The following is a 57,671-nucleotide window of genomic DNA, read 5'->3' as shown; positions in this document are numbered from 1 at the left end:
TGTCGTCCGCTGATCGGTCCCGGGTCGGGTGTCCGTCGGCACCCCGCCGCCGATCAGCCACTGTGGACTGGCGCACATGGCCACTGTGGACAGCACGCCCGTGTCGTGGGACCGTGGTCTTGTGTCTGAACTGAATGCGACCGCCGCCGCCCTGCTCGGCCTGCTGCACGAAGGCCCGCAGACCGGTGGCCAGCTGGTGTCCGCGGCAAGGGAGCGCTTCGGCTCCTTCTTCAGCGTGACCCGCAGCCAGGTCTACCGCGAACTGCCCGCCCTCGCCGACGCCGGCCTTGTCCGGCTGGGCAAGCAGGGTCCCCGTTCCAGCCAGCAGTACGTGATCACCGCGGCTGGCAAGAAGGCTTTCAAGACCTGGCTCGGTGGCGAGCCGGGACCCGACCACCTGCGCAGCCCGTTGATCTTGCGCCTGGTGCACGCGAGCACGCTGACCGCCAAGCAGCGGGTCGGCCTGATCGACTCGGCCAAGCAGGTCTACAACGGCGAGCACGAGGCGGCCAAGACCGCCGTCAAGACCGCCGAGGACCCCTACGCCAAGGCGATCGCCGAGTTCGGCGTCGCCAGGGCCAAGGCCGTGCTGAAGCTGCTGGAGTCCATCCCCAAGTCCTGACCTGGCTACCGCCGCAGCGGCGGCGCCCGTGTCCGCGTAGTCTTTTTCGACGTGAACCCGGACGTCGCCGCTGACCTCAAGGAACTGTCCACCTCGCTGGCCAACGTCGAGGCGGTGATGGACCTCGAGGGGTTGCGCGCGCAGATCGCGGAGCTGGAGGAACAGGCTGCCCGCCCGGACCTGTGGGACGACCCCGACTCGGCGCAGAAGGTCACCAGCAAGCTCTCGCACCGCCAGGGTGAGCTGCGCAAGGTCGAGGACCTGCGCTCGCGGCTCGACGACCTCGCGGTGCTCTACGAGCTGGCCGAGGAGGGTGGCGACGAGGACGCCGCCGCCGAGGCGCGCACCGACCAGGACAAGCTCAAGTCCGACATCTCCTCCCTCGAGGTGCGCACCCTGCTCTCCGGCGAGTACGACGGCCGCGACGCGCTGGTGACCATCCGCTCCGAGGCCGGTGGCGTCGACGCCGCCGACTTCGCCGAGATGCTCATGCGCATGTACCTGCGGTGGTCGGAGCGGCACGGCTACCCCATCGAGGTGTACGACACCTCGTACGCCGAAGAGGCGGGCATCAAGTCGGCGACGTTCAAGATCGCCGCCCCCTACGCCTACGGCACCCTCTCGGTCGAGCAGGGCACCCACCGGCTGGTGCGGATCTCGCCGTTCGACAACCAGGGCCGCAGGCAGACCTCCTTCGCCGCGGTCGAGGTCGTCCCGGTCGTCGAGCAGACCGACCACGTCGACATCGACGAGAAGGACCTGCGGGTCGACGTGTACCGCTCGTCCGGTCCCGGTGGACAGGGCGTCAACACCACCGACTCCGCGGTCCGGTTGACCCACATCCCGACCGGCATCGTGGTGTCCTGCCAGAACGAGCGCTCGCAGCTGCAGAACAAGGCATCCGCCATGGCCGTGCTGCAGGCGAAGCTGCTGGAGCGGCGCAGGCAGGAGCAGCAGGCCAAGATGGACGCGCTGAAGGACTCCTCCAGCGGGTCGTGGGGCAACCAGATGCGCACCTACGTGCTGCACCCGTACCAGATGGTCAAGGACCTGCGCACCGAGCACGAGGTGGGCAACCCGGCCGCGGTGCTCGACGGCGACATCGACGGCTTCCTCGAGTCCGGCATCCGGTGGCGCAAGACCCACGTGTGACCGCCCGGACACCATCGGTGACCAGGCGCGGCCGTAACGGACACCGAGGCTACGGCTCGATAACAACTGAAGGTAGACTCGCCGACCGTGATCCGGCTCGAACAGGTTTCCAAGGTCTACAAGACCTCCACCCGGCCTGCCCTGGAGAACGTTTCCGTGCAGGTCGACAAGGGTGAGTTCGTCTTCCTGATCGGCCCATCGGGCTCGGGTAAGTCGACCTTCCTCCGGCTGCTGCTGCGCGAAGAGGTCCCCAGCAAGGGGCGCGTGTACGTGGCGAACTTCGACCTGACCAGGATGGCGCGGCGCCGGGTGCCCCGGCTGCGGCAGTCCATCGGCTGCGTCTTCCAGGACTTCCGGCTGCTGGCGAACAAGACCGTCGCGGAGAACGTGGCCTTCGCCCTCGAGGTGATCGGCAAGCCCCGGCACACCATCAAGAAGGTGGTGCCCGAGGTGCTGGAGCTGGTCGGGCTGGAGGGCAAGGCCGAGCGGATGCCGCACGAGCTCTCCGGCGGCGAGCAGCAGCGGGTGGCCATCGCCCGTGCGTTCGTCAACCGGCCGCTGATGCTGCTGGCCGACGAGCCGACCGGAAACCTCGACCCGGACACCAGCCAGGACATCATGCTGCTGCTGGAGCGGATCAACCGCACCGGCACCACGGTGCTGATGGCCACCCACGACCACTCCATCGTGGACTCGATGCGCCGCCGGGTGGTGGAGCTCGACCTGGGCCGGGTCGTCCGCGACGACGCCAGGGGCGTCTACGGCGTCGGTCGCTGAATCACTCCCGCCCGCCGCCCGCCCCCTCGTCCCCGCCCGGCACCGTCCCCGACCTGGCGGGTCGACGACCACCACCGGGCGGCGGGAACCCAGCCCACCAGTAACCATCCGCAACAGCGAGGAAGCCCAGCCCGATGCGTGCCAGCTTCGTGTTCAGCGAGGTCGTGACCGGTCTGCGCCGGAACATCACGATGACCATCGCGATGATCATCACGACCGCCATCTCGCTGCTGCTGCTCGGCGGTGGTCTGCTGGTGGTGCGGATGATCGACAACACCAAGGAGCTCTACCAGGACAAGGTCGAGGTCAACATCTACCTGACCAACGACGTGTCCGCCTCGGACAAGGACTGCAAGGCCGACCCCTGCCGGGGGCTGCGCTCGCAGCTGGAGTCCGACCCGGCGGTGGAGCGGGTGGAGTTCGAGAACCGCGACCAGGCGTACGAGCGGTTCAAGCGGATCTTCGAGGCGCAGCCGGAGCTGGTGAAGCTGGCCCGGCCGGAGGCGCTGCCGTCCTCGTTCAACGTCCGGCTCAAGGACCCGGACCGGCCCGAGGTGATCATCCAGACCTACAAGGGCAAGGCCGGGGTCGACTCGATCGGCGACCAGAGCCAGTTCCTCGACCGGTTCTTCAGCGCGCTCAACGGTGTGCGCAACGCGACGTTCTTCATCGCGGGCGTGATGGCGGTCGCGGCGCTGCTGCTGATCTCCAACACGGTGCAGCTCTCGGCGTTCACCAGGCGCACCGAGGTCGGCATCATGCGGCTGGTCGGCGCGACCCGCTGGTACACCCAGCTGCCCTTCCTGCTCGAGGCGGTGGTGACCGGCATCATCGGCGCCCTCGTCGCGATCGCGATGCTGGTCGGGGCGAAGCTGGCGTTCCTCGACGATGTGCTCGCCCAGCCCATCAAGTCCGGGGTGGTGAAGTCGGTCGAGGCCGGTGACCTGGCCTTCGTCTCGCCGATCCTGCTGCTGATCGCGATCGGCGTCTCGGCGTTCACCGGCTACGTCACGCTGCGCCTGTACGTCCGCACCTGACCCGGCCCGTGCTGCGTAGAGTTGCCGGTCATGGCTAAGGAACGCGGCCGTAAGGCGATCGTCACCAACCGCAAGGCCCGGCACGACTACGCGGTCATCGACACCTACGAGGCCGGTGTGGTCCTGGTGGGCACCGAGGTGAAGAGCCTGCGCGAGGGCAGGGCGTCCATCGTCGACGCCTTCGCCACCGTCGACGACGGCGAGGTGTTCCTGCGCAACCTGTTCATCCCGGAGTACACGCAGGGCACCTGGACCAACCACGAGCCGCGGCGCACCCGCAAGCTGCTGCTGCACCGGGCCGAGATCGGCAAGCTGATCGGCAAGATCAAGGAGTCCGGGGTCTCGCTGGTCCCGCTGTCGATGTACTTCTCCGACGGCAAGGTCAAGGTCGAGTTGGCGCTGGCCAAGGGCAAGAAGGCGTACGACAAGCGGCAGGACCTGGCCAAGCGCGACGCCAACCGGGAGATCGCCAAGGCGGTCGGGCGCCGTGCCAAGGGCATGGGGTAGGTGGGGACGGCCCCAATGGGCCACGTCGAGGGGCACGCCGCCAAGTCGGGGACGATGCCGGGCGGGGACGAGGGGGCGGGCAGTGCCAACAGCGACCCTCTATCCGGAACCACCGGTCTCGCGGTACCTGGAAGCGGCGCTGCGCTCGGGCGCGCGGTGAGTGAAGCCCGCAGGTGCAGGTTGGCCCTACGACCCGCGAGACGCCCTCCTAGGGCCTGCGTGAGGCATGCTGGCTGACGCGGGGGTACCCGTTGTTGTGCACTGTGGACACGGACCGTTGCCGGGCACGTTCACGGGGCTACCGGTCTTTGAAGAGGTGCTGCGTCGCCACCCAGCGCTAGCGGTCGTTTGGCGCACGCGGGCATGCCGGAGATCTCTCGCGCTGCCCGCGGACTGGACGACTCGGCTGGCAGACCTCTCGGTGACCGGTGGTTGCTCGCTCTGGGCGAACACACCGGGGGAACATAGCCCGGCTCAGGGAAGTTGACGTGATCAGACTCAACTCCCTGGAGGCTGATCCCATGTCCGAGGCTCTGAACCTGCCGGTGCTGCCGCTCGACGACACGGTCCTGCTGCCCGGCATGGTCGTGCCGATCCAGCTCACCGGCTCCGACAACGCCACCGAGGCCCGTGCCGCCGTCGAAGCCGCCCAAGCCGCGGGTGACCAGGCGCGGGTGGTGCTCGTGCCCAGGTTGGACGGCAAATACGCCCGGGTCGGCACGCTGGCGGTGGTCGAACAGGTGGGCAGGCTGCCCGGCGGCGAACGGGCCGCCGTGGTGCGCGGCACCGGCCGGGTCCGCATCGGCGCGGGCACGACCGGCCCCGGCGCCGCGCTGTGGGTCCAGGTCGAGACCGCTGACGAGACGACCGACGCGCGCACCCGTGAACTGGCCCGCGAGTACAAGGGGCTGGTCACCACGATCTTGCAGCAGCGCGGCGCGTGGCAGGTCGTCGACAGCGTGACCCAGGTGGACGACCCGGCCGCGCTGGCCGACCTCGCCGGGTACGCCGCGTACCTCTCCGACGAGCAGAAGGTCTGGCTGCTGGAGACCACCGACGTCACCGCGCGGCTGGAGAAGCTGCTGGAGTGGGGCCGCGAGCACCTGGCCGAACTGGACGTCGCCGAGACGATCCGCAAGGACGTCAAGGAGGGGATGGAGCGCCAGCAGCGGGAGTTCCTGCTGCGCCAGCAGTTGTCGGCCATCCGCAAGGAACTGGCCGAATTGGACGGTAAGCCTGCCTCCGAGGAACAGGACTACCGGGCGCGTGTGTCCGAAGCAGACCTACCGGAGAAGGTTCGCGAGGCAGCGCTGTCTGAAGTGGACAAGCTGGAGCGCACCTCTGAGCAGTCACCGGAGGTCGGCTGGATCCGCACGTGGCTCGACACGGTGCTGGAGATGCCGTGGAACGAACGCACCGACGACGCCTACGACATCACCGGTGCACGGGCGGTGCTTGACGCTGACCACGCCGGGCTTGAAGACGTGAAGGATCGCGTTATCGAGTACCTGGCCGTGCGCAAGCGCCGGGACGAGCGCGGACTCGGCGTGGTCGGTGGTCGTCGTAGTGGCGCCGTGCTGGCTCTGACTGGTCCGCCCGGGGTCGGTAAGACCTCGCTGGGTGAGTCGGTAGCGCGAGCGATGGGTCGCAAGTTCGTCCGGGTCGCGCTGGGTGGTGTCAGAGACGAGGCGGAGATCCGGGGCCATCGGCGCACCTACGTCGGCGCGCTGCCCGGCCGGATCGTGCGTGCCATCAAGGAGGCGGGCTCGATGAACCCGGTCGTGCTGCTCGACGAGATCGACAAGGTCGGCTCCGACTACCGGGGCGACCCGACGGCGGCCCTGCTCGAGGTGCTCGACCCGGCGCAGAACCACACCTTCCGCGACCACTACCTGGAGGTGGAGCTCGACCTGTCCGACGTGGTCTTCCTGGCCACCGCGAACGTGGTCGAGGCCATCCCGGCGCCGCTGCTCGACCGGATGGAGCTGGTGCAGCTCGACGGGTACACCGAGGAGGAGAAGGTCACCATCGCCCGCGACCACCTGCTGCCCCGGCAGCTGGACCGGGCCGGGCTGACCGCCGACGAGGTGGTCGTCACCGAGCAGGCGCTGCGGCTGCTCGCGGGGGAGTACACCCGCGAGGCCGGGGTGCGGCAGCTGGAGCGGGCGATCGCCCGAGTGCTGCGCAAGGTCGCGGCGAAGTTGGCGGTAGGTGATGCGGTGGGCGACTTGGTGCCCTCGCGTGTGGACGCGCAAGACCTGCGCGGTTACCTCGGGCAGCCGAGGCACACGCCAGAGTCGGCGGAGCGGACCGCGGTGCCAGGTGTGTCTACCGGGCTCGCTGTCACCGGCGCGGGTGGCGATGTCCTGTTCGTCGAGGCGTCCCTGGCGGAGAAGGCGACGGGCGCGGCCGGGGTGACGTTGACCGGGCAGTTGGGTGACGTCATGAAGGAGTCGGCCCAGATCGCGCTGTCGTTCCTGCGGTCGCACGGCCCCGCGTTGGGCCTGCCGGTCGCGGAACTGGCCGAGCGGGGGGTGCACGTCCACGTCCCGGCGGGCGCGGTGCCCAAGGACGGGCCGAGCGCGGGCATCACCATGACGACCGCGTTGGCGTCGCTGCTGTCCGGTCGTCCCGTGCGCTCGGATGTCGCGATGACCGGCGAGGTGTCGCTCACCGGGCGGGTGCTGCCGATCGGCGGGGTGAAGCAGAAGCTGCTCGCCGCCCACCGCGCGGGCATCACCACGGTCCTGTTGCCGCAGCGCAACGAACCCGACCTGGACGACGTGCCGGAGTCGGTGCGGCAGGAGCTCACCATCCACCTCGTCAGCGATGTCCGTGACGCGCTGCGGTTGGCTCTAGAGCCACAGGAAGCGCAACTGGCCGCGTGACATAAGCGGCGGGTGGGTTGGCAACAGCCCACCCGCTGCTAGGTGTGCGGCTCGACTGGCGCTCGGTCCTAGTGCAGAGAGCCACGCCGGTAAGGACTAGAACCGCCCACGGGACCGGGCCTTCGAACAGGTTGGGGCCGTCGGGTGAGAATCCGCGGACGGTCAGGCCCAACAGTCCGGTAGCCGCAAAGAGGAAGCCTGCGGTGACACCCGTGGCTGAGGGGATAGCCCTACCTGCGCCGGTTTCGAAGCGGCCGAAGACACGGACTAGAGCGGCGAGCACCAGACCGACACAGGTCACCCACATCGGCGCTACCGCGAACCACTCGACCGAACCCGGCTCCGGCGTGCGATAGCCCATGCCGAGGACCATGACGCCAGCGACGACCACGAGCGCGGGCATGTGCCAGAGGTAGATCGTGGTGCTGCGCGCCCCCACCGCCCGGATCGCCGGACCGTCGAGGCGGTTCAGCACCGGCCTGGCGAGCAGCAGCAGACCCAGCTGGCCGACCGCGAGCGGCAGCAGGACCGCGGCGGGCGGGCTCATGTTCGACATCGGCGCCCCGGGCATCCCGATCATGCTCGGCGCGTACGGCCCGAAGGCCACCATCGCCGCGACCACGGCGAACCCGCCGACCGCCATCGCCGCGTGTGCCCGCCTGCCCAGTTCCAGCCTGCCGTCGGCGTAGCAGATGCCGAGCTGGTGCACCGCGACCCAGATGACCACGGCGTTGACGAACCCCGCCTCCGGCAGGCCCGCGAAGCGCACCACGTCGACCAGGACCGCCAGCGCGGCCAACGGGACCAGCACGCCGAGCCCGAACCGCTCGTGCGCCCGCGCCATCACCGGCGTCACCGCGACCACGACCAGGTACACCACGAGGAACCACAACAACTGCGCGCTGATGCCGCCCGCGACGTCGACCGGCTGCGGCGCGACCCCCGCGCGCAGCAGCAGTTCCGGCAGCACCACCCACACCGCCGCCAGCGGCAGCACCGGCACCACCAGCCTGCGCAGCCGCCCGGCCAGCCACGCCCTGGGGTGCCCGGACGCGCGGTAGGAGTGCAGGTTCGCCGCACCGCCCGCGAAGAACACCACCGGCATCACCTGCGACAGCCAGGTCAACAACCACCACCCGGGTGTTGCCAACGCGTTCCCGGTTTCCACGGTGTGCCCATTGCTGGCCAGCACCGGCATCAGCCAGTGCTGGCCGACCACCAGCACCACCGCCGCCACCCGGATCACGTCCAAGAACGGGTCCCGCGTCGACCTGCCCACTGCCGCCCCCCTGCCTTCCACCGGCGTCTTCCTGCCGGGTTCGAGCATGTCGGGGCCGGTGCGCGGGGGCAGCGAGGCCAGCAGGTGTCCTGGTCCGGGTGGCGGCACCAGCGCCAGGGGTGGGGCCAGCCCTACCTCCTGTGAATTCACAGGTGTTTTCGCTATTCAACCGACGGATATGCGGGCCTCGTGCCGCGATAGGGCACGAGCTATGGACTGAACAGCGGAATTCATTCCCGTGTCCTGGCGGCACTGGGTGTGATTGTGGTTGTTTCTCACGACCGGCATGCCGAGCCGGTCAGGAAAGTCGTCCCCTGATCCCTGCATCGCTTTATTGGAGTAATCCCATGAGACAAGTTCGCGCGAGCCTGCGCAGACGCGTTCTCGGCGCGGGGGTGGTCGCCGCCACCGCAGCCGCGTTGGCGGTGGGCATCGGAACCGCCGAGGCCGCCGAAGGTGTTGTCATCGGTGCCGACCGCGCCGACGCCATCCCCGGCAGCTATCTGGTGACATTCAAGGACACCGCCGCCATCACATCCGATGTGGACCGTGCGGTGGCCGATGTCGCGAGCCGCTACGGCGCCACCGCGCGCACCACGTGGCGCCACGCGCTGCGCGGGTTCGCGGCGTCGATGTCGGCCACCCAGGCCCGCAAGCTCGCCGCCGACCCGGCCGTCGCCCTGGTCGAACAGGACGCGGTCGTGCGGGTCGCCGGGAACCAGCCCAATCCCCCGTCGTGGGGCCTGGATCGCATAGACCAGCGCAACCTGCCGCTGGACCAGAACTACAACTACGACACCACCGGTGCGGGCGTCACCGCTTACATCATCGACACCGGTATCCGTACCTCGCACCGCACCTTCGGCACCAGGGCCACGTGGGGTACGAACACCGTCGACACCAACAACACCGACTGCCACGGTCACGGTACGCACGTGGCGGGCACGGTCGGCGGCACCGAGTACGGGGTCGCCAAGGACGTCAAGCTGGTCGCGGTCAAGGTGCTCAACTGCGCCGGTTCCGGCTCCAACACCGGCGTGGTGAGCGGCGTCGACTGGGTGACCCGCACCGCGACCAAGCCCGCCGTGGCCAACATGAGCCTCGGTGGCGGCGCCTCCGCCACGACCGACACCGCCGTGCGCAACTCGATCACCGCGGGCATCACCTACGCGGTGGCCTCCGGCAACGACAACACCAACGCGTGCAACTCCTCCCCGGCGCGCGTGACCGAGGCGCTGACCGTCAACGCCACCGCCGAGTCCGACGCGCGCGCGTCGTTCTCCAACTACGGCACCTGCACCGACCTGTTCGCGCCGGGGCAGAACATCACCTCGTCGTGGAAGGACAGCGACACCGCCACCAACCGGATCAGCGGCACCTCGATGGCGACGCCGCACGTGGCCGGTGCCGTTGCCAGGTACCTGCAGGGCCACCCGAGCGACACGCCGCCGCAGGTCGCCACCGCGATCCTGGCCCAGGCGACGTCGGGCAAGGTCACCAACCCGGGTACCGGGTCCCAGAACAAGCTCCTGTTCACCGGTGAGGGCACAGGCACCCCCACCACCGTCACCCCGCCCGGCAACCAATCGGGCACGGTAGGCACACCTGCCAGTCTGACGTTGTCGGCCAGCGGTGGCACCGCGCCGTACACGTGGACCGCGTCTGGGCTGCCCGCCGGGCTGTCTATCTCTAACGGCGGCGTCATCTCCGGTACTCCCACCACCGCGGGTACCTACAACGTGACCGTTACCGCTACCCCATCGGCAGGCACGCCGGGGAGCGCCTCGTTCACCTGGACGATTGTTGCCCCGCCTGCGGGCGACGCCGAGGTCACCGACCCCGGTGACCAGACCGGCCGCGTCGGCTCACCGGTGAACCTGACCCTGCGGGCTACCGGCGCCACACCGCCGTACCGCTGGTCCGCCGTGGGTCTGCCCGCCGGGCTGTCTATCTCTACCGACGGTGTCGTCACCGGTACGCCTACCACTGCTGACATCTACGGCGTCACCGTCACCGCTACCCCGTCGTCGGGCAACCCGGGCAGCGTGAAGTTCAACTGGACCATCACCGACGCGCCCGGTGGCGACATCACTATCGCCAACCCGGGTCCGCAGTCAGGCAAGGTCGGTGTGAAGGCGGGCCTGAAGCTGGTCGCGACCGGCGGCACGGCCCCGTACTCGTGGTCGGTCACCGGACTGCCGGACGGTCTTACCTCCGACCACGGCGGTAGTGACACCCTGGTTGTTCGCGGTACGCCGAGCAAGGCTGGCACGTTCCGTGTGACTGTTACCGCCACCGGCACCACTGGCGGCAGCGGCTCGGCCAGCTTCGACTGGACCATCAGCGACGGTGGCGCCGTTATCACCATCACCGACCCTGGCGCGCAATCGGCGAAGGTCGGCCAGCGGGTCAGCGTCGCGCTATCGGCTTCCGGTGGCACTGCGCCGTACCGCTGGTCTGCGCGTGGTCTGCCCGGTGGGCTTTCCATCGACGGTAGTGGACTCATCACCGGTACTCCTACCGCTGAGGGTACGTACTCGTCGGTGGTCTTCGCTGCCGCCACTGACGGCCAGGGCACTGTCGTCATTGACTGGACCGTTGGCCCTGCCAGCACCTGTAGCGCCAACCCGCAGTTGGTGACCAACCCCGACCTCGAGAACGGCAGCACCGGCTGGACCCAGACCGCGGGCGTCATCGGCTCCCACGGCGGCCAGGGCATCCCGGCGCACAGCGGCACGTACTCCGCGTGGCTCGGCGGCCGAGGCACCACCGCCACCGAGAACTTCGGCCAGTCCCTCACCATCCCGACCGGCTGCACGTCGTACACCCTGTCGTTCTGGCTCTACATCAACACCTCCGAGACCACCCAGACCCTCGAATACGACAAGATGTCCGTCCGCTTCGGCACCACCACCCTCAAGACCTACTCCAACCTCGACGCAGGCGCCTACCAACAGATCACCGTTGACGTCAGCGCATACGCGGGCCAAACCCCCACCCTCCAGTTCCTCTCAACCGAAGACGCCTCACTGCAAACGTCGTTCGTCCTCGACGACATCACTCTCGCAGTGAGCTAGTGGAAACCGCTCGTGGGGCGACTGACACCCAGCCGCCCCACGAGCGAATAGCCCACCACGGCCCCCGGTGTGCCCCACCGGGGGCCGTAGGCCGTTCACAACCTCTAAGCTCCCAGAACGCCTTCACGCAGAATGCAGCAAGACGACACCAACAACCCAACCGGGCTACGGCGTCTCGATCTCCGCAGGCGTGGGCGCGGCAACATCAACAGCTTGCCCCCAGTCGCTGTAACTGGCGCGGGACGACTTCCCGCTCCGGTCGTCGATGTGCGCGTCGAACCGCACCAACCGCCCGCCCGCCCCCACCCACACGTCAACCGGGAACGCCCTGTCCGGCAGCATCGACAGCACCGTCTCGCTGACGCCGAACCCGGATCCGGTCGGATTCACCTGCACCCGGTACCGCGTCGCGTCGCCGTCCTGCGCCGACTCGATCAACTTGCCCGCGCCGAGGTCGGCGGCCAGGACGCGCGGGTCGAGCGACCCGAATCCGCCCGTCACCGCCGCGATCGCCTGGTCCGACTTGTTCGTCGACCTCGGACTGATCTCCCGCCACTGCTTGCTCGGCGGTCGAGACAAGTAGGTGTGGTCCCCGAGCGCGAGCACCTTCCACGTCTCTTGCCCGTTCCCGACCTCGACCTGCACCGCGGCCTCGGGCTGTTCCAACCGCGCCGCGCCCGAGGACACCATCGACTCAAAGCCGGGCCTGGACGGGATGGTGATGCGCACCGTCTTCTCCCGGCTCGCCGCAACCTCTAGCGCCGACCCGAGCGCCTTAGCGTCACCGAATTCGGCGACAAAGTCCTTCGAACATCCAGATAACGCCAACAACAGGCAAACCACGGCGACGGCACCGCGCATATCGACCACCCCCTAGAGCCGCACAATAGCCCTAGCCGCGGTCGAGAAAGGTAAGGACCGCGCGGACCCTGCGGTGCTCTTCCGAGCTGGGCTCCAGCCCGAGCTTGGAGAAGATGTTGCCCACGTGCTTCTCGACCGCGCCGTCGGAGACCGTCAGGGAGCGGGCGATGGCGATGTTGGACAGGCCCTGCGCCATCAGGCCGAGGACCTCCCGTTCGCGCGGGGTGAGCAGGTCTATCGGGTTGCGTCGTCCTCTGGCCATGAGCTGTGCGATCACCTCCTGGTCGATGCAGGTGCCGCCACCGGCGACGCGGTGCACGGCGTCGACGAAGTCCGCCACGTCGGCGACGCGTTCCTTGAGCAGGTAGCCCACGCCCCCGGCGCCCCCGGCCAGCAGTTCCACCGCGTAGCGCTCCTCGACGTACTGCGAGAGCACCAGCACCGGCAGCCCGGGGATCTCCTCCCGGGCCCGCAGCGCCGCCCGCAGGCCCTCGTCGGTGAACGTCGGCGGCATCCGCACGTCGACGATCGCCAGGTCGGGGCGGTGTTCGCTGACCGCGCGCAGCAGCCCGTCCCCGTCGTCGACCGCCGCGACGGTCTCGATGTCCTCGTCGGCGAGCAGCCTGGTCACCCCGACGCGCAGCAGCACCGAGTCCTCGGCGATCACCACGCGCACGGGAGGTCTGCCCTGATCACTGTCGGCCCACCGATGGGGCTCACCACGGTCATCACGCCGTCAATCGTCGCAGCGCGGTCCGCGAGCCCGGCGAGGCCACCCCCCGGGCGCAGGACGGCGCCTCCGTCGCCGTCGTCGGTGATCTCGACGACGACCTGGTCGCCGGTGGCCCGGTCCGCGCGCCACACCCGCACCGTGACCGCGTTGGCGTTGGAGTGCTTGGCGATGTTGGTCAGCGACTCGCCGACGATGAAGTACGCGGTGCTCTCCACCGCCGCAGGAGGCCGGGGCTCCACGTTGACAGTTACCTCTACCTGCACCGGGCACTTAGCCGCCAGCGATGACAGTGCCGCGTCCAGTCCCCGGTCGCCGAGCACGGCCGGGTAGATCCCCCTCGCGAGGTCGCGCAACTCGGCCACGGCGAGCTTGGCGTCCGCGTGCGCCTCATCGATCAGGGCCTTGGCCATCTCCGGGTCCGCGTCCAGCTTGCCCTTGGCCCTACCCAGCCCCATCGCGACAGCCACCAGACGCTGCTGCGCGCCGTCGTGCAGGTCGCGCTCGATCCGCCTGCGTTCGGCCTCCGCCGCGTCGACCCCTCGGGCCCGCGACGCCTGGAGGCGGTTCGCCCGCGCGGTCAGGTCCTGCGTGCGGTCGGGGCCGAGCATCGCGATGGTCAACTGCGAGTGCAGCCAGGCGTAGCGGGGCGCGAGGAACAGCGCCAACGGGAACAGCGGGATGCTCACGATCCCCAGCGCGAACCCGATGACCGACAGCGGGAACTCCATCATCAGGTAGGTGATGTCCCGCCAGGTCCGCCGATCGGTCATCAGGGTCTGCCACTGCCGCAGCACCCCCTCCTCGCCGGGGACCATCACCGGCCGCGTAGGCAGATCGGCGCCGAGCAGCAACCGCGCCCACGCTCTATGGACGTTGCCGAAGGCCCTCGCCAAGAGCGCTGCTCCGACAAGGATCGCCACACCGACCCAGATCACCACGGTGCTGATACCGACGCTGATGAGCGTGACCGTGACGACGAAGGTGAACAGGCTAAGAGGGAACGCGCCGATCAGGTACGCGATCGCTCGCGCGGGGTGAGGGTAGGTGCGTGACTCCATCTTTAGACCCCACTCGGCAGCGGCTCGGCATGGTAAGAGCCGAAGAACGACGGCGCGGGGCCTAGCAGCGCCCTGGCGTAGTAGGCGTGTGCCCGACCGAGGCCCTTGGTCACCGGTAGCGCCACCGCCAACAGCAGCAGCCCCAGCGCCGCGAACGGCAGCGACTCCACAAACGAGTCGACCACGATCAGCGGGTGGTCCCAGTCACCGACCCGCCAACTCTCCTCAGGCAGGTACCGGTAGTAGATGGGCAGGAACAACAACCCGAGCGTGAGCGACCACATCGTGACCATCACCGTGAACTCGAACACCCCGATGGGCAGCAACAGCACGAAGTAGCTCACATCCCGCCACGTCGCGACGTCCCGCACCCGGGTCTTCCACCGGCCACGCTCCGGCAGCGGCACGTACGGGCTGGCGATGTAGGTGTCGAGCATCGCGTAGATCCGCGCCCGCTCCACCCGAGCACCCAGCCTGGCCCCCACGACCGCCAATGCCAACACCGGCAGCCCCACCCAGACCACCGCCGTGCTCAACCCCACGCTGAACAGCGTCACCACCGCCACGAACCCCGCGATCCCCAGCGGCAGGTTCATCGCCAGGTACCCGAGCGACCCCAACACCGACGGGTTCGGCCGCGTCCCGTCCCGCTCGATGACCCCACCACTGTCGACCGCGCCCATCGCGTCCCGCCTCCTCATGCCGTTGACCACCAGCATCGCGGCCAGAACGGCTCCCCTCCATGGGGGACGCTACCGAGCCACGGGTAGGGCTGTCCCTACCTCCGGTATCCGGGGTGAAACGCGAACCAGGGAGCGTTAGACTGAACGGAAGTTGTCCCAACCCACACGGGGGTGAACGGTTTCGACTCTGGACGTCGAGTCAGGGGAAGCGTGCAGGTGCAGGCGAGATGACCACCTCAAGCGTCGCTCGCAAAACAATAAGCGCCAAGACTAACAGTCGCGCTGACTTCGCCCTCGCTGCCTAAGCGAGCGCAAGTCTGTCGGCCCGGGGACGCCTCCGCCCCGGTAGCCGGCATCAGCTAGGAGGCTCACCGCCCGCCCCGGTCACGGGGGCGAAGCGGGAAACCCACAGTGGCTGGGCCCGTCACACCGGCTTGTTCGCGTGACCGGTGGGGCCGAGTAGAGACATCGCGAACTGCGCACGGAGAAGTCCTGATGAAGCGACAGAGGACCCGGGTTCGATTCCCGGCACCTCCACGAGCGACGGGCGACCCATACCTGCGGAGAGCGCAGGTGGGGTCGCCCGTCAACGTTTCTGGGGGGCGACCCCCCAGACCCCCACGGTGCGGTGGTTGCGTGGTGTGGTCGCTCCCGAACCAGCGTTCCGGCTTGCCACGGAGATCGGCGGCAGGAAGGCGAACCCATCGCCGCAGGCGGCCGGCGGTACCTCATCGTGATGAGGGTGGACTACCACCACTGGGGGGACGCGGTGAACGTGCAGGCGCCCCCGCCAGGGGAGGTCGAGACGGTCAGCCCCTGATCGTCTCGGTGCGGAGGAGGTTCGAGGAGTGCGCGGCGGTGGTGAGGCGTTTGCCCGGCCAGCTCAGGACCGCGAGGGCGGCGGTCTTGAACTCCGGGCGCGTGCCGGTAAGAGTCTCCACGACGTCCTCTAGATCCGGGTTGTGCCCGATCAGCAGGACTGTCCTCGCACCCTCTGGCACTGACCGCAGCACGGTCAGTATTGACTCGGCGCCCTCCCCGTAGAGCTGCTCGTCGAAGGTCGTGGGCGGGACGGCGGTTAACTCGGCCGCGGCCAGCTCCCAGGTCTGCCTGGTGCGGGTCGCGGGCGAGACCAGGGCTAGGTCGATCGCCTCGACGTTGTCGGCCAACCACCTGCCGACCGCGGGGGCGTCACGCCGACCGCGGTCGTTGAGCGGGCGACGGTAGTCCGGCACGCCCTCCGGCCAAGCCGACTTAGCGTGTCGCAGCACCACCAACCGGCGCATGGGCTCCTCCTCATCAGTGGAACCCCCATCGAACCAGCTTTACTTTCGTCAGTGTCGACAACGCACCCCTGGCTTGTAGCGTCGGTCGGGTGGAACGGACGCGAACAGTCGCCGTTGATGTTGCGATCGGGGTAAGCCTCTGCACGTTGTTCGGCCTAGAGGTCCTGTTGAACATGCCGGTCGCGAAGCTCACATGGGACGTGTTCGCGCTGTTCGGCCTGCTCGTGGTCGCGGTCGTGGTGTCCCGGCGGCTCCCTCTAGTGTCGTTCATCCTGGCTTCTGCCGGTTTGGCCTACCTGGTGCTGGCGGGTATCGGAAGCGCCAGTTTCACCATTGCCGCCGTGTTGACGAGTTACCTACTCGGGCGCCGCTTGGCGGGACCTCGACCGGCCGTTTACGCGTTCAGCGCTCTAGCCGCTGCCGGGCTCGGTTACGCCATGTTGCTGGGTGTCATCCGGGGCAGGTTGGACACCCAGGTGATGCAGTGGCTGTGGATGGTGTTCGGTCTGGTCCTGCTCGCCGTGTGTCCGTGGTTTGCGGGTCGGTTCATGCGGCAGCGGGCCGACCTGCTGCGGGCCGGGTGGCAGCGCGCCGAGCAACTGGAGCGGGAGCAACGGATCATCGCCGAACGGGAGCGGCTGCGTGAACGAGCCCGTATCGCTCAGGACATGCACGACTCGCTTGGTCACGAACTGGCTCTTATCGCGCTCCGCGCCGGTGGCTTGGAGGTCGATAGAGGGCTCGACCAGCGTCACCGCCAAGCGGCCGGTGAGCTGCGCGTGACTGCCGGACAGGCTTCGGAGACGCTGCGCACGATCATCGGCCTACTGGGGGAGCCGGGGAGGCTGGCACCGCTGCGGCCTACCAACGACTCGGTCGCGGACCTGGTCGAGAGGGCTAGAGCCTCCGGCATGACTGTCAACCTTGATGGCGAGGTTGACGTGAACGGCGTCGTTGGGCTTGCCGTGCGTCGGGTTGTCCAAGAAGGGTTGACCAACGCGGCCAAGTACGCACCGGGGGCCTCGGTGGACGTGCGAGTCGAGCGGAACGACAGCGTCACATCGGTATCCGTGGTCAACGGGCCTCCGGTCCGGTCGGTTGCGGCTGATGAAGGCACCAAGCGCGGGCTCATCGGGCTGCGGGAGCGGGCGTTGCTCATGGGCGGCACGTTCGCGGCCGGGCCGGAGAGCGGCGGGTTCGCGGTCCGAGTACGGCTGCCGCACGACGCGGGCACGGTCGTCGAACCTATCGAGACGACCGAGAGTGTCCGCGAGCAAGTCAGGCGTACCGCGCGCCGTGGGCTGATCGTTGCGGTGGGTGTGCCCGCGGCTATCGCGACCGGTCTAGTGGCGGTGATGTTCGGCTACTACGCCTATTCGGTTACGCACTCTGTCCTGCCGCTCGAAGACTATGACCGGCTGTGGATAGGTCAGCCCAAGAAAGGAGCGGAGGAGGTGCTGCCGGAGATGGAGATGCTGGACGCTCCGAGCATGCCCAACCCGCCCGGGGCAGGCTGCCGGTACTACCTCGCGGAGCCCGCCATCCTCAACTTCAACACCGCCGTGCTCAGGGTGTGCTTCGACGACGACCGGTTGGTGGCCAAGGACGTCGTCAGGGAGCCCCATCAGTGATCCGCATCCTGCTCGCCGACGACGAGGCCATGGTCCGCGCCGGAGTTCGCGCGATCCTGGCCGCCGACGACAGCATCGAGGTAGTCGCAGAGGCAGGAGACGGTCGGACTGCGGTAGAGCTAACGCTTGCGCATAGGCCGGACGTCGCTCTTCTCGACATCCGGATGCCCAGCATGGACGGCCTCGCCGCTGCTGCTGAGATCCGCCGTTCTGCGCCGGACACCGCGGTCATCATCCTCACCACCTTCTCCGAGGACTCTTACATCGCGCAGGCGCTCGGAGGTGGTGCGAGCGGGTTCCTACTCAAGTCCGGTGACCCACGAGAGTTGATCGCGGGCGTACACGCTGTCGCCGAGGGGGCGGCCTACCTGTCGCCCAGGGTCGCCTCGCGGGTCATTGCGGAGCTGTCATCCGGACCCGCCGCGCGTATGGGCGCACGGGTCGAGGCACGGGAACGGGTGGAAGTGCTCACCGCGCGGGAACGGGAAGTGCTCGCGTTGGTCGGGGCCGGGCTGGCCAACGCGGAGATAGCGCGACGCCTGCACCTGGTCGAGGGCACCGTGAAGGCGTACGTCAGCGCGATCCTGACCCGCCTCGACGTCCGCAACCGGGTGCAGGCGGCGATCATCGCGTACGAGGCCGGTCTCGTCGGGCCGACACCCGCTTGATCACGAACCAGCCGACGGCCAGCACGACCAGGCCGAGCACGACCTTCTCGAACACGGAGGCGTAGCCCTCGATGAGGTGCCAGTTCTGGCCGAGTAGATAGCCCGCTAACACGAACGCGGAGTTCCAGATAAGACTGCCTGCAGTGGTAAGAAGCGTGAACTTCACCAACGGCATGCGGTTAAGTCCAGCGGGGATGGAGATCAGGCTTCGGAAGACGGGCAACATCCTGCCCAGGAACACCGCCTTGCCGCCGTGCTTGTCGAACCAGCGTTCCGTTCTCTCCACATCGGACACATCGAGCAACGGGATCCTGTCCACCAGCGCACGCAGGCGCTCCCGGCCCAACTTCGCACCGAGCCAGTACAGGGCTAACGCGCCCAGGACCGAACCGAGCGTCGTGAAGAAGATCGCACTGAACAGCGTGATGCCACCACGACTGGCGGCGAAACCGGCCAGCGGTAGGAACACCTCGCTCGGTAGCGGTGGAAAGAGGTTCTCGGCAGCCACAAGCAGCCCGGCACCTGGGCCGCCGAGGGTGTCCATGACGTCCAACGCCCACCCGGTCAACCCGCCTTCGGGTCCACTGCTCACGTGTCCTGCCTCCTCTCGCGCCTGCTCGATGGCGTACCCGTTTTGTCGGGTTCCGGAACCCGTGACTCGATCACACCCCGGATGTCGATCACATCGCCCCCTTCGTCGGCTGCCCGCGACGCTAGGGCGCGCCCCGGCCGGGGCGCAGTGGCTGATCGACAACCCCGACCCCCGACTTTCGTCAGCCCGAATCACCTGTCCGAGTGAGGCGAACCGCGGTGACCGCTGTCAATATGGCTGTGTGGAGCCATTTCCGACTACCCGGTCGGCAGGTTCCGCTGGGGAGATCGCTTCCGGAGGTCCCGGTACTCGCGCAGCACGAGCGCGATGGTGATGAGGTCCAGGGCGGCGAAGAACGGCAGCGCTATCGACCCGGTGTGCGCGGCTCGGATCAGTTCGTAGACGACGAAGGCGGTGAGGATGAGCACGGCGACGGGGTACGCGGGACGGACCTGGCGGTACAGGGCGGCGACGAGGCCCAGTTTCACCATGCCGTGCAGGAGCAGGAAGACGACGGCGAAGACCCGGGTGCCCGGGTTGCCGAAATCGCGGATCGCGGTGGCCAGGTGGTGGGCGAGGGTTCCGTCGTGGTTGCCGACCAGGTCCCGGGTCAGCAGGTCGTTCGCGAGGCCGGTGAGGACCGTGGTCGGGATGATGGCGAGCACCAGGCCGCCCAGCAGTTGCGCGCCGCCGTCGACGGCCTTGACGGCCAGGGCTACTCGGAACAATCCATGCACCGCACCAGCATGGGCCCGCTGGCGTCCGCTGTCCTGGCGAGGGTCACCGGCCGCGGTTGATCGTGTGCCGGGTCGGTGGGGCCGTCATCGGGTCCTCCGGCCAGCGGTGCTTCGGGTACCGGCCGCGGAGTTCGGCGCGGACCTGCTGGTAGCCGCCCGACCAGAACGAGGTCAGGTCGGCGGTCACCGCGACCGGTCGACCGGCGGGCGAGAGCAGGTGCAGCACCACCGGCACCCGGCCGTCGACCAGCGTCGGGCCGCTGGTCCAGCCGAACACCTCCTGGACCTTCACCGGCAGCGCGGGCGCGTCGCCGGAGTAGTCCAACCTGATCATCGAGCCGGACGGCACCTCGACCCGCTCGGGGGCCAACTCCGCCAGCCGACCGGCCTGCGGCCAGGGCAGCAGCGCGCGCAGTGCCGTGGACATGTCGAGTTTGCGCAGGTCGGCACGGTTGCGGGCGGACCCGATCCACTGCTCGCCCGCTGCTACGAGAGCCTCGTCCGTCACCTCCGGCCACGGCGCGCCCAGCACACGGCGCACCAGCGCCAACCGGTCCCGCAGGGACACCGCCGACGGGGAGAGGCGCACGAGGCCGAGACCTTCCCGGCGCAGCCCGGTCAGCACCGCCTCCCGCACCGCGGTGGCGGGCGGGTTCGACAAGGGCCTCTCCCGCAGCACGATCGCACCGAGCCTGCGCACCCGGCGGGCGACCACATCGCCGTCCGCCCAGATCACCTCGTCGCCCTCGACCAGCAGCGGTGCCGCCGCGCTGACCGCCAGGGCCTCGTCCGCGCGGGCCGCGAGCCGGACCCGGCCGTGCGCGGCACCGGGCCTGCGCTCGGCGATGGCCACCGCCAGCCACTCCGGGTCGCCGAGGCCGCCAGGCGCCTCGACCGCGGTGCCGTTGACCATCAGGTACGCCGTGGACCCGGGGGAGCGGCGCCTGGCCAGGCGTTCCGGGTGCGCGAGGGCGACCACCAGCGCCGGGTCCACCCGCGATCGCGTCGAACCGGGGACGAGCGCGGTCAGGCGGTCCACCTCGCGCCGCCACCGGCCCGGGTTGGCGCGCAGAGCGCGCAGCGCCGCCTCCAGGTCGACATCGGTGGCCAGCGTGTCGTCATCCAGGACGGCCACCACCTCGGCGGTGGCCCTGGCGCCCAACTCGGCCGCGCCGTCGAGCAGGGCGCGGGCCAGTCGCGGGTGCAGGCCGAGCCGGGCCATCGCGCGGCCGCGGTCGGTCACCGCCCCGTCGGCGAGGGCGCCCAACGCGGCCAGGGTCTCCCGCCCGGCGGCGAGCGGACCCGCGGGCGGCGCGTCCCACCAGCGCAAACCCGATCCGTCCGGGGTGCCCCAGCACGCCAGCTCCAGCGCCAACCTGGTCAGGTCGGCGGTGCGGATCTCCGGCTCCGGGTATCGGGGCAGCGTCGCGTGCTCGTTCTCCGGCCAACACCGGTAGACCCAGCCGGGCGCTTCACGGCCCGCACGGCCCGCGCGCTGCTCCGCCACCGCTGCGGACACCCGTACCGTCGTCAGCCCGGCCATCCCGCGCCGGTGGTCCACTCGTGGCACGCGGGACTGTCCGGCGTCCACCACGATCCGTACCCCAGGCACCGTCAGGCTCGATTCGGCGACCGCGGTCGAGAGCACTACCCGTCGGCGTTGGCCTTGTCGGAGCGCGGCGTCTTGGTCGGCGCTGGCGAGCCTGCCGTGCAAGGGAAGTACATCAGCGTCGACTCCGCGCAGGGCGTCCGCGACCCGGCGGATCTCGGCAGCACCGGGCAGGAACACCAGCACATCGCCGTCCTGCTCGGAGAGGGCACTGTGGACAGTCCTCGCGACGCACTGCTCTATGCGTTCACCGCGCGCTGGTGGGCGGTAGAGGACATCGACCGGGTAGGTCCGGGCCTCCACGCGTACCACCGGTGCGTTCCCGAGCAAGGCGGCGAGGGTGTCGGAGGCGACGGTGGCGCTCGTGGCCAGCAGCCGCAGGTCGGGGCGGAGCCCGTCGCGGGCGTCGAGCAGCAGCGCCAGCAACAGGTCGGCGTCGAGGTGCCGCTCGTGGCACTCGTCGAGCAACACGGTGTCCACACCGGACAACTCGGGGTCGCTCTGCAAGCGCCGCACCAACAACCCGGAGGTGACCACCTCGATCCTGGTGTCCCGCGAGGTCTTGCGGTCACCCCGCACCGAATAGCCGACCGTGCGGCCGACAGGCTCGCCGAGAAGGGAGGCCATTCGTGCCGCGGCAGCCCGGGCGGCGAGTCTGCGCGGCTCGGCGACGACGACCTTGCCGGTTTCGGCCAGTGCCAGCGGCACGAGGGTGGTCTTGCCGGTGCCCGGGGGCGCGACCAGCACCGCCACGCCGTGGTCGGTCACCGTTCGGGTGATCTCGGCCAACGCGGCGCGCACCGGCAGGTCGGGCAGGTCTCTCGGGAGCACCGCACCAGCTTCTCAGGTTGCGCTCAGCGTGCCCGGGTAGCCTCGGTGACCGTGACGAAAGGGACGGTGCTCGACATCGTCGGCACCCTGTTCCGGCTCGGGTTGGCCGGTGTGTGGCTGGTGTCCGGCTGGCTCAAGGTGAGCGACCCGAACCAGACCTTCATCGCCGTGCAGGCGTACGACGTGCTGCCCGGCGGGATGGTCAGCGTGGTCGCCGCGGCGATGCCCTTCCTGGAGCTCGCGCTCGGCGTGCTGCTGGTGCTCGGCCTCGGCACCCGGCTGACCGCCGTGCTCTCGGTGCTGGTGCTGCTGGCGTTCATCGCCGCCGTGGCCCAGTCCTGGGCACGGGGCCTCAGCATCGACTGCGGCTGCTTCGGCGGTGGCGGAGCGGTGGCCGAGGGCGACACGCGCTACCCGCAGGAGATAGCCAGGGACGCGGGCTTCCTGCTCATAGCGGTGTGGCTGGTCGTGCGACCGCGCACCCGGCTGTCGCTCGACGGTCGTTTCGCGCCCGCCGCGGCGGGCGCGGACACGGAGTCGGACGACGATCTCGACGACGCCGGCTTGGACGGCGCTGGCTTGGACGACGCTGACCTGGACAACACGAGGTCGGACGGCGCTGGGCTGGGCGACGCAGGGTCGGCGGACGTGGGTCTGGCGGGGCGCACGCCTGCGAGCGGGGCACGAGCGGACGGGGCGTTGGGACATGACGAGGTGTCGGGGCGTTCGGCGTCCGGAGAGCGTGGGCCCGCGCGGTAGCGGGTCGGTGGTGACGGCATGGGTGATCGGGGCGTCGGCGGGTTCGCGGGTCGGCGGGCTGGAGGAGAGGTACTGATGGGCGGAGCGCAGCGCAGCGCGCGGAAGCGGCGGCAGAACCAGACGGCCGGTGGCGGTGTGGCGACCTCGACCGGGTCGCGGGGTGCCGCGGCGGCCAAGTCGGGTCCGGCGGGCCGGAAGGCGAGTCCGGTCGCGGCGGCCAGGCGCTCCGGCGGGAACCGGAACCCGATCATCATCGGCGCGGTGGTCGTGGTGGTCATCGCGGCGGCCGTGATCGGTGGCGTGATCTACACCAACAGCCAGAAGAGCGCCACCGAGGGTGCCGCCATCGCGCCCAAGTCCGTGTCCGTGTCCGTCCCGGTGACCAGGGACGGTGCCGTCGTCGTGGTCGGCAAGGCGGACGCCAAGGCCACCGTCGACGTCTACGAGGACTTCCTCTGCCCGGCGTGCCGCTCGTTCGAGGACACCTACGCCGGGCAGATCGAGGGCAAGCTCACCGACGGCACCCTCAAGGTCCGCTTCCACATGCTCAACATGCTCAACGACCGCTCGGACCCGGCCGGGTACTCGACCGACTCGGCCAACGCAGCCCTGCTCGCCGCCGACGAGGGCAAGTTCCTCGCCTTCCACAAGAGCCTGTTCGCCAACCAGCCCGCGGAAGGCGCCCGCGGCTGGACCAAGGAGCAGCTCATCACCCTGGGCAGCGCCCTCGGCCTCACCTCCCAGTCCTTCACCGACGGCGTCCGCTCCGGCAAGTACGACCAACAGATCACCGACGCCTTCAACCAGGTCAGGAACACCGACTACCTACAGCAGGAATACAACGGCCAGAAGGCGTTCGGCACCCCGACCCTCGCCGCCAACAACAAGGTCATCGACACCACCGACCCGAACTGGCTGACCGCCCTAACCAGCTGACCGCGCTGACCGCGCTGACCGCGCTGACCGCGCTGACCGCGCTGACCGCGCTGACCGCGCTGACCGCGCTGACCGCGCTGACCGCGCTGACCGCGCTGACCGCGCTGACCGCGCTGACCGCGCTGACCGCGAGGCTCGTCCGTGCGCTTGTTGTTCTGTGCCCGCGTCCTCCTGGTGCGGGGGCATCGGGTCCAGGTCCCAGGCCGGTCAGTCGCTTGGCGCGCCCTGTCGTCGTGGTGCTCGGGTACGGAGCTGGGCGAGCTGGCGTCAGTCCCAGGTCAGGCCGGGGAGGGGGCTGTCGCCGTCGGTCCAGCGGGTGAGGCGTTTGGCTTTGCCGGTGTCGGTGCGGGGGATGGTGCCGGGGGGTAGGACGCGCACGTCGCAGCCCACGCCGAGGCGTTCGCGCAGCGCGGCGGTGAGGGCCGCGGCCACGGGGGCGGGGTCGATGTCGGTCCTGGTCTCCACCGCGAGCCGCAGTTCGGGGCGTGCGGGCACCCGGCGGTCCTCGACCACGAGGTAGTGCGGGCTGAGCCGGGCGTCGGCGAGCAGCACCGCCTCGATCTCGGTGGGGAACACGTTGACCCCGCGGATGACCAGCATGTCGTCGGTCCGGCCGAGCAGCTTCGACATCCGGTGCGGCGCGTCCGCCGTGGGTGGGGTCAGGGTCGCGACGTCGCCGGTGCGGTAGCGCAGCAGGGGCATGCCGGTCTTGGTCAGCGTGGTGAACACCAGTTCACCGGGTGTCCCGTCCGGCACCGGCTCGCCCTCGGCGTCGACGCACTCGGGGTAGAAGTGGTCGTCGGCGATGTTGAGCAGCCCCCCGGAGTCCAGCGCCTCGCAGGCCACCCCCGGCCCGATCACCTCGGACAGCCCGTAGATGTCCAGCGCGCGGATCCCCAGCAACCCCTCGATCTGGACCCGCATCTCCTCGGTCCACGGCTCCGCCCCGAACAGCCCCACCCGCAGGCTGTTCGGCGCCCCGCCCAGCGCCTCCCCCAGGTGGATGGCGTACGACGGCGTGCAGGTCAGCACGTCCGGCCGCAGGTCCTGGATCAGCCGCACCTGCCGCTCGGTCATCCCACCCGAGAGCGGCACCACCGTCGCCCCCAACCGCACCGCCCCGTGGTGGATGCCCAGCCCCCCGGTGAACAGCCCGTACCCGTACGCGTTGTGCACCACGCTCCGGCTCGTCACCCCGGCCCCCACCAGCGCCCGCGCCACGACCTCCGCCCAGATCTCCAGATCCCGCGCGGTGTACGGCACCAACGTCGGCCGCCCACCCGTCCCCGACGACCCGTGAACACACACCACGTCATCGGCGTCCACCGCCCGCAACCCGTACGGGTAGTGATCCCACAGATCCCTCTTACCGATCGTGGGCAACCGCCGCAAACTCCCCAGATCCACATCACCCCCGCCGGTGACCCCGCAGTCCCGCAACCGCTGCCCCTGCACACCCCCGGCGGCCAACAACCGGTCCACCAACCCGCGCAACCGGTCGAGCCACAGCCCAACCCCCAACACCTCACCAGCCGTCATCCCCACGGTCTAACACCCCAAACCCCCCGCCGGGAAGCCCCAACCCACCCCCCGATTTCACCCACCCCCACCCAGTGTTGTAACGTATCCCCAGTCACGCCGCGTACTTCACGGCAGGACTGGTACGGGGCTGTAGCGCAGTTGGTAGCGCATCACACTGGCAGTGTGAGGGTCAGGGGTTCGAATCCCCTCAGCTCCACCCGACTCAGGCGACTTGTGTCCACGGAAAGCGTGGACCAGGTCGTCTGTTTTCTGTTGTGGGGGTCGAACCCCCACACCCCCACGGTGCGGTGGGGGCGAATGGGGGTGTGCCCCAGGGGGCGTTGACGACAGTTTTGACGACAACGGTTAGCCGTCCTGGCGTCTTTGGGCTTGAGTCGCCGGTTCACGGCGCGTGGAGCCTATGTGGTTCGGCTGTGCCAGAGCGGGTTTGGTTGGCCAGTTGTTGTCCTTGACCGGGAATGGGTGGGGTGGCCATGATCGGTGGGAGTGCGGTGGTGGACCGGAGATGTGACACGTGGGCAAGGTTTTCGTCAGTTACCGCAGGCAGGGCGAGCATGTGGTGGGCGTTGCCGCGTTGGCGCACATGTTGGGTGCGTACTTCGGGGCCGAGCGGGTGTTCATCGATACCGGTCTGGAGTCTGGCGACCACTACCCCGCGCGGTTGAGGGCTGAGCTCGAGGCGAGCACCGTCGTGCTCGCCATGGTCTACGGGCGGTGGGTCGAGGACTTCACCGTCGACCGGGACACGGACTGGGTTCTGCTCGAGCTGTCGACCGCGTTGCGGGCGGGCAAGGTCGTGATCCCGGTGTTGCTGGACCGGGTGCGGCAACCCGAGCCGGGGGAAGTGCCGGGTGGCATCGTCGATGTCGTGTTGAAGCAGTCGTTGCGGGTGCACTACGACCGGTTCGCTGATGATGTCGCGGTGTTGATCGCTCTTATCGCCAAGTCGCCCGCGGCGCCGGAGGTCGAGGGCGCGGTGGCTGATCCGTCGGGCGATCTGGTGAAGAGACCGGTGCTGCGGTTGACCTCCCAGGCGGTGGCGTACGCGGTCGCCTTCGGGATGATCGGGCTCGCCGCGGGGCTGACCAGTGATCTCGTGGGTGCGGCCATGCTGTGCGGCGTCGCGCTCGTCCTGACGGTGGTGACAGGGGTGTTCGCCTGCTTCAGCTGTGTCGTGGACGTGGCGTCGTTGGTGCTGCGGGCGCAACCGAGGATGGTCGCGGTCGGTCCGCTGCGGCAGCGCCTGACCGCGTACTGGATGGTCCCGGTGACCTTCGTGTTCCTGTGGGTCCTCGGGTGGTGGTGGACCCTGGAAACCCAGTACGCCGAGTACAGCGGGTTCGTCAAGGCGGTGCTGTCCTTCGTCATCCTGGTCGCGACCATCCGGTTGACCCAGAAGCCGATCAGGCACGGCATGGCCCTCGACCGGTCGTGGCCGCCGCCGATCTCCCCGGATCCCACGACGTTCCGCCGGGCGGCCACCCGCCTCCAGGAGTTGCTCACGGCGACACCGCACCCGCGGCGGAGCTTCGTGCAACAGAAGCAGGCCACCTCGGTCCTCGACGCGCTCGTCGAGACGCGCAGCACGCTCACCGAGCGGTCGCGCCTCCCGTTGCGGCGGTGGGTACTGACCGGCTGCGGCGGTTCGCTGTTCCCCTCGGTCGTCCTCGGCACCACACTGGCCGTCGCGGTCTTCGCCACCTGCTCCCTCGTCGTCGGTGCTGCGGCGGGCGGTGCGATCAGGGCGGGCCTGCTCGCCGTGGCGAGCCTGGTGGTCTCAGTGCTCTTCGTCGCGGTGACACTGGTGTTCGACCTTCGCGTCCAGCGCAAGCACGCCGCGCGCCTGGCCGCCGAGCTCGACCAGTGGGAAGGTGTTCTGCGGCCGTTGCTCCTCCCGGCCGGTCAGAACCACCAGCGGAGTCCGTAGGCCCGGTTGACCACGAGCCGGTCGAACCAGACGCTGATGTCGCCCGCCTCGTCGAGTGCGGCAGGCGTGCCCGCGTAGTCCGGGTCCTCGATGTCGTTCTGGAACGCCTGGGTGATCCGGTCGACCCGGGTTGGGCGCGGCCAGTCGGCGGCGAAGTGCACCTTGAGTTCGAAGTGGTCGCAGCGGTGCTCCGGCAGGCAGACGTAGTGCGGGCGCAGCGCGTGGCCGGGGGGCACCCGCCTGCGCACGACGAACTCGTGGGTCTCCTCGCGGGCGAGCGAGCGGCTCAGCTTGAGCACTAGGCGGCTGCGGTCGCGGCTCTCCGCCGTGCGTTCGAGCAGCGTCCCGCCGTGCAGCAGGGTCACCGGTGGCTGGGTCGGCCGCACGTCGGTCGCGGTGAGCGTGACCGCGAAGTCCAACTCGGTGAGCGCGTCACCGTCGGCGACCACCGTGCGCGTCTCGAACGCCTCCGTCTCCGGGCCGTCGACGACCAGCAGCACCCTGAGCGCCCGCAGGTGCCACTGGGCGGGCTCCTGCCCCAGTACCGCCGTCATCTCCGCCACCGCCAACTCGGCGATGCGGTCGATGGCCTCGTCGACCCTCCTGCGCACGGTGCGGGTGTCGCGGTTCAGCGATTCCCCCGCCAGGTCGAGCCGCGCCGTGTAGTGCGGGCGGCTGTAGGTGTCGTCGAGCGCGAAACCGGCGACGGCGGCGACGCGGAGGTCTTCCTGGAGCCGGTTCACCGATTCCCGCAGCCAACTGATCACCTTGTGCCGGGCCCGGCCGGGATCATCGCTGTCGGTCACCCCGCAAACCTGGCGCAACTGCGGACCCAGTCGCGCGCCGATGTCGACGGAGTGAACTCCGCGCCCCTTGCGCAGTGTTCTGAGCTCTGCCATCAAGCGGATCTGGATGTCGCTCACGCACACTCCTCGATGCCCGGCCCGATCGGTCACCGAGTGTATCGGTCGGTACCCGAGGGGAGTGACGAGATCCGGACCGGTATTCGGCGTTCCCGGGTATCGACCACGGGCAACCCATTGCGCCGTTCGGTACCGCCGGCAGGATGTCGAGGTGCCCACTTTTCGCAGACGCCGAGGTCGGTCCGATTCCGGAAGAACTATCAGGTATCGCGTGCTCGGGTTCCCGCCGCCGCAGGTCGAACGGAGTGCGGCGCCGACCGGCGGGTATCGGACATGACGGACCGGCGAGTTTTCGTCAACTATCGGCAGCGGGACGGGAAAGGCGAACTCCGGCCGCACGCGCTCATCGCCGAGGCGCTCGCCAACCGACTGCAGCACTATTTCGGCGAGGAGAGTGTCTACTTCGACACGACGCTGCGCCCTGGCGCCAAGTACGCGGGCGTGCTGCGGGACCGGCTGGCCGACAGTGCCGTGGTCGTCGTCATCATCCACCGCGAGTGGCTGGCCGATCTCGGCGAGCGCGTGGGGTCCCACAAGGACTGGGTGCACTGGGAGATCGCCGAGGCGCTCGCGGCGGACAAGACGCTGATCCCCGTCCTGCTTCCCGGCGCGGAACTGCCCAGGTTCGGTGATCTCCCCGCCGATATCCGGGGACTATCCGCCGCCCAAGCGGTCACCATCCCGTTCGGCGGGCTCGAGACGGCATACCACCGGGTTTTCGCCGAGATCCAGAAGGTCGTCGCCCCGGCCGAGGACGTGCCGCGGCCGGAGGTCAAGCCGATTCCGCAGCGCGCTGGTCTGCTGGCGCTCGGCCTCTCGACCCTGGTCCCGGTTCTGCTGCAACTCGGTCTCGCCCTGTCGGAGTACTTCCCGGCGCCCACCGCGACATTCTGGATGATCGCCCTGGCCATCGCCCTGCTGATGCCGTTGGTGCTGCTGCTGCTCATCTCGGCCACGATCTACGCGTTGCGCCACGCGGTCAACTGGATCGATCGGGAAATGGCGCAACTGACCGACGACAGACCCTTCTTCGTGTTCGGCGCGGGGGTGGCGATCTTTTCCGGGACGGCCGTCATCGTCTTGATCGTCACCGGCGAGAACGTGGCACTGGAACTGCGAATGGTGGTGTTCGCCGTGTTCATGTTCGTGCTGCTGGGCATGGCAGTGCAATGGCTCAAGAACCGGGGCGGCAAGACCTGGCCGCCGCGGCTGGTCGATGCCAGGCCGGGGGCCGTCATGAGCGCGCTCGCCGTGCTGGCCAAGAAGCTGGAGCAGTGGGGCGCGCCGCTGCCGATGGCCGACCACCGGGACGCGCGGCTGGCCATCGACCAGGTGTCCTGCGCGGCGCGAACCCTCGCCGAGCACGCCGAACGGGGCAGGCTCGCGTGGTGGCGCGCGACCTCGACCCGGGTGCGGATGGCCCACACGGCCCTCGCGGGCGCGGTCATCGGCGCCGCGACCGCTGCCGTCGTCACGCACTGGGCGGCCGTGGGTTTCGTCCTGGTCGACGTCCTCTGGTGGGCCGCGACCCTCGCCGCGACGGCGGTGATCTACGCCGCGACGCTCGAGTTCCACTACCGCGCGGAGCGGTCCCGGATCGCCACGGTGCTAGCGGACATCCCGGCGGCCATCGAGGTGCAGCGCAAGCGGTTGGCGTACCTGGTCGACCCGCTCGCCGCCCGGCTGGGCTGAGCGCCCGGTCAGGGGCAGTCCCACCGCTTGGCCGCCAGGGCGAGCACGGCGAACGCGCTCGGCCCGTGCGGGACGTCGCCGTCGCGCGCCATCTTCACCGCCTCGTCGAACGGTATCCAGGCGAGCCTGAGGTCCGCCTCGCCGCCCTCCAGGTCCGCCGTGCCCTCGGACAGGTCGGTCGCGTGGAACAGGTGGTCGACGTGGTTGGTGAAGCTGTCGCAGCCGTGCAGCACGTTCAGCACGGTGAGGCTCCCGGCGCGCAGTCCGGTCTCCTCGCGGAGTTCTCGGCGCGCGGCGGCCTTCGCGTCGACGTCGCCGGGATCGATCGCCCCGCTGGGCAGCCGCCACTGCCGCGACCCGTGGGTGTAGATCCACTGCCGGGTGAACAGGATCCGCTGCTCGGCGTCGGTGGCCAGCAGGGTGACCGAGCCCGTCGACCGCACGTGGAAGTACCGACCCGCGCTGCCGTCCGGCCGGATCGCGTGGTCGCTGTAGACGGAGAACCACGGGTTGGTGTGCTCGACGACGCTGTCGACCCGTTGCCAACCTGGTGGTTCTTCCGCTGTGCGCATTCGGCCATGGTCTCACGGCGGTTGCCGGGCAGCGATCACTTCCGCCGCGCGGTCCGCTTCCTCACCGGTGCACCGGTTCGACCCTCAGCGCGTCCGCGAGGTCGGCGCGCAGGGTGAGCGCGCCGGGGGAGTGGCTGTGCCTGCGCAACGCGCTCGCCAGCTGCAGCAGTTGGCTGCGCACCGTCGCGGACCTGATCGCGGGCACGACGTCGAGCACCGACCGCGCGAGGCGTTCCGCCTCGGCGAACTCGCCCGCCGCCTCGTGCGCGAGCGCCAGCCGGGTGCCGAACAGCGCGCGGATGCGCGGTGAGCTCGGCGGGATCCCGGCCAGGCCGACGCCGAGCAACTCGATCGCCCGGTCCAGGTCGCCGAGGTCGAAGGCGCACCAACCCGCCACCGCCGAGCCGAGGTCGGTGACCGTCGTCGAGCCGAGCGCGACCGCGTCCTCGTTCGACTGCGCCCACAGCTCTTCCGCGCGGGCCAGTGCCTCGTGGCACTGCCGCGCCGCGCCGACCAACGCGTGCCCCTGAGCTTCCCGGTGGGCGGCCAGCGCCCTGGTGCGCGGGCGGACGCCGTCGAAGCCGCGCACCGCGGTGGTCAGTTCGACGGTCGACCGGCCATCGGAGTCGTAGAGCCGCAGTTCGGCGTCCCGGACCAGGCAGTAGGCGACCATGTCGCGGTCGCCCGCGTGCAGCGCCAGGTCCGCTGCCCTGCGGGTCCACTGGCCCGCGCCGACGTGGTCGCCCGCCTCCTGGGTCATCCAGCCCGCGAACTCGGCGCCGCGCGCCGCGAGCGTGAGCAGCCGGGTCCGGTCCCCCGCGGCGGCCTCGCCCGCCAGTCCGCCGAGCACACCGACCTGCGGTACCAGCATCGGCAGGATCAGGTGGGGGGCCAGCGAGCGCCCGAGGACGCGGAGTTGGTCGAGCACGACAGCCAACCCGTCCGCCGCGCCGCGGTGGTCGGTGCTCGCCGTGGCGCTGCCCCAGGGTTGCGGTGCGGGGAACGCGTGCTCGCCGTGGAGCCCGGCGGTCGTGGGCTGCCACGGAGCCAGGGCCGCGATTGCGTTGCCAGCCGGGGTTTCCTGGTTCGGGGCTTGCTCCGCTTCGCTGCTCGGCGCCAGCGCGGACAACGTTCCCCGCGCGTGCAGGACCTGGTCGCAGCGACGGGCGAGCGCGACCGTGGCTTGCTTGTGACCGTTCTCGATCTTGCTCAGGTGCCCCTTGGTGTAGTGCACCTGCCTGGCCAGTTCCGCCAGCGACAACCCAGCGGCGAGCCGCGCCTGGCGCAGCGCCGCACCGAACGCGCGTCGGGACATCGCGGCCTCCTCCCGGTGGCTCCCACGGTACCGAGCTTTCCGGCCCAGCGGCAGCGGATCGGCCCGGTGGTGGGGGTTTCCCGTTTCCCCCGGCCGCGACCACGGACAACCGGTTCCGCTCACCCGGCCCGGAATCGACCATGGGGGAACACCGGTGCGCAGGAGACAGCCAGCAGTTCACCCAACCCAGTGCGGAGGGGTTTTCCCATGCAGACTCACCTGATCGCCATTGTCGTCGCGGTCCTCGCGCTCATCGGCTAGGTGCCGCTCGGTGGCCCGGCGTGGACCGCTCCGGGCCACCGGTTCCGCCGCGCGCGGGCCGTGTCCACTTTGTTTCCCTTTTCTGTCCGCTATTCGACCTTGTCGGTGGCTAGTTCCCCCGTTACGTTCCCACCACTCGATCAGGGGAGATCAGTCCGTGCCGCGTGCAACCTCGCGAGTCCGCGCCATCCTCATGCCGTTGTCGCTGGTGGTCGCGGCGGTGGTGTCCACCCTGGCGTCCGGCCCGGCCGCCGCCGCCCCGAACCCGCCGTGGCGCGCGAGTTGTCCGCTGCGGCTGGTGCTGGTCGTCGACCAGTCCGAGTCCATGTGGCCGCGGTTCGACGCGGTCCGCACGGCGAGCAGCAACGTCGTGGACGCGTTGCGGGACAAGAGTTCGACGGTCGCGGTGGTCGGCTTCGGCAGCAACGCCTCGATCGCCGTCGAGCCGACCGACGTGTCCGACCAGTCCGCACGCGCGTCGGTGAAGGAGCGGGTCTCGGCCCTGGTCCCGTATTCCGGCTACGACGGCGGGACCAACTGGACCGCCGGCCTGACGGCGGTTCTCCCATTCAAGGCCGACGTCGCGATCCTGGTCACCGACGGCATGCCGAACGAGGTGGAGACCGCGGTTGTGGTCTCCGACCAGCTCAAGGCGGCGGGCACGCGGGTGGTGGCCGTCGGTATCGACATCGACCAGTCGGCCGCGACGAACCTGGCCGCGGTGACCGGTCCCACCCTGGGACAGGACTACTTCGCCGGTGACACCAGCTCCTTGCTGCGCACGCTCTACACCGTGGTCGCCAACTCGTGCGGTGTGGCGATCACGGACCTGCCGCAGCCGGAGGGACCGCCGTCGCAGCTCCCCGAGATCCTCACGATCGCATTGCCCGCGCTCCTGCTCGCCGCGCTGATCGGCTACCTGTTGTATCGCAAGCGCGCCCCCCGGCGAGTGCGCACGGCACGACGTGTCGAGCCGGGCGAGCGCGTCTCCGCCGTCAGCCACCAGGAGGTCAAGGCCAGGCTCCGCGACGGCAGCGCGCCGGGCCGCGGTCCTGGCGGCCGCGATGGCGCCTGAGCACTTCTCACCCGTCCGCCGATCGAGAAACGCAAAGGGAACCACGATGACGGCTAGGCCGAAACTCGGCATCGACCTCGGCACGACCTACACCTGCGTCGCCGCGCTCAACGAGTACGGGCAGGCGAGTGTGCTGCCGAACCAGGAGGGCGACCTCACCACGCCCTCGGTGGTCTACTACGAACGGGGCGGCAACGTCATCGTCGGCAAGTTCGCGAAGAACGAGCTCAAGAGCGACCCCGACCGCGTCGTGTCGTTGATCAAGCGGCACATGGGCGAGGAGGGCTACACCGTCGAGGTCGACGGCAAGGAGCTCTACCCGCAGCAGGTGTCCTCGGTCATCCTGCGGCAGGTCGTCGAGGACGCGTTGGGCAACCTCGGGCTCGACGTGCCGTCGACCGGACCGTTGGCCGAGGTCGTCATCACCGTGCCCGCCTACTTCGGCGCCGCCGAGCGCCAGGCGACGCGGGACGCGGGCGAGATGGCCGGGCTGTCCGTTGTCAACATCATCAACGAACCGACGGCGGCGGCCATCGCCTACGGGCTGCTCTCCGGGGGCACCGAGCGCACGGTCCTGGTCTACGACCTCGGCGGTGGCACCTTCGACGTGACCATCATCAAGGTCTCCGCGGCGCAGATCAAGGTGGTCGCGACCGGTGGCGACCACTCGCTCGGTGGCGCGGACTGGGACCAGCGGCTCAGCGAGCTGATCGCGGCGAAGTTCCAGGAGCAGCACCCCGACGCCGACGACCCCAGGTACGACCAGGACGCCGTCGGATCGATCGACCTGCTCGCCGAGACGGCCAAGAAGGCGCTCAGCAGGCGCGAGACCTATGTCGACACCCTCAGCGCGAGTGATCGGCGGGCGAAGCTCGAGATCTCCCGCGAGGAGTTCGAGCAGGCGACCGCTGACCTGGTCGACCGCACCATCGACTTCACCCGCGACGTGGTCGAGCAGGCCAGGGCGAAGGGCGTCACCAAGGTCGACGAGGTGCTGCTGGTCGGTGGCATGTCGCACAGCCCGGTGATCAAGCGGCGGCTGGCCGAGGCGTTGACCGACCTGCCGGAGGGTCGGCTGACCGACCCCGACCAGATCGTGGCCAAGGGTGCCGCGCTGTTCGCCGCAACCTCGGTCTCCGAGGGCTCGGACGGCTCCGGTGCGGACTCCCGGCCGCTCACGGTGCGCGGCGCCCCGGTCCCGACCATCGTCGACGTCACGTCCAAGGGGTACGGGGTCGCGGTGGTGCGCGACCGCAAGCGGTCCATGGAGGACCTGATCGTCGCCTGGCTGATCAAGCCCAACGACGAGATCCCGGTCGACATCAAGGAAACCCTGTACACGGTGTCGGTGGACCAGCCGACGATGCAGATCCAGGTGTTCGAGTCCACCACCGACCAGCTCAGCGAGAACCTGTCCGACCACGTCCAGTTGGTCACCGGCGACCTGACGAACCTGCCCGCCGGTCCGGCCGGTGAGCCGGTCGCGATCACCTTCGCGCTGGGCTCCGACGCGATCCTGCGCATCCGCGCGGTCGCGGCGAACGGCTCCGACCTGGCGCTGGAGGCGAAGATCAGCGGCCAGATCCCGGACGAGGTGAAGCGCTCCCCGTTGCCCACGATCGTGCGCTGACATGGCGGACTGGAAGCTCGACGAGGCGCTGCTGATCGAAGAGGTGATCGGCCCGGTCGGCGGGGGGTGGTCGCCGCTGCGCGATCTGTTCCGGGTCTACCAACTGCCCAGGGAGGTGTCCGACCAGCAGGTCATCGACGCCGCCCTCGCGGGCGTGCTCAAGGCGCTGAGCAGGTCGAAGATCAGCAAGTTCGGGGCGGCGTGCACGCGGGTGCGGACCTGCCACCCCGACGCGGAGAAGGTGTTGCGGGACCACAAGGCGCGTGCGGCGCACCGCGCCGACCTGGTCAAGCAGGACACCCGGTTGGCGGAGAGCCTGCGCCACCAGCTCAACGGCGCGCCCGGGCTCATCCCGGCCGACGTGGTCAAGCTGGTGCGGGAGTCGTCGGGGCGGCTGACCAGGTCGCGGGTGCGCGCCGTCCTGGCCACCGTGCAGGCCGCTGAGCGGGAGCCTGCTGTCGACCTGAGCGGGCCGCCGCCCCAGTGGACGAAGACCAAGGCGCACCTGGCCACCATCGGCCGGGCGGACCTGCTCACCTACCTCACCGAGACCGAGGGGCTGTCGGGTCAGCGGACGACCCTGGACCTGGTGGAGAAGCGGCGGCAGGGCCTGCGGGTGCACCGGGATCCGGCGAGCACGGCGGAGACCTCGCTGCTAGTGGCCATCAGGGGGTGGCTGGGCACTCCCGACGGCTTGGTCGCCGCGTTGCGCCACGAGGTCTTCGACGAGTTGCGCAAGGAGAAGGCTTACGGTTACGCGGAACTGCGCAAGGCTGTGTCCGCCGCGGCGAAGAGGCTGCGCACGCTCGGGGTCACCGACAGCGTCGACGACATCGCCTACGCCGTGTGGTGTGGCGGGGCGGGCGCCACGGCCGAGGCAGCTCTGACCTGGGAGTCCCAGTACACGGAGGCGGTGGGCGAACACCGGCTGCGCGACGCGCTCGCCGTGCTGTCGAACCAACCCAACCTCCCGGACCAGTGGCGGCGACGGCAGAACGAACTGGCCGCGACGCTGACCAACTACGACGAGGAACTCACCCGGGCCGCCGCGGCGGAGCAGGTCTCGCGGGAGGACGCGGCCGCCATCTACGCGAGGATCGGCCGCGACCTGTCCGATCCCCTGGTCGACGCCGGACTGCTGCGCTGCCCGCCCGCGGCCCCCCGCGCGGTAGAGACCTCCGCTGACGGCGAGCAGGTGGTGATCTCCTGGGAGTCGTCGTCGTCCACCGCGGGTCTTGTGACCTACCAGGTGCACCGCGGGGCGGGCGTGGTGGCCGACAGCGTCATCGCCACCACGTACGTCGACGCGAGGGCGCCAGCGGGGGAGGAGTTGACCTACCGCGTCACGACGCTGCGCGAGGGCGTGCCCGGTGGGAGTGCGTCGGGGAAACCGGTGTTCCTCACCAGGGACGTCGTCCGCCCCACCGCGACGAGCAGGTCGGACGCGGTCACCATCGACTGGGAACTTCCGGAGCGGGCCCTGGCGGTGCGGGTCACCCGCACCGATGACGAGGGCGGGGTGGCGCCCACCAGGGTGACCGACGTCGCCAAGACCGGGTTCACCGACCGGTCCGTGCGCCAGGGGACCACCTACACCTACCGCCTCCAGGTGGAGTACCGCAGCGGTGGCGGTGAGGTGCGCATGAGCAAGGGCACCCACGTGACCGTTGCCTGCCAACGGGTCCCCGTCGGCGTGACGGACCTGCGGGTGGACTTCGACGCCGACGGCCTGACCGCCGCGTGGACCCCGCCGCCGCACGGGGAGGTCGAGCTGCGGGTGCTCCCGCCGGAGGCGACCGCGCCCACCCAGCAGGTGGTCGAGCTCGGGGCGGCTCGCGCGGTCGGTGAGCTGCTGAAGTCCGCCGGGCACCGCACCGCGGGCAGCCTGCGGGCCAGGGCCGCCCAGGCGAGCGGGTACCGGGTGATCGTCGCGATCACCGTGCTCGGCGAGCTGGCGGCGTTCGGCACCGCGGTCGAGGTCGACAGCCGCGCGACGACGATCGGCGCGTTGGCCGCCAACCGCCGCGGGTCCGCGGTGCACCTGAGGTGGGAGTGGCCCGACGGCGCCACCGCGGCCAAGGTCGTGTGGCGCAGGGACAAGCGGCCGGTGTCCGCCGACGAACCCGGTCTGTCCACCATGGACCTCACGCGGGCAGCCTACGAGAGCGCGGGCGGTGTGACTGTCCACACCGGACAGGGCGGGGACTACTGGTTCGGCGTCTGCACGGCGACCGCGCACCGCGGTACCACGGTCCTCGGTCCGATGACCGCGTTGCACGAGACCGTCGTCGGCGAGGCGAGGTACTCCGTGCGCCGCGCGGGTCTGTTGAGCCGCAAGAGGGTCTTCGCGGTGGTCGGTACGACGGAGTTGCCCGTCGTCGTGCTGATGGCGAAGTCGGGGACGAAACCGACCGGGGCGGCCGACGGCGAGGAGATCGCCAGGACGCCTGCCGGGGACCTGACCGCGCAGACGACGTTCGACATCCCCGTGCACCTGCGGCGACCCGTGCACCTGCGGGCGTTCCCGGTGCCGTCGCAGTTGCGGCTGATCCCCACCGACGTGGCGAAACTGGTCATCGACTGACCGCAAGGAGCGCAGGTTGGCCTCTCTCACGTGTCCCTACTGCTGGAAGCAGTTCGCCAAGCGGGAACTGCGCCACCAGTGCGGCCAGGCGTGCCGGTCCGAGGCGAGGGTCTTCCCCGCGTCGGAGATGAAGAAGGGCGCCTGCCCGCACGGCCGTACCCCGCAGGCCAGGAGGTTGTGCCCGCACTGCGACAGGCAACTGCTCCGCGAGTACCTGGAGAGCTCGGGGACCTCGATCGCGGTGATCGGGTCCGCTGACGCGGGCAAGAGCACCTGGGTGGGCACGCTCATCCACGAGTTCATGAAGGGCGAGACCGGGGAGCGCTTCCCGGGGACCTCGCTCGACCTGCTCGGCGAGGACTCCAGGATCCGGTACGTGGAGAAGTTCGAGGTACCGCTGTACTCGGAGAACCGGACGGTCGACAAGACGCGCACCGCGGCGACGGACAAGCCGGAGCCGCTGATCTTCAGCATGCGCTTCCCCACGCGCTCGCTGATCGGCTCGTCCGCCGTGCGCCCCGTCGTCACCGCCTTCTACGACACCGCGGGCGAGGACGTCACCCGGTCGACCGGGATGGACCAGCTCAACGCCTACCTCAACGCCGCAGACGGGATCATCCTGCTGCTCGACCCGCTGCAGATGCGCGGCGCGCGCGAACGCGTCGACACCGCCGACCGCCCCGCCATCACCGAGCAGCTGCACGTGCTCAACCGGCTCAGCGAGCTGCTCAGGGAGGGCGGTAGGGGCTCGGTGGCCAAGAAGCTGGACACCCCGCTCGCGATCGCCCTGACCAAGGTGGATCTGCTGCGCGACACCTTCGGCGAGCAGTCCCCGCTGCGGACGCAGACCAGGCACGTCGGTCACTACAGCGAGGACGAGGGCATGGACATCCACGAGGACGTCCGCGCCTGGCTAGACCGGTGGTACGACCCGTCCTTCGACCGCAGCGTGGCCAACAACTTCGGCACCTACCGGTACTTCGGCCTCTCGGCGCTTGGTGCCGCCCCGGTCAGCCGGACGCAGCTGGCGCGCACCGGCGTGCACCCGTACCGGGTCGAGGACCCCATGTTGTGGCTGCTCAGCCGATTCCGCGCGATCAAGACCGTCCGAGGGAAGCGATGACCTTGCACCAACTGCACTACACGTCCTGCGAGCACGGCACCGAGGGCATCCAGGGGTTCCAGATCAGCGCGATCAGCGCGGGCGCGGACCGCGAGCTGACCGAGCTGGCGGTCAGGACGAGCACCTACGAGATCGGTCCCGAGTACGCCTCGGCGGCCGCCGACGCCCTCGACGCGGTCCCGGCCACCTTCGGCTACGTGCCGGTGGGCGGCCGCGGTGTCCTGTTCCTCAGCACCTACACCGGGGCCGACTACACGGGCCGGATGGGCAACTACTTCGCCCACGCGATCATGTCCGACGACATCGACCGCGACCTCGGCGGCGCGCTGCCGGTCGACCTGTGGCGCAGTCCGCTGTGGGTGTCCGAACACGCCGGTGGCGATCAGGTGCTGCCCGCCGTACCGCGGTTGGTCGCGGGCGCGGCGGACCCCCCGTCGGCGTCGGGCGACCTGCTGGCCAGGGTGGTCAGCGCGGTGCAGGCGGTGCTGACCACGGGTCGGGGGCGGGTGATCGTCGTGGTCGACGCACCGGGGGCCGCGGTTCCGCTGCTGGCGACCATCACCAGGTCGCTGCCGAGGTCGCTGGCCCTGCGGGTGTCGTTCCTGAGCTACTCGGCCCGGCCGGAGCGCCAAGAGGTCACGATCTGCGCCACCACCAGAGGCACCCGCCTGCCCACCTACGGGGACTTTGTCGTCGTCGACGCGACGGGTGGCACGGGCGACCAGGTGCCGGTGACGGCGTTCGCCGAGACGGTGCGCTCGCGGTGGGAGGGCCGCGGCGAACGCGGCCTGGCCGAGCTCGCCGAGCTCGCCGAACGGGTGTCGCCCCCGTTGGCCGCGGCCGAACTCGACACGTTCGCGGTGGTGGCGGACCTGGGTGCGCGCGGGCGGGTCGACGGGATCACCGAACCGGAGTTGCTCGCCTCGGTGACCATGGCGCTGACCAGGTTGCCCAAAGGGGTGTTCGGCGAACAAGCCTGGTCGGTGGTCGCGAGCCGGGCGGGCAGCGTCGGCATGTCCGACGTGGCCGGGTGGGCCGCTGTGCTGCGCGACCAGCCGCACGCGCCCCGGTCGCTGCTCCTCGCCTACTACGCGGCGGCGCTGGGTTCCGCTGATGGCACCTGGCTGCCCGCCCTCGCTCCCCGCGAGCTCGGCGAGGTCGTGCACGAGATCCTCGTCCCCAAGGTGATCGACGGGCTCGACCTCCCAGGCGACGTGCTCGCCCGCAGGCCGGAGATCGTGGACGCGCTCGTGGACGCGCTCGCCGCCGAGCTCACCCGACCCGGTGTCGCGCACCGCGTCTACGCGGGGATGACCAAGCGGACCGCGCAGGTCATCTCGGCCGCGGGCAGCGGGTCCCCCGCGGTGCGCGCGGCCACCGCCGTCGCGCTCGCCAGGCACGGCGAGGCCGATCCGGTGGACGTGCTGGCCGGGTTCGGCCGTGAACTCGGTCCTGACGCGGAGCCCGTCGCCCGGCTGCTGTGGCCGAACGGGCTCACGATCAAGGACGCCGTGCGCACCGTCCGGGGGCTGAACCCGGCGCTGCTCGCGGGCTCCGGGCTGTCGGCCCAGGCGGTCGCGCTCGTCGTCGCCGCGGTCCGCACCGGCAAGCTCGACAGCGAGATCACCAGGCTGGCAGGCGAACTCGCGGGCCAACCGCACCTCGACGGGGACACCGCGGCGGCGCTGGACGCCGTCAAGCTGATCGCCGCGGTCGACCGGGTCACGGCCAAGCAGGCCGAGGCGACGCCGATCCAGTCGGCCATCGCGGTGGCGCGGCGGGTCGACAGGGACCTCGCCCGGCTGGTGACCGACGCGGTCGCCAGCGCGCTGGTCCGGCTCCAGCCGAACCCCGCCTTCGGGATCATCCTCGGCGACGCCCTGCGCACCGGCGGCGACTCGTTGCGGACCGCCTACGAGGGCCACGCCGTGAAGGCGCTGGCCAAGATGAACCCGACCGCCGTGGCGAACGCGGTGCACGCGTGGGCGACCCTCGCCGACTCCACCACGCGGCGGCAGCTCGTCGAGCACACGCTGCCCAAGGCGGTGGGCAAGCGGGGGCGGCGCGACCTCGACCGGATCGGCGTCGCGCTGCTCGGCGCCGCGCGGGGCAGCCAGCCGCCCTCGCGCAGCACCAGTTGGCAGTCCTGGTGGAAGAACTGGCGCCGCAAGCACGAGCACGTGTCGATCTGGAGATCGCTGTTCGGGAGGAAGAAATGAGCGCCCTGCTGATCCTGGCGCTGTTCGTGGTGGGCGTCATGGTGTGCACCCCGGCGGCGTGGATCTCCGGGCTGGTCGGACTCGGCTACGGCGTCGTGTACTTCTTCATCGCCACCTGGTCGGGGTTCGCGCCGAGCGCGTCGACCGCGCACCTGCGCATGGAGCCGCCCGCCGAGAGCGAGAACGGCCCGGATCCGGCCTACCGCAGCTACTTCGCCGGTCCGATCCTGCGCGACCACTACCGCGTCGTCACCACCGCGGCGGTCACCTCGTGGCGGCGGGTGGTCGCCGCGGCCGCGGACGAGCAGCCCAGCGTCGTCATGAAGGTCAAGCGCTTCTCCCAACGCCTCGGGTCCGACTACCTGGTCGCCGCACTGCGGTTGCCGCTCTTCGTGGTCCGGATCGGGCTCACCGTCGGGGTCCTGGTCGGGTTCGTCCTGGTCGGTGTGATCTCGGTGGTGTTCACGGCGCTGGTGCTGGTGCTCGTGCTGGGTGCGTTGATCACGACCTACGTGTCCCGCGCGCTCGAACTGGGCGTCTTGCGCGTGCGGGGGATCACCATCGAGTGCCCCAGTTGCCACCACAAGGTGCTCAGGCCGGTCTTCCGGTGCTCCAGGTGCCAGGCCCGCCACCGCCGGTTGGTGCCGGGGGTGCGGGGTGTGTTCCGCAGGACCTGCCAGTGCCAGGCCACGTTGCCCACGCTCCTGGTGCTGGGCAAGGCGAACCTGGTGAGCCAGTGCGAGCAGCCCGACTGCCAGGCGGTGCTCCCGTCCAAGGCCCAGGCGATGGCGACGTTCCACGTCCCCGTCGTCGCCGGGCCTGCCGCTGGCAAGTCCGTCTACATGCACACCGCGGTCGCCAGGCTGATGTTCAACGAGGACAACAACGGCTTCGCCTTCGCCAGCGACGAAGCGCGCGACACCTTCGAACGCACCGTGGACCTCGGTGCTCGCGACGACCCGAACCAGGTGATGAAGACCGCGGTCGGGCGTCCCCGTGCCTACAACCTGCACGTCGGGCTGGGGTGGAAGAAGCGGATGCTCTACCTCTACGACGCCGCGGGCGAGATGAACGCCAGCGCCGACCACTTGGCGGACGCGCACTACCTGCTCCACACCAAGGGGGTCGTCTTCATCGTCGACCCGTTCTCGTTGCGCCCGGTCCGGTCCGCGGCACCGCGCACCACCCTGCGCTCGGCGAGCGCGTCGAGCGCGGACGCCAAGTCCGTGCTGGACAACTTCGTGCAGTCGCTGCAGGAGCACACCAACCGCGGCAGGACGAAGCGCTTCGACATCCGGGTGGCGGTGGTGATCACCAAGTCGGACATCCTGCGCACCGACAGCGAACTGGTGCACCCCTACCAGCACCTGTCCCCGACCAGTGACCGGGCGAGCAGGGACCAGGCGGCCAAGGACTGGCTGATCACCACCGGCGGCGGCCGCGACATGGTGAACTCGCTGGCCAACCACTTCCCCGCGGTGTCCTACTTCGTCGTCAGCTACCAGGACATGGTCGAGGTGGAGCCGAGGCCGGTCTCAGGCTCCACCGACCTCGTGGTCAACGACGACCCAGCCGAGCCGCTGCTGTGGCTCCTCGACCGGAGGGCGAGCGCGTGAACGACGATTCCGGTGACGTCTCGGAGATCCCCGCGGCGGTGGTCACCGGCAGGCGGGTGGCGCTCGCCCTGCTGCTGCTGGCGACCCTCGCCACCGCGGTGCTGGTGCTGGTGCTGCTCGACGCGTGGGCGACCAGGCCGCCTACGCTGTGAGCCGCGGTCAGGCGGTCCCGACGCGGTGGACGACGACCTGGGCGTACCTGATGGCGCGGTCGTCGAGGCGGTAGCCGGGGGCCTTGACCTCGGCAACCGTGGAGTCCAGGGCGGGGTCCTCGGTCGGCTCGGTGCCCGTGGCGTGGTGTTCCCTGCGGTCGAACTGCTCGCCGCGGTCGGGCGCGTACCGGGTGACCCCGAGCCGGTCGAGGATCATCTCGGCGTCCTCGGCCACCTCGTCGCACAGCACGGCCGCGGCAGGACCGGACTGCGACCGCAGCGCCGCGCCCCTGCGGCGCCAGTCGTCGGTGAGTTTGATCAGGTCGCGGATGACGGGGTCGAACACCCGCAGCGACTCGCCGCGGCGCAGGGCCTCGTTCTCGCGGTGCAACCGGTCGACCAACCCGTGCAGCGCCCCGGTCTCCGCCACGAGCTTGGCGACATCGGCCTGGATGGCGAGCAGGACACCGAGGTCGGCACCGGCATCCCCGCCCCGCCCCTCGGCCGCGTCGTCCCTGACGCCCGCGGTGTCGGCATCCACCTGCTCCACTGAACACCTCATTCGTTCGACCTGAAACGCTTGTAGGACAACAGTACTGGGCGTCGCGGGACAAATGGTGGACAGAAAGTGGCCGATCCCCCGCTCGCTGGGGCACCACCCCGAGCCGCGTGCCGGAGCGGGCCTTTCCCCGACGGGGCTTGGATTCCGGTGGCCAGGTCGGGTGACGGCTCGGACGCCCCGTGCGTCCGCGCACTCGGTCCACGTGGGACGGTGGCTGTCGTCTCGCCCACGGCTGTCGGGATCCAGGGAGGCATATCCTGGGCGATACATCCTAGATGACCGATATACAACTATATGCCCCGTTTCTGCGGTCGCGCTCGAATGTCTTGCCGGTGGGGCGTTCCCAGTTATGGCCGAGGTGGAGTTCGGGCACGCCGGCCCCATCGCGGCGATCCCCGCTCGGGGGCGGCGGTGGCGAGATCGCCGTCCTCGTCTGATGTCGTGGTGCTTTTGGAGCAGCGGCGGACGGAGTAACGGGACGTCCGGCGTCAAGATCTGGCGGCATCCGGGTCAATCTGGTGAGAACTTGTCCGGAAAGTCCGAAAAGTGCCGGGACTATTCGGTGAAAACGGTCTGAGCGGACACAACCCGTGGTCACGGCGGGTATGGATGATCTTGACAGTCCGAGTGGACCGGTACTGCGCCAGCCGAAGGACTTGCCAGATGTTGACAGTTGCGGCCCTGGGCTTTTGTTTTCCTTGACTCGCATTTGAGCAAGACCAATGCTTCAGCGCGCTCGGTGCTGTCCTATTCCTCCCCTGCGGTGTTCTGCCCACGAGGCGGGAGCCGGTCGTGCCGTGCGCAACCCTGCACAAAGGAGCATTCGGATGAAGCGCAGAACGATGGCGGCTGGTGTCGCCTTCGCCGTGCTGGCCGGGGGGACGGTCGCGTTGACCGTCAGCCCGGTGTTCGCCAGCCAAGGGCAGCAGGCCCAGGTCCAGGACCGCCAGGCACTGGCGATCTCGGCCGCCGACCGCGCCGCGAACAGCGGCCTGGACGCGCTGGCCAAGGGTCCGGACGAGGCTTACTCCCGCGACCTGGTCAACCCGTTCTTCAACGACCTGTACTCGGTTTCCTACCAGCGCAGCTACCGCGGCCTCCCGGTCGTCGGCGGCGACGCGACCGTCCTGGCCGACGGCCAGGGCCGCGTCCAGGCCGTGATGGCCGCGACCAAGTCGAAGGTGGCTGTCCCCTCCACCTCCGCCAGGGTCACCAAGGCCGCCGCCGAGCAGACCTCGCGCGGCCTGCAGGGCAAGACCACCAAGGTCGAGTCCTCGCGGCTGGTCGTCAAGGTCACCAACGACGCCCCCTCGCTCGCGTGGGAGCACCTGGTGGTCGGCTCCACCAAGGCGGGTGGCCCGAGCCACCTGACCGTCTGGGTCGACGCCAACTCCGGCGCGGTGCTGGACAAGGTCGAGGACGCCGCCCACGGCACGCTGAACAGCGAGTGGAACGGCAACGTCAACATCGACACCACCAACTCCGGTGGCACCTACCGCATGGTCGACCCGAACCGCCCGGGTCTGCAGTGTTCGGACTACTCGAACAACACCGTCTTCTCGAAGTCCTCCGACTCCTGGGGTACCGGCAACGCCACCTCCAAGGAGACCGGCTGCGGTGACCTGCTCTACGGCGCCCAGCAGGAGTGGAACATGCTCCGCGACTGGTTGGGTCGCAACGGCCACAACGGTTCCGGCCGCAGCTGGCCCGCCAAGGTCGGCCTGAACGAGCAGAACGCCTACTGGGACGGCTCGACCGTCACCATCGGCCGCAACGGGTCCAACAAGTGGATCGCGGGCATGGACGTCGTCGGCCACGAGTACGGCCACGGCATGGACCAGAACACCCCCGGCGGCACCTCGCAGGAGGCCGGGCTCGGTGAGGCGACCGGTGACATCTTCGGCGCGCTGACCGAGGCGTACGCCAACAACCCGAAGGACCCCGCGGACTACCTCGTCGGCGAGACGATCAACCTCGTCGGCAACGGCCCGATCCGCAACATGTACCAGCCGTCGCTGGTCAACAACGACCCCAACTGCTACAGCTCCTCGATCCCCAACACCGAGGTGCACAAGGCAGCGGGCCCGCTCAACCACTGGTTCTACCTGCTGGCTGAGGGCACCAACCCGGGCGGCGGCAAGCCGACCAGCCCGACCTGCAACAACACCACGCTGACCGGTGTCGGCATCCAGAACGCGGGCAAGATCTTCTACGGCGGCATGCTCCTCAAGACCTCGGGCATGACCCACCGCAAGTACCGCGTCGCCACCCTGACCTCGGCGAAGAACCTGGACGCGACCTGCGGTCTGTACAACAAGACCAAGGCCGCGTGGGACGCCATCACCCTGCCCGCGCAGACCGGTGAGCCGACCTGCACCCCGTCCGGCGGCAACGAGTTCTCCCTGTCGCTGAACCCGTCCTCGGGCTCCATCGCCAAGGGCAACTCGGGCACCTTCTCCGTCGCCACCCAGACCACCTCGGGTTCGGCGCAGAACGTGAACCTGTCCGCCTCGGGCCAGCCCAGCGGCGTGACCGTGTCGTTCTCGCCGACCTCGGTGCAGACCGGCGCTTCCTCGACCGCGACCGTGGCCGTCGCCTCGTCGGCGACCAACGGCACCTACACGATCACCGTGACCGCGGCGGGCGCTACCAGCCACACCGCGACCTACTCGCTGACCGTGACCGGTGGCACCGACCCGAACCCGAACCCGACCGCGCCGGACATCGACGTGGCCGCTGTCCAGGCGCACATCTCGCAGTTCGGCACGATCGCGTCGCAGAACGGTGGCAACCGCCGCGCCGGTAGCGCGGGCTACACCGCCTCCGTCGCCTACATCAAGGGCAAGCTGCAGGCCGCGGGCTACACCGTGGTCGAGCAGGTCTGCTCCTCCGGCTGCACCTACCGCTCGAACAACCTGATCGCGGACTGGCCCGGTGGCGACACCGCCCAGACCTACATGTTCGGTGCCCACCTCGACGGTGTGGCCGCGGGCCCCGGCATCAACGACAACGCCTCGGGCTCGGCGACCCTCCTCGAGGTCGCGCTCCAGCTCGCCGCCAAGAACCCGACCATGGCCAAGCACGTGCGCTTCGGTTGGTGGACTGACGAGGAGCAGGGCCTCAACGGCTCGAAGTTCTACGTGAACCAGCTGACGACCGCGCAGCGCTCGCAGATCAAGGGCTACTACAACTTCGACATGGTGGCCTCGGTCAACGGCGGCTACTTCATCAACAACATCAACACCGCCGTCGCGACCCCGCTCAAGGAGTACTGGACCTCGCTGAACCTGGCTCCCGAGGAGAACACCGAGGGCGCAGGCCGCTCGGACGACTACTCGTTCCAGAACGCGGGCATCCCGTCCTCCGGCTACGCCTCCGGTGCCTCGGCCCGCAAGACCTCGGCCCAGGCGCAGAAGTGGGGCGGCACCGCCAACGGTGCGTACGACCCCTGCTACCACAGCTCGTGCGACACGGTGAACAACATCAGCGCGACGCACCTGAACCGGTCCGCTGACGGCGTCGCCTACGCGATCTGGAAGCAGGCCGTCGGCACCACGCCGAACCCGACCAACGACTTCTCCGTGTCGTTGAGCCCGACGTCCGCGTCGGTCCAGCCGGGCGGCTCCACCACCACGACGGTGTCGACCCAGACCACCTCCGGTTCGGCGCAGAACGTCACCCTGTCGGCCACCGGCGCCCCCACCGGCGTCACCGTGTCCTTCAACCCGAGCTCGGTGCAGACCGGCGCCTCCTCCACCGCGACGATCAACGTCGGTTCCTCGGTGGCGGCGGGCAACTACCCGATCACCATCTCCGGTGTCGGCTCCGCCACCCGCTCGGCGACGTTCACCCTGACCGTCGGCAGCACCAACCCGGGCAACTGCACCGGCTCGAACGTCATCGTCAACGGCGGCTTCGAGTCCGGCACCACGCCGTGGACCACCACCTCCGGTGTCCGCGACAGCAGCGCCCAGGAAGCGGCCCGCACCGGTAGCTGGAAGGCGTGGCTCAACGGCTGGGGCTCCACCCGCACCGACAGCGCCGCGCAGACCGTCACCATCCCGGCGGGCTGCTCCAACTCGACGCTGACCTACTGGCTGAAGATCACCACCAACGAGACCGAGAACGTGGTCTACGACCGCCTCACCGTCACGGTGAACGGCACGTCGGTCGCCACGTACTCGAACGTCAACGCCGGTGGCGGCTACATCCAGCGCACCGTCAACGTCGGCTCGTACGCGGGCCAGTCGGTCACCATCAAGTTCAACGGAGTCGAGGACGCCAGTCTCCAGACCAGCTTCCTCATCGACGACGTGGCACTGCAGACCAGCTGACCGGGCAGGACAACTGAATAGGTAGTGCCGCTGGAGCGGGGTGGGGCCCTTGGGTCCCACCCCGCTTCGCTGGGTCCTGGTCAGGACGCGATGAGGCAGGTCAGTTCCGCCAGCTCGTCGTCGTCGAGGGCCTGCAGGTGCGCGAGCGCGTTGCGCGTCCTGCGGAGGCAGAGCAGCAGCTTGCGCTGGGCGTGCGACACGGTGACCCGCCGCGAACTCACCAACCACCACATCTGCCCGAGTTCGAGCGCGTTGGCCGGGGAGCGCCCGTTGGTGCGGGGGGTCGCCCCGGAGTCGAGCTCGGCGAGGACCGACTTGCTCGCCCGGGCCAGGACGACCCGCTCCAGCAGCGCGCGGTGCTCGTCGACCACCGGCATCAACGCCCGGTTCTGCCCGCGCCACACCAGCGCCCCGAGGTCGACCCCCCGGTCCGCGGCCGGGCTGGTCCTCGCCTGCCCCTCCCAGAGGTCCAGCAGGCCCGATGACCAGGCGGCTCGCATCGGCAGTGGCGGTCGGTCGCGGCCGTGCCCGTGCTCAGCGCTCGACGGCACGTCGGACGCGGTGTAGGCCAGCCCGGCCACCTGCTGGGGCAGGCGGGCCATCGCCCCGTCCCACGACCGGGCCAGCCAGTCCGCCAGCACCAGGTCGGGACCCGCTACCTCGGCGATGACCTCCCGGGTCACCCGCTCCCGCAGCCACCCGGCATCGTTGCCACGGCCCCTGCGGACCCTCGCGACGACGACGGCGGTGTCCAACCTGTCCTTGACGCCCCACCACCAGTGCGTGCGGGTCGTCACCGGATCGAGGGTGCTCGCGACCAGGTCCTCCGGTCGCGCGGCCACCAGCAGCCGCGGTCGGTCGCCGGGTGCCTGCCCCTGTTCCTTGACCAGCGCGGGCAACCGGCTGAGCAGCGTGCTCGTGCCAGGGCGGTCGTGCTCGTGCCACGCGCTGAGCACGACCACCGCGCCGCGCAGCTCCGGTGAACGGACGGCGGAGAGCAGCGGGTCCACCCCCGGCTCGGCCGTCGCCCCGCACAACGCGAGTACCCGCTCGATCACCGGATCGGCGTCCGCGACGGGCTCGTCGTACCGCGCGGGCGAGGCGCCGTCGATCTTCAACAGGCTGAACGACCCCTTCGCCCAGTCCGGCGGTGCGGTCGAACCCGACACCGGCTCGACCCGGGTCCGCGCGGGCCCACCCGGCGCCCGCGTCGCGACGGGTGCCGGGACCCGCATGCTGTCGGAGCGCGCCGCGAGCCGGTCGAGCAGCTCGTCCGCCGTTCCCGACCGGACCAGGTCGTCGGGCACCACCCACAGGCAGCTGAGCCCGGCGTCGAGGTCCGCGCTCACCGCGTCCAGGTGGCCGCGCACCCCCGGCAGCGTCCACATGTCCCAGTACGCCGAGCTCACGTCGCGCCGACAACGGTGAGCAGGCACCGGTGCACCACCCGGTCCAGGGCGACGCCGTTGTCGTCCTCGTCGAGGATGCCGAGCCGGGACATCTCGTCGAGCATCGCGGTCACCTCGGGCAGTTCCAGGTTCAGCACGGACGCCACATCTGCGGGCGAGGTCGAGTCGCCCGGGTTGACGTACTGCGCCCACAGGCCCGCCCGCTCGACCAGTTCGGTGGTGAGCCCGGCGCGGTCCAGTTGTTTGCGCGCGCTGTCGGCGTCGTCGAACAGGTTCCGGATCCGGTCGAGCGCGCCGCGGCGGTCGTAGCGGCCGCTGGCGATCGTGGCGATGACGAGTTCGACCAGCTCCGGCCAGCCGCCGGTCGCCTCGACCAGCTCCGCCCGGGTGGTCGGGACGTCGAACGGCGACTCCGGCCAGCTGCGCAGGTCGCTTGCCGTCCAGCGCTCCGGGCGGGTCCACGGGCTGTCGGCCTCCTCCGCGGCGAGGTCGGCCTGACCGGGGTCGACGAGCAGGATCGAGGTCGACTTGGCCTTCGCCAGGCGCTGGGCCGCCTCCCGCACCTCGCGGGCGGGCTTCCCGCGCAGATCCGTCAGCAGCACCACCCCTGCTCCGTGCGCCCGGTCCGACACGGCCTTGACGACCGCGCCGACGGACTCCAGCCGCTTGATGCTGTTGCCGCGGGGTTTCACGTACGCCGTCACCGCGTCGGCGACTCGGTCGACGCCCAGCGCGACCGTCCCGGTCAGTACCGACACCGTCTGCTTCCTGACCAGGTCCGCGAGTTGGCCGTCGGTGAGCGGGCTGCGCAGCTGCGTGCCGTCCGCCACGTCGAGCACCATGCGCGCTTCCCGGGGGTTGTACTCGTACGGGAGGTCGAAGTCGGTTCCGAGCAACTCGCGTTCCAGGCTCGCCTTGGTGCCCAGCATGTTCACCACGTTCGGGCTGCGCACCGCGTACCTGTCCTCGCCCTGCAGCTTGATCAGCAGGCCGAGGCCGACCATCTCGTTGAGGTAGACCGTGACCTGGGGGACAGTGAGTTCGTCGAAGCCCGCGGGCCAGCGCAGCCGCGCCTCGCGCAACAGGGTCTCCGGGTCGTAGACGGCGCCGAACCGGTCCGCCAGGCTCAGCAGGGCCGCCACCAGCGCCAGCACCCGGTAGCGGTCCTCCAAGTTGATGGTGATGCGCAGCCGGTCGGTGATCAGCCCGCGCACCCGGTCACTGGCGGCGACCGCCTCCACATCGTCCTCAGTGATCTTGATCGGCACCTTCGCCGAGCCTGCCCGCGCGGCACGGGTGTGCAGGCTGGTGACCAGTTCGTCGCAGAAGATCTGGATGAGGCTCGCCTGGTAGTTGGTGGCCGAGAGCAGCCGCCACACCAGCTCCGGCCGGTCGAAGGCGAAGCCGAGCGCCGCCATCGGCTCGGTGACCAGCCTGCCCGCGTCGTGCGGCGCGAGCGGTCCGATGAGGATGTCCGGGCCGCCTTGGGCCACCGGCACGTTGGGCAGGTGCCCGAACCGCTGCACCTGGTGCAGGCCGGCGAAGATGACCTTGAACCGCCGCTCGGTCGCCTCCATGAGGTCCTTGAGCCGCAACATGTTCGGGAAGTGCGCGACCCCGCCCGGGGTCGGCACGCCGCGGGAGTCGGCGGTCAGGAAGGCATCGGACTCGTCGGCGAGCAGGAGCAGCCGCCGTCCCGGGTTCTCCTCGAGCCAGCGGCGGACCTGGCTCACCACGACCTCGGCGGGCGGGTCGTCGGAGACCTTGCCGTCGAGGACCTGCTCCGCCTTGAGCAGGGCGGCCAGTTCCCGCCAGATCCGGCTCGCCGGTTCGGCCTCGCCGATGCCGCGGCCCTTGAGGTCGAGGTAGACCGCTCGGCGGTGCTCGTCGTTGAAGGTGGCCTCGATCCGGCGCAGCAGCGCGGACTTCCCCAATTGTCTACCGCCGTAGACGAAGAGGCCGCCGTGCGCGTCGACCAGTTGGGAGATCTCCCGGTCCCGGCCGACGAACACCTCCGGGGGAACCAGACCGGCCACGAACGGCGTGTACGGGTTGAACGCGGTCCACGGCAGGGTCACCCGCTGGGTGGCGCGCCACGAACCGGGCGCGGTCGCCGCGACCCACCCCAGCACGGCCGGGTCCACCACCAGGGCCTGCACCTGGCTCGCCGCCGACTGCGCGGCCAGCGCCCGCCTGGTGGTCAAGCCCATCGGGTGCAGGTATAGCACCACGTTCGCCATGCCGACGTTCTCGGCGGCCAGCACGTCCAGCAACGACCGGCCGGTCTGCTCCTCGGTGACGACGGTGACCGAGTAGGTCGCCGCCGCCGAGCCGAGCGCCGCCACGTACGAGCCGTCGCTGGGCGTGCCGCGCAGCTGGAACCGGCGGTACCCCATCCTCCCGTTGGACGACGGGACGATGGACCGGAGTTCGACGCGCAGGCCGAGCGTGCGCAGGACCTCCCGGACCACCCCGGTGATCTTGTCCCCGGAGTGCTGGCGCGTGTTGCGCAGCGAGTCCCACGCGCGCACCCCGCTGCTGCCGCCCTCCGCGAGCGCCGACCCGTCCGCCGCCAGCTGGGCCCACTCGAGCACCCGCGACGACTTGCCGGTGAGCCGCATCGCGTCGCCCCGGCGCAGCAGGTCGACGAAGGCATCGACGTCGCGCGCGGGGGCCTTCGCCTCGGGTAGCGGCTCCCCGGCCCGGATGAACGACACGAACTCGGTCGCGGTCACGGTGTCACCATCGGACAGGCACGTCTCGATGCGGGCGAGGTCGGACGGGGAGACCTGGTGGCCCCGCAGGTCGGCGCGCAGCTCGGCCACCCGGACGCGCTCGCGCTCGGCCAGGGTCCCGGTGAGCGCGGCCAGGTCCGCGGTGGCGATGTCGAAGCGCTGCCCGGCAACGGTCGTCAAGGCCTCCACGGCGCGCGCGGCCTCGTTCTCCGCCTCGGCACCGAGCAGGTTCTGCCTGCGGACCCGCTCGAACAGGCCGCGCGCACGGGCGAAGTCCTCGCGGTGCTTCCTGGTCCAGTTCGCGATCGCGGCGGCCACGACTTCCTGTGGCGGTGCCGCGGACGCGGGCTGCCACCTGCCTTCCTCGGCCAGCTGGACCAGCCGGTTGGCGCGCTGGAAATCCCCGTTCGCGCAGTGCGTGGCCAGCGCGGCGTCCAGGTCGAGCGGATGGCCCAGTCCCGCCAGCACCTGCGCTGTGCGCGGGTTCGCCCGGTCGGGCTTGCCCGTGCTGTCCCAGGGCAACTCGGAGAGCCCGAGCAGGACGTCGGTGCTGGGCTCGGGAATGCCGGACAACAGGGTGGCATCGCTCGGCTGGGCTGGTTGTGGATCCAGCAGCCACTGCCGGAACAGCGACAGCGCCGCGCCCGCCATGCCCGGCGGCGGTTGTGCCGCCGCGGCGGCGGCGAGCGCGTCGATCAGCCGCGTCGTGTCGGTGTCGCCGTCGCGTTCGGCCGCGGCGAGGCGCAGGGTGATCGCGTCCGCCGCGTCGACGACCTGGCGCACCTCGTCGATGGCGCGCAGCAGGGTCCGCCTGGCGGTGGCGACGATCGGTTCACGGGCCTGCTTCGGCCCGCGCATCGCCATGTCGGCTTCCTCGATGAGCTGGTCGGTGCGGTGGGGGTCGCGCAGGTCGGCGGCGATCGCGGCGAGCCTGTGCCCGGTGGAGTGGCCCTCGGCCCACGCGCACACCGCCGCGAGTGCCTCCGCCAGCGGTTGTCCGTTCTGCATGAGGCGCTGCAGCACCCGAGTTGCCCGGTGCAGGGTGTTCCGGCGGCGGGGCATCTCCTCGATGAGCGCGGCGGCCCGCGCGCCCAACTCGGCCCGGGCGTCGGCCGCGTTCTCCACCGGGGCCGACGCGTCCGCGCGGTGGTCGGCCAGCCTGCCGCCGCGGACAGCGGCGACGCAGGCGGTGATCAGGGCGGGCCAGGGTTCGGCCAGCGCGTTCTCCGCCACCTGCTGCCCGGGCACCGTCTGGCACCACCCAGCGACCATGCTCGCCCGCAACGCCGCCGTGGCCGCGATGACCGCCGCGTCCGTGTCGTTGGCCAGTGCGTGGACGTCGAGGTTCATCGCGGACAGGACGGCTGTGGCGTCGGCGGTGCCGTGGGTGGCGTACGCGGCCGCGGCCAGGCGCAGTACCTCGGCGCGGATGTCGTCCTCGCTCGACATCGCGGTCACCCAGTAGGCCTCCGCGAGCTTGCCCGCGGCCGCCAGACCGACCGCGAGCGGGGGTTCTCCTTCCTCCCAGGGGAATGCCTGTTCGAACTCCCCGGCGGTTATGCCTTCCTCGGGTTCGGCGTGATCAGCTGGCTCGGTCGTCGGGCGGGTTGGCGGGGCGGGTACGTCCGGCGGGACCTCCGGCACCCGCACTTCCACGGAGTCGGACACAGTGGTCGGTGCCGCGGCGACCGTGGAGGTGGCAGCCACCGGCTGTTCCGGCTCTGGCGCTGTGTGCTCTGGTGCGGTGTGCTCTGGCTCTGATGAGGCCGGTTCCGGCTCCACCGTGGCGGGCTCACCCAGAAGCCTCGCGCGTTCCGCGCGCAGTTCCGCCAATCCGCGCGCCAGTGACTCCGCCGCAGGACCGCTCGATCGGGCCATCGGCTCCAGCAAGGCGATCTGCCTGTCGAGTTCGCCCACCTGGCTGGTCAGCGCCGCGGCCTCCTGGTGGCGCAGCCAGGCGCGGGCGTCGGCCAGCGCCTCCTCGACCGCGCGCAGGTCCGACTCCGGGCCGATCTCGACCACTTCCCGCACTGCGGTGATGACCTGGTCGCGTTGAGCGGTGTAGTCGGCCAGTTCGCCGCCAAGGTCACCGGTCAGCGGCTCGCCCGCCAGCACCGCTTTCGCCGCGGCGCCCACCAGGTCGCCCACCCGGTTCGCGATCTCCCGCAGGGACAGCAGTTGCTCGACGGCCGCCCCGATCAGCTCGTCGGTGCAGGTCGCGTTGATCCGGTGCGCGGCTACCGGCCCGGAGTCGTCCGCGGCGGCGACTTTCGGTTCACCCAACAGGCTGGAACCGAGATCGGGGTCTGCCTCGGGGAGGTTCCAGAGGCGTGATTCCAATTCCTCGCGGTTTGCCCTCGCGCGCGGGCTGGCGGTGTAGTCGCCGAGCAGGAGGCCGTAGAGCACCAACCGCCCGAAGGGGTTGGGCAGTGCGGTCAACATATCGCCGAGTTCGCCCGTGGCCGGATTTGCGACCGCTTCCTCGTTGAATCCGAACTCGTCGACCAACAGGTCGGAGACGACGCCGGGGGCGGCGACCGCGAACTGGGCGAGGGTGGCCGCGGGCGTCTTGCCGATCCAGGCCCGGACAGCGCGCAGTTCGCGCCTGGTCGCCCGGGTTCCCATGCTGTTCGCTGGAACCTGGGCGGCCACGCGCAGGGGGGCGCACAGGGTGATCAGCACACCGAGGTCCGGATCGGACAGCGCTTTCAACCACGAGCGGAAGTCGTTCGACACTGTGCTCACATTCCCAGTTGTACCCGGTTGGTGCGACGTCCGGACAGGTACCCCCGATTGTCATTGTCGACCGCCGCGAGATTCACTCTGCCGGAGTAGTAACGTTCTTTTGGTGCGTGCGACAGGCCCTGGGATGGCGATGTCGCATTATTGTCAACACATTGTCCGAGTGGGTTGCCGATGAACGTGATCGGCGATTTTTCGTCGAGGAGTGCCGCGCGCGGTCGTGGACGAACCGTCCTGCGGGTACGGGACCTCGGCGCGGGCCAACGGCTTCGAGCGGATCCGGGACTGCCCTGGAACGCGTCTGGGGCCGCCTCTGCACGAGAGGCGGCCCCAGGGTTCAAGCGGCTACTTCACCCAGCCGGGCAGGCCGGGGAAGGGGCCTGCGGGCAGGGGGCGTGCGGTGGCCGCGATGGACGGCCCCGTGGGCGGTTCGACGGCGGCGCAGCGGGTGCCGTCGCGGGGGGTGCGGAGGGTGGTCAGGTAGGTGTCGGCGATGCCGATCGTGCAGTCGGAGCGGGGGTAGACGCCGTGGCCCCAGCCCTCGTAGGTGACCAGGACGGTGGTGTCGCGGGTCTGCCGGTGCGCGGAGACGGCCCAGGCGTGGCTGGTGGCCGGGTCGTGCACGGCGTTGAGCATCAGGATTTTCGGGGCGGTGGTGATGTTCAGCCGGTGTTGCGGGTTGGTGGCCTTGGGCAGCCCGATGCACCCGACGGTCGCCACGTGCCCGAGCACTGAACCGCGCATGTGCGGCGCGAGCCGGTTCGCGGTGGACACCAGGGTGGCGAGTTCGCGGTGGTTCTTCACCCGGAAGTCCCAGTCCTGGCAGAACACCGAGGTGAACGGGTTTTCCACCAGTTCGGTGCTCGCAGCCGCCCTGGTCGTTGCCGGGGTGTCGAGCGAGGCGAGTGCCGAGGCCAGCGTGGCCCACTCGGGACCGTAGAACGCCCCGAACGCGGCGTTGGTGATCTGCGCGGACGTGACGGGCGTGGTCGGGTCGGTGGGATCCACGATCTCGCCCCGGTCGGCGCGGGCCAGCAGTTCGTCCCACCACTTCGCGACGTCCTTGCCGTGCAGCGCGCACGACGTGGTCCGCTCGCACCAGCGCACGAACTCGGTGAACGAGTCCTCTGCGGTGGCCGCGCTCTCCGCGCCGAACCGGGTGATCCCGGTGCTGCGGTCCATGTTCGAGTCGATGACCATGGCCCGCAGGTTCTGCCCGAACTCCTCGGCGTACTGCTGCCCGATCAGCGTGCCGTAGGAGACGCCGAAGTAGTTGATCTTCCGCTCGCCCAGCGCGACCCGCAGCGCGTCGATGTCGCGCACCACCGACTTGGTGTCGACGTGGTCGAAGATCGGCCCGCTCTGCGCGCGGCAGTCGGCGGCCAGTTCCCGGTTGTACGCGGCCATCGCGTCGAACTCCCGCTGGTTGGCCGGGTACAGCGACGGCTGCCGCGCCACCACCTCCGCCGAGCACATCACCGGCTGGCTGCGCGCCACCCCGCGCGGGTCGAACCCGATGATGTCGAACCGCGCCAACACCTCGGGGCTGAAGAACCGCTCCGCCCCCAGCGCGAAGTCGACCCCGGACCCACCCGGCCCGCCCGGGTTGATCACCAACACCCCGATCCGCCTGCTCGGCTCGGTCGCCTTGCGCCGGGCAACCGCCAGGTCGAACTTCTCCCCCCGCGGCGCCCGCCAGTCCACCGGCAACCGCACCGTCCCGCACTCGGCATCCGCCCGCTCAGCACAGGGCTTCCAGTCGATCCGCCCCCCTCGCTCCTGCACCTGCGCCCCGGCTAAGGACACACTCCCCACCACCAGCGCGATGGCCGAGGCCACCACACCCACTACCCGTGTCGTCGTCCGCACAGCTCCCACCCCTTGTCCGTCCACAGTGGCCATTCCACTTCCAGACCCCGCGAACACTCCCAGCAGCGCGTCACCGGCCACAACATGCTGGGGGAGGACCCGGTGATCACACCCGGGAATGACGCCAGCTGGTGCGGCCCGCAGGGGTGACCCTGCCGCCCTTCGGTCCACGCCACACCGCGGACCGCGGACCGCTTGGGATGTGTCCCCTGTTCACCCGGGGGCAACCCGTGATCATCTCCGGTTCGGTAGACCGGGATGCGTGAAGGAGCACAAGGACTGGCGTTTCACCGAACAGGGCATCGCCGTGTTGTACCCGGTTGTGGCGGTGGTGCCGGTGTGCCAGTGGCTGGGTGTCGAGTTGCCGCCGTGGGTGCGTGTCGTGCTGGGGATCGTTTCGGTGGTCTTCGGGCTCGGGGTGCTGGCCTACTTGCTCGTGGACCGCGGCTACCTGGCTGTTGTGCGGCGTGGTCGGGGGGTTGCCGGGATTGCCGCGCCGGGGGTCGGGGTTGTCGCGGGGGTGGCTTTTCTGGTGCTCACGGCGTGCGCTTTTGTGGAGGATGACCTCACGGAGGGGCGGCCGTTGCCGGAGGGGGTGGAAGTGGTGCGTGGAGCGGCGGTGATGACGTTCTTCGCGCTGCTGCCGGTGTATGTGGTGTTGCGGGTGATCGGTGGTCGGGGGCAGCCGGATGAATCAGTGGAGTGAGTCGAATACCGCCGGGTCCAGGTCCATGCCCAAGGCGGCGGCCAGGACGTGGGCGGCTAGGCGGGGTGGGATGGCGTTGCCTATTTGTTGGGGGATGTCGTTGCCGGACCACGGGTAGTCGGTGGGGAAGGTTTGCAGGGTGCCCGCTTCGGCGGCGGTGAAGCGCGGTAGTTCTACCCCGCCAGGGGTCGTCAGGCGGTTGCGGGAGATCTTGCCGGTGACGGTGGCCGCGGGTTCGGCGGAGGTTCGGCGGCCTCGGGCTTTCGGGTCGCCGCCGGTGCCGTAGTTGGAGATGACCACGAAGTCGTCGCGGTCGAGGGCGTCGGACATGGAGCGCCACCGGGGCAGGCCGCCGCCCGGCGAGACGCCCTTGCGGTAGCGCTGGTGCGTCGGCCGGGGCAGGGTCGGCCTGTGGTCGCGGCGGGCGATGAGGATGGCGCGGCGGCGGGTTTGCGGGACCCCGTACTCCTCGGTGTGCAGGATCCCGACGTCCGAGCGGTAGCCGATGCCCGCGAGCGCCTCCGCCACCGCGTGCCACACCGGCAGCACCGCCTGCACCTGCTCCAGCACGATCGCCTCGTACGGCCGCCCGAGCCGGTGCGCCTCCAGCGCCCACCGCAGCGGCTCCAGCACCAGTCCGGTCCGCTCGTCGTCCAGTCGGGCCAGGTCGTCGCGCACGTCCTCGCCCGCGGCCATCCGCTTCACGAACCCGAGCACGACCTCCAGCGCCCGTCGACCCGCCCCGGATCCGGCGACGGTGTAGGTCTGGCACGGCGGCCCGCCCGCCAGCACCGTGGCGTCGGGGAACTCGGCGGGCCCGTGGTCGCGGACGTCGCCCATGACCGTCGACAACCCGGCCGCCGCCCTGGTGGCGCACGCGTTGCGGTCCCACTCGATCCCGGTCGCCGCTACCCCGAGCCACCGCGCGGCCACGTCGAGTCCACCGGGACCGGCGAACAG

39 protein-coding genes, 1 tRNA gene, 1 other RNA gene and 2 pseudogenes (1 of these 43 cut by a window edge) are annotated in these 57,671 nt (G+C 70.2%); 25 read left to right on the top strand and 18 right to left on the bottom strand.

Going from position 1 to position 57,671, the window contains the following annotated elements; translation table 11 throughout:
• The first annotated feature begins 121 nt into the window (after positions 1-121).
• The 7 genes and pseudogenes from CLV68_RS30725 to lon all read left to right on the top strand — a co-directional run bounded on the left by CLV68_RS30725 (position 122) and on the right by lon (position 6,983).
• Complete coding sequence (locus CLV68_RS30725) at positions 122-622, top strand: PadR family transcriptional regulator (RefSeq protein ID WP_092783724.1); 501 nt, start codon at positions 122-124, stop codon at positions 620-622.
• A 51-nt stretch (positions 623-673) separates the two neighbouring features.
• Positions 674-1,774 (top strand): peptide chain release factor 2, encoded by a 1,101-nt coding sequence (gene prfB / locus CLV68_RS30720; RefSeq protein ID WP_121394489.1) that lies wholly within the window; start codon positions 674-676, stop codon positions 1,772-1,774.
• An 87-nt stretch (positions 1,775-1,861) separates the two neighbouring features.
• Positions 1,862-2,551 carry a cell division ATP-binding protein FtsE gene (gene ftsE / locus CLV68_RS30715; RefSeq protein ID WP_092783152.1) on the top strand — a complete coding sequence of 230 codons (690 nt, stop codon included), beginning with the start codon at positions 1,862-1,864 and terminating at the stop codon, positions 2,549-2,551.
• Positions 2,552-2,685: 134 nt separating this feature from the next.
• Positions 2,686-3,588: a permease-like cell division protein FtsX gene (gene ftsX / locus CLV68_RS30710; protein WP_092783155.1), complete on the top strand. Its 903-nt coding sequence runs from the start codon at positions 2,686-2,688 to the stop codon at positions 3,586-3,588.
• Between the two features lie 30 nt (positions 3,589-3,618).
• Positions 3,619-4,095: an SsrA-binding protein SmpB gene (gene smpB, locus CLV68_RS30705; protein ID WP_092783158.1), complete on the top strand. Its 477-nt coding sequence runs from the start codon at positions 3,619-3,621 to the stop codon at positions 4,093-4,095.
• A gap of 79 nt (positions 4,096-4,174) precedes the next feature.
• A pseudogene (locus CLV68_RS35530) lies at positions 4,175-4,479 on the top strand (amidohydrolase family protein); the annotation flags it as partial.
• A 137-nt stretch (positions 4,480-4,616) separates the two neighbouring features.
• Positions 4,617-6,983 (top strand): endopeptidase La, encoded by a 2,367-nt coding sequence (lon, locus tag CLV68_RS30700; RefSeq protein ID WP_121394527.1) that lies wholly within the window; start codon positions 4,617-4,619, stop codon positions 6,981-6,983.
• Here lon and CLV68_RS30695 read toward each other — a convergent pair.
• The gene (locus CLV68_RS30695; protein WP_246010197.1) at positions 6,919-8,412 is read right to left on the bottom strand and encodes an acyltransferase family protein; all 1,494 of its coding nucleotides are present in this window, start codon (positions 8,410-8,412) and stop codon (positions 6,919-6,921) included. The genes lon and CLV68_RS30695 overlap by 65 nt on opposite strands.
• Positions 8,413-8,609: 197 nt before the next feature.
• On the opposite strand from CLV68_RS30695, the gene CLV68_RS30690 reads away from it, so the two are divergent.
• Entirely contained in the window at positions 8,610-11,339 is a 2,730-nt protein-coding gene (locus tag CLV68_RS30690) for a putative Ig domain-containing protein (protein ID WP_121394488.1), read from the top strand.
• 165 nt (positions 11,340-11,504) lie between these two features.
• On the opposite strand, the gene CLV68_RS30685 is transcribed toward CLV68_RS30690, so the two are convergent.
• Genes CLV68_RS30685 through CLV68_RS30670 form a run of 4 tightly spaced genes read right to left on the bottom strand, consistent with a single transcriptional unit; the run spans position 11,505 to position 14,692 of the window.
• Positions 11,505-12,200, bottom strand: a complete 696-nt coding sequence (locus CLV68_RS30685; protein WP_121394487.1) for an LppX_LprAFG lipoprotein — start codon at positions 12,198-12,200, stop codon at positions 11,505-11,507.
• Between the two features lie 31 nt (positions 12,201-12,231).
• Positions 12,232-12,876, bottom strand: coding sequence for a response regulator transcription factor (locus CLV68_RS30680; protein ID WP_170224681.1), 645 nt, complete (start codon positions 12,874-12,876; stop codon positions 12,232-12,234).
• Positions 12,864-13,991: a sensor histidine kinase gene (locus CLV68_RS30675; protein ID WP_121394486.1), complete on the bottom strand. Its 1,128-nt coding sequence runs from the start codon at positions 13,989-13,991 to the stop codon at positions 12,864-12,866. Before CLV68_RS30675 ends, CLV68_RS30680 begins: the two co-directional genes overlap by 13 nt.
• A gap of 2 nt (positions 13,992-13,993) precedes the next feature.
• On the bottom strand, positions 13,994-14,692 hold the full coding sequence (locus CLV68_RS30670) for a sensor domain-containing protein (RefSeq protein ID WP_246010196.1): 699 nt from the start codon (positions 14,690-14,692) through the stop codon (positions 13,994-13,996).
• Positions 14,693-14,841: 149 nt separating this feature from the next.
• Between CLV68_RS30670 and ssrA the strand changes: the two genes are divergently transcribed.
• Positions 14,842-15,214, top strand: a transfer-messenger RNA (tmRNA) gene (gene ssrA / locus CLV68_RS30665).
• A gap of 269 nt (positions 15,215-15,483) precedes the next feature.
• Here ssrA and CLV68_RS30660 read toward each other — a convergent pair.
• Positions 15,484-15,960, bottom strand: coding sequence for a SixA phosphatase family protein (locus CLV68_RS30660; protein WP_121394485.1), 477 nt, complete (start codon positions 15,958-15,960; stop codon positions 15,484-15,486).
• An 89-nt stretch (positions 15,961-16,049) separates the two neighbouring features.
• Here CLV68_RS30660 and CLV68_RS30655 point away from each other — a divergent pair, with 89 nt between their 5' ends.
• Both CLV68_RS30655 and CLV68_RS30650 read left to right on the top strand, forming a co-directional pair.
• Entirely contained in the window at positions 16,050-17,591 is a 1,542-nt protein-coding gene (locus tag CLV68_RS30655) for a sensor histidine kinase (RefSeq protein ID WP_121394484.1), read from the top strand.
• Positions 17,588-18,259 carry a response regulator gene (locus CLV68_RS30650; RefSeq protein ID WP_121394483.1) on the top strand — a complete coding sequence of 224 codons (672 nt, stop codon included), beginning with the start codon at positions 17,588-17,590 and terminating at the stop codon, positions 18,257-18,259. Before CLV68_RS30655 ends, CLV68_RS30650 begins: the two co-directional genes overlap by 4 nt.
• On the opposite strand, the gene CLV68_RS30645 is transcribed toward CLV68_RS30650, so the two are convergent.
• The 3 genes from CLV68_RS30645 to hrpB form a co-directional block, all read right to left on the bottom strand.
• Positions 18,216-18,851 carry a DedA family protein gene (locus tag CLV68_RS30645; protein WP_246010195.1) on the bottom strand — a complete coding sequence of 212 codons (636 nt, stop codon included), beginning with the start codon at positions 18,849-18,851 and terminating at the stop codon, positions 18,216-18,218. The genes CLV68_RS30650 and CLV68_RS30645 overlap by 44 nt on opposite strands.
• Before the next feature lie 257 nt (positions 18,852-19,108).
• A complete protein-coding gene (locus CLV68_RS30640; protein WP_121394481.1) occupies positions 19,109-19,588 on the bottom strand; it encodes a DUF2127 domain-containing protein in 480 nt (159 codons plus the stop codon).
• 43 nt (positions 19,589-19,631) lie between these two features.
• Entirely contained in the window at positions 19,632-22,028 is a 2,397-nt protein-coding gene (gene hrpB / locus CLV68_RS30635) for an ATP-dependent helicase HrpB (RefSeq protein WP_121394480.1), read from the bottom strand.
• Positions 22,029-22,094: 66 nt separating this feature from the next.
• Here hrpB and CLV68_RS35525 point away from each other — a divergent pair.
• Positions 22,095-22,565, top strand: a pseudogene (locus CLV68_RS35525) (MauE/DoxX family redox-associated membrane protein); the annotation flags it as partial.
• Between the two features lie 297 nt (positions 22,566-22,862).
• Complete coding sequence (locus CLV68_RS30625) at positions 22,863-23,723, top strand: DsbA family protein (RefSeq protein WP_121394478.1); 861 nt, start codon at positions 22,863-22,865, stop codon at positions 23,721-23,723.
• A 267-nt stretch (positions 23,724-23,990) separates the two neighbouring features.
• On the opposite strand, the gene CLV68_RS30615 is transcribed toward CLV68_RS30625, so the two are convergent.
• The gene (locus tag CLV68_RS30615) at positions 23,991-25,262 is read right to left on the bottom strand and encodes a phenylacetate--CoA ligase family protein (RefSeq protein WP_121394476.1); all 1,272 of its coding nucleotides are present in this window, start codon (positions 25,260-25,262) and stop codon (positions 23,991-23,993) included.
• A gap of 126 nt (positions 25,263-25,388) precedes the next feature.
• Between CLV68_RS30615 and CLV68_RS30610 the strand changes: the two genes are divergently transcribed.
• Both CLV68_RS30610 and CLV68_RS30605 read left to right on the top strand, forming a co-directional pair.
• A tRNA-Ala gene (locus tag CLV68_RS30610) sits at positions 25,389-25,461 on the top strand.
• A gap of 318 nt (positions 25,462-25,779) precedes the next feature.
• On the top strand, positions 25,780-27,192 hold the full coding sequence (locus CLV68_RS30605) for a toll/interleukin-1 receptor domain-containing protein (RefSeq protein WP_121394475.1): 1,413 nt from the start codon (positions 25,780-25,782) through the stop codon (positions 27,190-27,192).
• Here the strand turns inward: CLV68_RS30605 and CLV68_RS30600 are convergent.
• Positions 27,168-28,115 carry a hypothetical protein gene (locus CLV68_RS30600; protein WP_121394474.1) on the bottom strand — a complete coding sequence of 316 codons (948 nt, stop codon included), beginning with the start codon at positions 28,113-28,115 and terminating at the stop codon, positions 27,168-27,170. The two genes, CLV68_RS30605 and CLV68_RS30600, sit on opposite strands and share 25 nt — an antisense overlap.
• A gap of 273 nt (positions 28,116-28,388) precedes the next feature.
• On the opposite strand from CLV68_RS30600, the gene CLV68_RS30595 reads away from it, so the two are divergent.
• A complete protein-coding gene (locus tag CLV68_RS30595) occupies positions 28,389-29,807 on the top strand; it encodes a toll/interleukin-1 receptor domain-containing protein (RefSeq protein ID WP_170224680.1) in 1,419 nt (472 codons plus the stop codon).
• An 8-nt stretch (positions 29,808-29,815) separates the two neighbouring features.
• Here CLV68_RS30595 and CLV68_RS30590 read toward each other — a convergent pair whose 3' ends face one another.
• A complete protein-coding gene (locus CLV68_RS30590; protein WP_121394472.1) occupies positions 29,816-30,379 on the bottom strand; it encodes an NUDIX domain-containing protein in 564 nt (187 codons plus the stop codon).
• Positions 30,380-30,440: 61 nt separating this feature from the next.
• Positions 30,441-31,817 carry an NsdA family TPR-like regulatory protein gene (locus CLV68_RS30585; RefSeq protein ID WP_483902899.1) on the bottom strand — a complete coding sequence of 459 codons (1,377 nt, stop codon included), beginning with the start codon at positions 31,815-31,817 and terminating at the stop codon, positions 30,441-30,443.
• Between the two features lie 295 nt (positions 31,818-32,112).
• Here CLV68_RS30585 and CLV68_RS30580 point away from each other — a divergent pair, with 295 nt between their 5' ends.
• From CLV68_RS30580 to CLV68_RS34385, 7 genes are read left to right on the top strand one after another with little or no spacing between them, the layout of a single operon-like run.
• The gene (locus CLV68_RS30580) at positions 32,113-33,030 is read left to right on the top strand and encodes a vWA domain-containing protein (RefSeq protein WP_147460230.1); all 918 of its coding nucleotides are present in this window, start codon (positions 32,113-32,115) and stop codon (positions 33,028-33,030) included.
• A gap of 46 nt (positions 33,031-33,076) precedes the next feature.
• Positions 33,077-34,660 (top strand): Hsp70 family protein, encoded by a 1,584-nt coding sequence (locus CLV68_RS30575; protein ID WP_170224679.1) that lies wholly within the window; start codon positions 33,077-33,079, stop codon positions 34,658-34,660.
• Position 34,661: 1 nt separating this feature from the next.
• On the top strand, positions 34,662-37,244 hold the full coding sequence (locus tag CLV68_RS30570) for a SaeA-related protein (RefSeq protein ID WP_121394468.1): 2,583 nt from the start codon (positions 34,662-34,664) through the stop codon (positions 37,242-37,244).
• 16 nt (positions 37,245-37,260) lie between these two features.
• A complete protein-coding gene (locus CLV68_RS30560; protein WP_147460229.1) occupies positions 37,261-38,367 on the top strand; it encodes a TRAFAC clade GTPase domain-containing protein in 1,107 nt (368 codons plus the stop codon).
• Complete coding sequence (locus CLV68_RS34390) at positions 38,364-40,586, top strand: GTPase-associated protein 1-related protein (RefSeq protein ID WP_170224678.1); 2,223 nt, start codon at positions 38,364-38,366, stop codon at positions 40,584-40,586. The genes CLV68_RS30560 and CLV68_RS34390 overlap by 4 nt, the downstream gene beginning before the upstream one ends.
• Positions 40,583-42,202, top strand: coding sequence for a TRAFAC clade GTPase domain-containing protein (locus tag CLV68_RS30550; protein WP_121394465.1), 1,620 nt, complete (start codon positions 40,583-40,585; stop codon positions 42,200-42,202). Before CLV68_RS34390 ends, CLV68_RS30550 begins: the two co-directional genes overlap by 4 nt.
• The gene (locus tag CLV68_RS34385) at positions 42,199-42,354 is read left to right on the top strand and encodes a hypothetical protein (RefSeq protein ID WP_170224677.1); all 156 of its coding nucleotides are present in this window, start codon (positions 42,199-42,201) and stop codon (positions 42,352-42,354) included. Before CLV68_RS30550 ends, CLV68_RS34385 begins: the two co-directional genes overlap by 4 nt.
• A gap of 7 nt (positions 42,355-42,361) precedes the next feature.
• On the opposite strand, the gene CLV68_RS34380 is transcribed toward CLV68_RS34385, so the two are convergent.
• Positions 42,362-42,904 (bottom strand): nucleotide exchange factor GrpE, encoded by a 543-nt coding sequence (locus tag CLV68_RS34380; protein WP_170224676.1) that lies wholly within the window; start codon positions 42,902-42,904, stop codon positions 42,362-42,364.
• An 839-nt stretch (positions 42,905-43,743) separates the two neighbouring features.
• On the opposite strand from CLV68_RS34380, the gene CLV68_RS30540 reads away from it, so the two are divergent.
• Complete coding sequence (locus tag CLV68_RS30540; protein ID WP_246010194.1) at positions 43,744-47,250, top strand: M20/M25/M40 family metallo-hydrolase; 3,507 nt, start codon at positions 43,744-43,746, stop codon at positions 47,248-47,250.
• An 80-nt stretch (positions 47,251-47,330) separates the two neighbouring features.
• On the opposite strand, the gene CLV68_RS30535 is transcribed toward CLV68_RS30540, so the two are convergent.
• From CLV68_RS30535 to CLV68_RS30525, 3 genes are all read right to left on the bottom strand, one after another.
• Positions 47,331-48,659 carry a hypothetical protein gene (locus CLV68_RS30535; protein WP_121394462.1) on the bottom strand — a complete coding sequence of 443 codons (1,329 nt, stop codon included), beginning with the start codon at positions 48,657-48,659 and terminating at the stop codon, positions 47,331-47,333.
• A complete protein-coding gene (locus tag CLV68_RS30530; RefSeq protein WP_147460228.1) occupies positions 48,656-54,139 on the bottom strand; it encodes an SMC family protein in 5,484 nt (1,827 codons plus the stop codon). The genes CLV68_RS30535 and CLV68_RS30530 overlap by 4 nt, the downstream gene beginning before the upstream one ends.
• Positions 54,140-54,481: 342 nt before the next feature.
• Positions 54,482-56,005, bottom strand: coding sequence for an alpha/beta hydrolase (locus tag CLV68_RS30525; protein WP_121394460.1), 1,524 nt, complete (start codon positions 56,003-56,005; stop codon positions 54,482-54,484).
• 262 nt (positions 56,006-56,267) lie between these two features.
• Between CLV68_RS30525 and CLV68_RS30520 the strand changes: the two genes are divergently transcribed.
• A complete protein-coding gene (locus tag CLV68_RS30520) occupies positions 56,268-56,711 on the top strand; it encodes a hypothetical protein (protein WP_121394459.1) in 444 nt (147 codons plus the stop codon).
• Here the strand turns inward: CLV68_RS30520 and CLV68_RS30515 are convergent.
• Positions 56,700-57,671, bottom strand: partial view of a DNA cytosine methyltransferase gene (locus tag CLV68_RS30515; protein ID WP_211346823.1) — the 3' portion only. It continues 18 nt past the right edge of the window; only the last 972 of its 990 coding nucleotides appear in the window; its start codon lies beyond the right edge, outside the window; the stop codon is at positions 56,700-56,702. The genes CLV68_RS30520 and CLV68_RS30515 overlap by 12 nt on opposite strands.

The sequence above is a fragment of the Actinokineospora cianjurensis genome (genome assembly GCF_003663795.1).
Taxonomy (GTDB): domain Bacteria; phylum Actinomycetota; class Actinomycetes; order Mycobacteriales; family Pseudonocardiaceae; genus Actinokineospora; species Actinokineospora terrae.
The sequence above is the reverse complement of the archived record's forward strand: the minus strand, read 5'-3'. Positions and strand labels throughout refer to the sequence as shown.

Excerpts from the sequence above, each read along its gene's own strand:
- CLV68_RS30690 (WP_121394488.1), top strand. The coding sequence starts at position 8,610 with ATGAGACAAGTTCGCGCGAGCCTGCGCAGACGCGTTCTCGGCGCGGGG.
- CLV68_RS30615 (WP_121394476.1), bottom strand. The coding sequence starts at position 25,262 with ATGACGGCTGGTGAGGTGTTGGGGGTTGGGCTGTGGCTCGACCGGTTG.
- CLV68_RS30570 (WP_121394468.1), top strand. The coding sequence starts at position 34,662 with ATGGCGGACTGGAAGCTCGACGAGGCGCTGCTGATCGAAGAGGTGATC.
- CLV68_RS30660 (WP_121394485.1), bottom strand. The coding sequence starts at position 15,960 with ATGCGCCGGTTGGTGGTGCTGCGACACGCTAAGTCGGCTTGGCCGGAG.
- CLV68_RS30625 (WP_121394478.1), top strand. The coding sequence starts at position 22,863 with ATGGGCGGAGCGCAGCGCAGCGCGCGGAAGCGGCGGCAGAACCAGACG.
- CLV68_RS30550 (WP_121394465.1), top strand. The coding sequence starts at position 40,583 with ATGAGCGCCCTGCTGATCCTGGCGCTGTTCGTGGTGGGCGTCATGGTG.
- CLV68_RS30685 (WP_121394487.1), bottom strand. The coding sequence starts at position 12,200 with ATGCGCGGTGCCGTCGCCGTGGTTTGCCTGTTGTTGGCGTTATCTGGA.
- CLV68_RS30595 (WP_170224680.1), top strand. The coding sequence starts at position 28,389 with ATGACGGACCGGCGAGTTTTCGTCAACTATCGGCAGCGGGACGGGAAA.
- CLV68_RS30675 (WP_121394486.1), bottom strand. The coding sequence starts at position 13,991 with ATGGAGTCACGCACCTACCCTCACCCCGCGCGAGCGATCGCGTACCTG.
- CLV68_RS34390 (WP_170224678.1), top strand. The coding sequence starts at position 38,364 with ATGACCTTGCACCAACTGCACTACACGTCCTGCGAGCACGGCACCGAG.
- ftsX (WP_092783155.1), top strand. The coding sequence starts at position 2,686 with ATGCGTGCCAGCTTCGTGTTCAGCGAGGTCGTGACCGGTCTGCGCCGG.
- smpB (WP_092783158.1), top strand. The coding sequence starts at position 3,619 with ATGGCTAAGGAACGCGGCCGTAAGGCGATCGTCACCAACCGCAAGGCC.
- CLV68_RS30590 (WP_121394472.1), bottom strand. The coding sequence starts at position 30,379 with ATGCGCACAGCGGAAGAACCACCAGGTTGGCAACGGGTCGACAGCGTC.
- CLV68_RS30540 (WP_246010194.1), top strand. The coding sequence starts at position 43,744 with ATGAAGCGCAGAACGATGGCGGCTGGTGTCGCCTTCGCCGTGCTGGCC.
- CLV68_RS30575 (WP_170224679.1), top strand. The coding sequence starts at position 33,077 with ATGACGGCTAGGCCGAAACTCGGCATCGACCTCGGCACGACCTACACC.
- CLV68_RS30670 (WP_246010196.1), bottom strand. The coding sequence starts at position 14,692 with ATGAGGAGGCGGGACGCGATGGGCGCGGTCGACAGTGGTGGGGTCATC.
- lon (WP_121394527.1), top strand. The coding sequence starts at position 4,617 with ATGTCCGAGGCTCTGAACCTGCCGGTGCTGCCGCTCGACGACACGGTC.